This is a genomic window from Halodesulfovibrio aestuarii DSM 17919 = ATCC 29578, assembly GCF_000384815.1.
Taxonomy (GTDB): Bacteria; Desulfobacterota; Desulfovibrionia; order Desulfovibrionales; family Desulfovibrionaceae; genus Halodesulfovibrio; species Halodesulfovibrio aestuarii.
Genome location: NZ_ARQF01000021.1, coordinates 460,375 through 515,876 on the forward strand (window position 1 = coordinate 460,375; position 55,502 = coordinate 515,876).

General features: G+C 45.4%; 63 protein-coding genes and 6 tRNA genes (2 of these 69 only partly in view). 40 read left to right on the forward strand and 29 right to left on the reverse strand.

What is annotated here, in order from left to right:
• The 10 genes in view from F461_RS0112890 to F461_RS0112935 are tightly spaced (at most 38 nt apart) and all read left to right on the forward strand, a layout consistent with a single transcriptional unit that may run on beyond the window.
• Positions 1-112: the 3' end of a phage virion morphogenesis protein gene (locus F461_RS0112890; RefSeq protein ID WP_020001577.1), read on the forward strand. 383 nt of this gene lie to the left of the window's left edge; 112 of the gene's 495 nt are visible here — the last part of the coding sequence; the start codon falls outside the window, past its left edge; its stop codon occupies positions 110-112.
• The gene (locus F461_RS0112895) at positions 109-621 is read left to right on the forward strand and encodes a hypothetical protein (protein ID WP_020001578.1); all 513 of its coding nucleotides are present in this window, start codon (positions 109-111) and stop codon (positions 619-621) included. The genes F461_RS0112890 and F461_RS0112895 overlap by 4 nt, the downstream gene beginning before the upstream one ends.
• Positions 614-811, forward strand: coding sequence for a hypothetical protein (locus tag F461_RS0112900; protein ID WP_020001579.1), 198 nt, complete (start codon positions 614-616; stop codon positions 809-811). Before F461_RS0112895 ends, F461_RS0112900 begins: the two co-directional genes overlap by 8 nt.
• Positions 811-2,511 (forward strand): DUF2586 domain-containing protein, encoded by a 1,701-nt coding sequence (locus tag F461_RS0112905; RefSeq protein WP_020001580.1) that lies wholly within the window; start codon positions 811-813, stop codon positions 2,509-2,511. Before F461_RS0112900 ends, F461_RS0112905 begins: the two co-directional genes overlap by 1 nt.
• Positions 2,512-2,518: 7 nt before the next feature.
• Positions 2,519-2,962: a hypothetical protein gene (locus tag F461_RS0112910; RefSeq protein ID WP_020001581.1), complete on the forward strand. Its 444-nt coding sequence runs from the start codon at positions 2,519-2,521 to the stop codon at positions 2,960-2,962.
• An 11-nt stretch (positions 2,963-2,973) separates the two neighbouring features.
• Positions 2,974-3,288 (forward strand): hypothetical protein, encoded by a 315-nt coding sequence (locus F461_RS0112915; RefSeq protein ID WP_020001582.1) that lies wholly within the window; start codon positions 2,974-2,976, stop codon positions 3,286-3,288.
• Between the two features lie 17 nt (positions 3,289-3,305).
• A complete protein-coding gene (locus F461_RS0112920; RefSeq protein WP_020001583.1) occupies positions 3,306-3,488 on the forward strand; it encodes a hypothetical protein in 183 nt (60 codons plus the stop codon).
• A 38-nt stretch (positions 3,489-3,526) separates the two neighbouring features.
• Entirely contained in the window at positions 3,527-5,689 is a 2,163-nt protein-coding gene (locus F461_RS0112925) for a phage tail tape measure protein (protein ID WP_020001584.1), read from the forward strand.
• Positions 5,689-6,198 (forward strand): baseplate complex protein, encoded by a 510-nt coding sequence (locus F461_RS0112930; RefSeq protein ID WP_020001585.1) that lies wholly within the window; start codon positions 5,689-5,691, stop codon positions 6,196-6,198. The genes F461_RS0112925 and F461_RS0112930 overlap by 1 nt, the downstream gene beginning before the upstream one ends.
• A complete protein-coding gene (locus F461_RS0112935) occupies positions 6,198-7,016 on the forward strand; it encodes a hypothetical protein (RefSeq protein WP_020001586.1) in 819 nt (272 codons plus the stop codon). The genes F461_RS0112930 and F461_RS0112935 overlap by 1 nt, the downstream gene beginning before the upstream one ends.
• Here F461_RS0112935 and F461_RS0112940 read toward each other — a convergent pair.
• Positions 6,985-7,233 (reverse strand): hypothetical protein, encoded by a 249-nt coding sequence (locus F461_RS0112940; RefSeq protein ID WP_020001587.1) that lies wholly within the window; start codon positions 7,231-7,233, stop codon positions 6,985-6,987. The two genes, F461_RS0112935 and F461_RS0112940, sit on opposite strands and share 32 nt — an antisense overlap.
• Positions 7,234-7,267: 34 nt before the next feature.
• On the opposite strand from F461_RS0112940, the gene F461_RS0112945 reads away from it, so the two are divergent.
• The gene (locus tag F461_RS0112945) at positions 7,268-7,969 is read left to right on the forward strand and encodes a hypothetical protein (protein ID WP_020001588.1); all 702 of its coding nucleotides are present in this window, start codon (positions 7,268-7,270) and stop codon (positions 7,967-7,969) included.
• Positions 7,970-7,972: 3 nt separating this feature from the next.
• On the opposite strand, the gene F461_RS0112950 is transcribed toward F461_RS0112945, so the two are convergent.
• The gene (locus tag F461_RS0112950) at positions 7,973-8,341 is read right to left on the reverse strand and encodes a hypothetical protein (RefSeq protein WP_235633748.1); all 369 of its coding nucleotides are present in this window, start codon (positions 8,339-8,341) and stop codon (positions 7,973-7,975) included.
• A gap of 103 nt (positions 8,342-8,444) precedes the next feature.
• Between F461_RS0112950 and F461_RS0112955 the strand changes: the two genes are divergently transcribed.
• The 8 genes from F461_RS0112955 (at position 8,445) to F461_RS0112995 (ending at position 14,833) form a co-directional block, all read left to right on the forward strand.
• Positions 8,445-8,903, forward strand: coding sequence for a baseplate assembly protein (locus F461_RS0112955; protein WP_034606467.1), 459 nt, complete (start codon positions 8,445-8,447; stop codon positions 8,901-8,903).
• On the forward strand, positions 8,872-10,029 hold the full coding sequence (locus F461_RS0112960) for a baseplate J/gp47 family protein (protein WP_020001591.1): 1,158 nt from the start codon (positions 8,872-8,874) through the stop codon (positions 10,027-10,029). Before F461_RS0112955 ends, F461_RS0112960 begins: the two co-directional genes overlap by 32 nt.
• Before the next feature lie 4 nt (positions 10,030-10,033).
• The gene (locus F461_RS0112965) at positions 10,034-10,684 is read left to right on the forward strand and encodes a phage tail protein (RefSeq protein WP_020001592.1); all 651 of its coding nucleotides are present in this window, start codon (positions 10,034-10,036) and stop codon (positions 10,682-10,684) included.
• A gap of 6 nt (positions 10,685-10,690) precedes the next feature.
• Complete coding sequence (locus F461_RS19535) at positions 10,691-12,205, forward strand: phage tail protein (protein ID WP_020001593.1); 1,515 nt, start codon at positions 10,691-10,693, stop codon at positions 12,203-12,205.
• Positions 12,206-12,214: 9 nt separating this feature from the next.
• Positions 12,215-12,586 (forward strand): hypothetical protein, encoded by a 372-nt coding sequence (locus F461_RS17900; protein ID WP_020001594.1) that lies wholly within the window; start codon positions 12,215-12,217, stop codon positions 12,584-12,586.
• Between the two features lie 206 nt (positions 12,587-12,792).
• Positions 12,793-12,939, forward strand: a complete 147-nt coding sequence (locus F461_RS19095; RefSeq protein ID WP_073020954.1) for a Com family DNA-binding transcriptional regulator — start codon at positions 12,793-12,795, stop codon at positions 12,937-12,939.
• Positions 12,940-13,121: 182 nt separating this feature from the next.
• On the forward strand, positions 13,122-14,255 hold the full coding sequence (locus F461_RS0112990) for a GNAT family N-acetyltransferase (RefSeq protein ID WP_020001596.1): 1,134 nt from the start codon (positions 13,122-13,124) through the stop codon (positions 14,253-14,255).
• Complete coding sequence (locus tag F461_RS0112995; protein ID WP_020001597.1) at positions 14,246-14,833, forward strand: formyltransferase family protein; 588 nt, start codon at positions 14,246-14,248, stop codon at positions 14,831-14,833. Before F461_RS0112990 ends, F461_RS0112995 begins: the two co-directional genes overlap by 10 nt.
• Positions 14,834-15,054: 221 nt before the next feature.
• Here F461_RS0112995 and F461_RS0113000 read toward each other — a convergent pair.
• From F461_RS0113000 to F461_RS0113035, 8 genes are all read right to left on the reverse strand, one after another.
• A tRNA-Pro gene (locus tag F461_RS0113000) sits at positions 15,055-15,131 on the reverse strand.
• 162 nt (positions 15,132-15,293) lie between these two features.
• Positions 15,294-15,980, reverse strand: coding sequence for a DUF554 domain-containing protein (locus tag F461_RS0113005; protein ID WP_020001598.1), 687 nt, complete (start codon positions 15,978-15,980; stop codon positions 15,294-15,296).
• Between the two features lie 156 nt (positions 15,981-16,136).
• Positions 16,137-16,213: transfer RNA gene (locus F461_RS0113010), tRNA-Pro, on the reverse strand.
• A gap of 235 nt (positions 16,214-16,448) precedes the next feature.
• Positions 16,449-16,525 (reverse strand) — tRNA-Pro (locus tag F461_RS0113015).
• Positions 16,526-16,759: 234 nt separating this feature from the next.
• Positions 16,760-16,836 (reverse strand) — tRNA-Pro (locus tag F461_RS0113020).
• A gap of 61 nt (positions 16,837-16,897) precedes the next feature.
• Positions 16,898-17,401 (reverse strand): cob(I)yrinic acid a,c-diamide adenosyltransferase, encoded by a 504-nt coding sequence (locus F461_RS0113025; protein WP_020001599.1) that lies wholly within the window; start codon positions 17,399-17,401, stop codon positions 16,898-16,900.
• The gene (amrS, locus tag F461_RS0113030) at positions 17,388-18,428 is read right to left on the reverse strand and encodes an AmmeMemoRadiSam system radical SAM enzyme (protein WP_020001600.1); all 1,041 of its coding nucleotides are present in this window, start codon (positions 18,426-18,428) and stop codon (positions 17,388-17,390) included. The genes F461_RS0113025 and amrS overlap by 14 nt, the downstream gene beginning before the upstream one ends.
• 6 nt (positions 18,429-18,434) lie before the next feature.
• Complete coding sequence (locus F461_RS0113035) at positions 18,435-18,755, reverse strand: hypothetical protein (protein ID WP_020001601.1); 321 nt, start codon at positions 18,753-18,755, stop codon at positions 18,435-18,437.
• Between the two features lie 89 nt (positions 18,756-18,844).
• Here F461_RS0113035 and purM point away from each other — a divergent pair, with 89 nt between their 5' ends.
• Positions 18,845-19,900, forward strand: a complete 1,056-nt coding sequence (gene purM, locus F461_RS0113040; protein WP_020001602.1) for a phosphoribosylformylglycinamidine cyclo-ligase — start codon at positions 18,845-18,847, stop codon at positions 19,898-19,900.
• 146 nt (positions 19,901-20,046) lie between these two features.
• Positions 20,047-20,976 (forward strand): hypothetical protein, encoded by a 930-nt coding sequence (locus F461_RS0113045; RefSeq protein ID WP_020001603.1) that lies wholly within the window; start codon positions 20,047-20,049, stop codon positions 20,974-20,976.
• 69 nt (positions 20,977-21,045) lie between these two features.
• Here F461_RS0113045 and F461_RS0113050 read toward each other — a convergent pair whose 3' ends face one another.
• The gene (locus F461_RS0113050) at positions 21,046-21,234 is read right to left on the reverse strand and encodes a twin-arginine translocase TatA/TatE family subunit (RefSeq protein ID WP_020001604.1); all 189 of its coding nucleotides are present in this window, start codon (positions 21,232-21,234) and stop codon (positions 21,046-21,048) included.
• A 154-nt stretch (positions 21,235-21,388) separates the two neighbouring features.
• On the opposite strand from F461_RS0113050, the gene F461_RS0113055 reads away from it, so the two are divergent.
• From F461_RS0113055 to F461_RS17910, 10 genes are all read left to right on the forward strand, one after another.
• Positions 21,389-23,014: a rhodanese-like domain-containing protein gene (locus F461_RS0113055; protein ID WP_020001605.1), complete on the forward strand. Its 1,626-nt coding sequence runs from the start codon at positions 21,389-21,391 to the stop codon at positions 23,012-23,014.
• A gap of 2 nt (positions 23,015-23,016) precedes the next feature.
• Positions 23,017-23,433 carry a hypothetical protein gene (locus tag F461_RS17905; RefSeq protein WP_020001606.1) on the forward strand — a complete coding sequence of 139 codons (417 nt, stop codon included), beginning with the start codon at positions 23,017-23,019 and terminating at the stop codon, positions 23,431-23,433.
• A 12-nt stretch (positions 23,434-23,445) separates the two neighbouring features.
• Complete coding sequence (locus tag F461_RS0113065) at positions 23,446-24,306, forward strand: hypothetical protein (RefSeq protein ID WP_020001607.1); 861 nt, start codon at positions 23,446-23,448, stop codon at positions 24,304-24,306.
• A gap of 221 nt (positions 24,307-24,527) precedes the next feature.
• A complete protein-coding gene (locus tag F461_RS0113070; RefSeq protein ID WP_020001608.1) occupies positions 24,528-25,196 on the forward strand; it encodes an HAD family hydrolase in 669 nt (222 codons plus the stop codon).
• Between the two features lie 137 nt (positions 25,197-25,333).
• Complete coding sequence (locus F461_RS0113075) at positions 25,334-25,639, forward strand: YggT family protein (protein ID WP_020001609.1); 306 nt, start codon at positions 25,334-25,336, stop codon at positions 25,637-25,639.
• A 333-nt stretch (positions 25,640-25,972) separates the two neighbouring features.
• The gene (locus F461_RS0113080) at positions 25,973-26,203 is read left to right on the forward strand and encodes a hypothetical protein (RefSeq protein ID WP_020001610.1); all 231 of its coding nucleotides are present in this window, start codon (positions 25,973-25,975) and stop codon (positions 26,201-26,203) included.
• Positions 26,204-27,895, forward strand: coding sequence for a biosynthetic-type acetolactate synthase large subunit (gene ilvB, locus F461_RS0113085; protein WP_020001611.1), 1,692 nt, complete (start codon positions 26,204-26,206; stop codon positions 27,893-27,895).
• 11 nt (positions 27,896-27,906) lie between these two features.
• Positions 27,907-28,395 carry an acetolactate synthase small subunit gene (gene ilvN, locus F461_RS0113090; protein ID WP_020001612.1) on the forward strand — a complete coding sequence of 163 codons (489 nt, stop codon included), beginning with the start codon at positions 27,907-27,909 and terminating at the stop codon, positions 28,393-28,395.
• 109 nt (positions 28,396-28,504) lie between these two features.
• Positions 28,505-29,494 carry a ketol-acid reductoisomerase gene (ilvC, locus tag F461_RS0113095; RefSeq protein WP_020001613.1) on the forward strand — a complete coding sequence of 330 codons (990 nt, stop codon included), beginning with the start codon at positions 28,505-28,507 and terminating at the stop codon, positions 29,492-29,494.
• Positions 29,495-29,740: 246 nt separating this feature from the next.
• Positions 29,741-30,409, forward strand: a complete 669-nt coding sequence (locus F461_RS17910) for a cysteine hydrolase family protein (protein ID WP_020001614.1) — start codon at positions 29,741-29,743, stop codon at positions 30,407-30,409.
• A gap of 38 nt (positions 30,410-30,447) precedes the next feature.
• On the opposite strand, the gene F461_RS0113105 is transcribed toward F461_RS17910, so the two are convergent.
• From F461_RS0113105 to F461_RS19415, 3 genes are all read right to left on the reverse strand, one after another.
• Positions 30,448-30,663 carry a hypothetical protein gene (locus tag F461_RS0113105; protein WP_020001615.1) on the reverse strand — a complete coding sequence of 72 codons (216 nt, stop codon included), beginning with the start codon at positions 30,661-30,663 and terminating at the stop codon, positions 30,448-30,450.
• 65 nt (positions 30,664-30,728) lie between these two features.
• Positions 30,729-31,040 carry an IscA/HesB family protein gene (locus F461_RS0113110; protein WP_020001616.1) on the reverse strand — a complete coding sequence of 104 codons (312 nt, stop codon included), beginning with the start codon at positions 31,038-31,040 and terminating at the stop codon, positions 30,729-30,731.
• 184 nt (positions 31,041-31,224) lie between these two features.
• Positions 31,225-31,539 carry an IscA/HesB family protein gene (locus F461_RS19415; protein WP_178337368.1) on the reverse strand — a complete coding sequence of 105 codons (315 nt, stop codon included), beginning with the start codon at positions 31,537-31,539 and terminating at the stop codon, positions 31,225-31,227.
• Between the two features lie 449 nt (positions 31,540-31,988).
• Here F461_RS19415 and pyrR point away from each other — a divergent pair, with 449 nt between their 5' ends.
• Positions 31,989-32,528: a bifunctional pyr operon transcriptional regulator/uracil phosphoribosyltransferase PyrR gene (gene pyrR, locus F461_RS0113125; protein ID WP_020001617.1), complete on the forward strand. Its 540-nt coding sequence runs from the start codon at positions 31,989-31,991 to the stop codon at positions 32,526-32,528.
• Between the two features lie 132 nt (positions 32,529-32,660).
• On the opposite strand, the gene pgtP is transcribed toward pyrR, so the two are convergent.
• Positions 32,661-34,010: a phosphoglycerate transporter protein PgtP gene (pgtP, locus tag F461_RS0113130; RefSeq protein ID WP_020001618.1), complete on the reverse strand. Its 1,350-nt coding sequence runs from the start codon at positions 34,008-34,010 to the stop codon at positions 32,661-32,663.
• Positions 34,011-34,868: 858 nt separating this feature from the next.
• Between pgtP and F461_RS0113140 the strand changes: the two genes are divergently transcribed.
• From F461_RS0113140 to F461_RS0113150, 3 genes are all read left to right on the forward strand, one after another.
• Positions 34,869-36,146: a double-cubane-cluster-containing anaerobic reductase gene (locus tag F461_RS0113140; protein ID WP_020001620.1), complete on the forward strand. Its 1,278-nt coding sequence runs from the start codon at positions 34,869-34,871 to the stop codon at positions 36,144-36,146.
• A 2-nt stretch (positions 36,147-36,148) separates the two neighbouring features.
• Positions 36,149-36,916 carry an acyl-CoA dehydratase activase gene (locus tag F461_RS0113145; RefSeq protein ID WP_020001621.1) on the forward strand — a complete coding sequence of 256 codons (768 nt, stop codon included), beginning with the start codon at positions 36,149-36,151 and terminating at the stop codon, positions 36,914-36,916.
• A gap of 621 nt (positions 36,917-37,537) precedes the next feature.
• Positions 37,538-39,136 (forward strand): sigma-54-dependent Fis family transcriptional regulator, encoded by a 1,599-nt coding sequence (locus F461_RS0113150; protein ID WP_020001622.1) that lies wholly within the window; start codon positions 37,538-37,540, stop codon positions 39,134-39,136.
• Between the two features lie 171 nt (positions 39,137-39,307).
• Here the strand turns inward: F461_RS0113150 and F461_RS0113155 are convergent, their stop codons facing one another.
• From F461_RS0113155 to nifH, 10 genes are all read right to left on the reverse strand, one after another.
• The gene (locus F461_RS0113155; RefSeq protein ID WP_020001623.1) at positions 39,308-40,573 is read right to left on the reverse strand and encodes a radical SAM protein; all 1,266 of its coding nucleotides are present in this window, start codon (positions 40,571-40,573) and stop codon (positions 39,308-39,310) included.
• A gap of 85 nt (positions 40,574-40,658) precedes the next feature.
• Positions 40,659-42,014, reverse strand: coding sequence for a nitrogenase component 1 (locus tag F461_RS0113160; RefSeq protein ID WP_020001624.1), 1,356 nt, complete (start codon positions 42,012-42,014; stop codon positions 40,659-40,661).
• Positions 42,007-43,395, reverse strand: a complete 1,389-nt coding sequence (nifE, locus tag F461_RS0113165; protein WP_020001625.1) for a nitrogenase iron-molybdenum cofactor biosynthesis protein NifE — start codon at positions 43,393-43,395, stop codon at positions 42,007-42,009. Before nifE ends, F461_RS0113160 begins: the two co-directional genes overlap by 8 nt.
• A gap of 51 nt (positions 43,396-43,446) precedes the next feature.
• Entirely contained in the window at positions 43,447-43,902 is a 456-nt protein-coding gene (locus F461_RS0113170) for a GNAT family N-acetyltransferase (RefSeq protein WP_020001626.1), read from the reverse strand.
• Positions 43,903-43,906: 4 nt separating this feature from the next.
• On the reverse strand, positions 43,907-44,212 hold the full coding sequence (locus tag F461_RS0113175) for a (2Fe-2S) ferredoxin domain-containing protein (RefSeq protein WP_020001627.1): 306 nt from the start codon (positions 44,210-44,212) through the stop codon (positions 43,907-43,909).
• 81 nt (positions 44,213-44,293) lie between these two features.
• The gene (nifK, locus tag F461_RS0113180) at positions 44,294-45,667 is read right to left on the reverse strand and encodes a nitrogenase molybdenum-iron protein subunit beta (RefSeq protein ID WP_020001628.1); all 1,374 of its coding nucleotides are present in this window, start codon (positions 45,665-45,667) and stop codon (positions 44,294-44,296) included.
• 15 nt (positions 45,668-45,682) lie between these two features.
• Positions 45,683-47,320, reverse strand: coding sequence for a nitrogenase molybdenum-iron protein alpha chain (gene nifD, locus F461_RS0113185; protein WP_020001629.1), 1,638 nt, complete (start codon positions 47,318-47,320; stop codon positions 45,683-45,685).
• Between the two features lie 19 nt (positions 47,321-47,339).
• The gene (locus F461_RS0113190; RefSeq protein WP_020001630.1) at positions 47,340-47,714 is read right to left on the reverse strand and encodes a P-II family nitrogen regulator; all 375 of its coding nucleotides are present in this window, start codon (positions 47,712-47,714) and stop codon (positions 47,340-47,342) included.
• Between the two features lie 4 nt (positions 47,715-47,718).
• Positions 47,719-48,066 (reverse strand): P-II family nitrogen regulator, encoded by a 348-nt coding sequence (locus F461_RS0113195; protein WP_020001631.1) that lies wholly within the window; start codon positions 48,064-48,066, stop codon positions 47,719-47,721.
• A gap of 71 nt (positions 48,067-48,137) precedes the next feature.
• Positions 48,138-48,968 carry a nitrogenase iron protein gene (gene nifH / locus F461_RS0113200; protein WP_020001632.1) on the reverse strand — a complete coding sequence of 277 codons (831 nt, stop codon included), beginning with the start codon at positions 48,966-48,968 and terminating at the stop codon, positions 48,138-48,140.
• Positions 48,969-49,321: 353 nt separating this feature from the next.
• On the opposite strand from nifH, the gene F461_RS0113205 reads away from it, so the two are divergent.
• From F461_RS0113205 to F461_RS17925, 4 genes are read left to right on the forward strand one after another with little or no spacing between them, the layout of a single operon-like run.
• Positions 49,322-50,455 (forward strand): LeuA family protein, encoded by a 1,134-nt coding sequence (locus tag F461_RS0113205; protein ID WP_020001633.1) that lies wholly within the window; start codon positions 49,322-49,324, stop codon positions 50,453-50,455.
• 49 nt (positions 50,456-50,504) lie between these two features.
• Entirely contained in the window at positions 50,505-51,257 is a 753-nt protein-coding gene (gene modA / locus F461_RS0113210; protein WP_020001634.1) for a molybdate ABC transporter substrate-binding protein, read from the forward strand.
• Entirely contained in the window at positions 51,250-52,008 is a 759-nt protein-coding gene (modB, locus tag F461_RS17920; protein ID WP_020001635.1) for a molybdate ABC transporter permease subunit, read from the forward strand. The genes modA and modB overlap by 8 nt, the downstream gene beginning before the upstream one ends.
• Positions 51,965-52,921, forward strand: a complete 957-nt coding sequence (locus F461_RS17925) for a hypothetical protein (RefSeq protein WP_020001636.1) — start codon at positions 51,965-51,967, stop codon at positions 52,919-52,921. The genes modB and F461_RS17925 overlap by 44 nt, the downstream gene beginning before the upstream one ends.
• 355 nt (positions 52,922-53,276) lie before the next feature.
• Here F461_RS17925 and F461_RS0113225 read toward each other — a convergent pair whose 3' ends face one another.
• Positions 53,277-53,798 carry a type 1 glutamine amidotransferase domain-containing protein gene (locus F461_RS0113225; protein ID WP_020001637.1) on the reverse strand — a complete coding sequence of 174 codons (522 nt, stop codon included), beginning with the start codon at positions 53,796-53,798 and terminating at the stop codon, positions 53,277-53,279.
• A gap of 349 nt (positions 53,799-54,147) precedes the next feature.
• Here F461_RS0113225 and F461_RS0113230 point away from each other — a divergent pair, with 349 nt between their 5' ends.
• Positions 54,148-54,717 carry a manganese efflux pump MntP gene (locus F461_RS0113230; protein ID WP_020001638.1) on the forward strand — a complete coding sequence of 190 codons (570 nt, stop codon included), beginning with the start codon at positions 54,148-54,150 and terminating at the stop codon, positions 54,715-54,717.
• Positions 54,718-54,911: 194 nt separating this feature from the next.
• Here the strand turns inward: F461_RS0113230 and F461_RS0113235 are convergent.
• The 3 genes from F461_RS0113235 to F461_RS0113245 all read right to left on the reverse strand — a co-directional run.
• Positions 54,912-54,988 (reverse strand) — tRNA-Met (locus F461_RS0113235).
• Positions 54,989-55,011: 23 nt separating this feature from the next.
• Positions 55,012-55,088 (reverse strand) — tRNA-Met (locus tag F461_RS0113240).
• A 104-nt stretch (positions 55,089-55,192) separates the two neighbouring features.
• A protein-coding gene (locus F461_RS0113245) for an undecaprenyl-diphosphate phosphatase (RefSeq protein WP_020001639.1) crosses the window boundary here: on the reverse strand, positions 55,193-55,502 show its final stretch. 500 nt of this gene lie beyond the right edge of the window; 310 of the gene's 810 nt are visible here — the last part of the coding sequence; its start codon lies beyond the right edge, outside the window; its stop codon occupies positions 55,193-55,195.

A 55,502-nucleotide genomic window follows, 5' to 3' on the forward strand; every position in this document is an offset into this window, starting at 1 on the left:
CAAGGTGACAATGCCAAAGCGCGAGTTTTTAGGGATCAGCGACGAGGACAAAGAAGAGGCAGCGCACTTGATTAAAGAATACATGCTGACCGCTGTGGGACAATCAAAATGAGAAATTTCTACCAGTCACAGATAGAGCAAGCCGCCTCTGTAGCGGGACTTTCAACGGTTCTTATTAACCCGGAAGACCCTTCCGACTTGGCGCTCCCTTTACCTCGTATCGATGTTACCTGGTTAAAAGAAAAGCATACCCGCATAGGCAAGAAGATAGCTGTAAGCGGTGATGAGAAAAATCGAAAGGTTAAGGCCGCTATCTATCGTGCGGAGCAGGCCGCAACGGTTTCTATCATGACCGATGATAAGGATTCACTGGATGAAATGGGTAAGCAATTTCTATTAGCCCTTCCTAAAGCCTGCCCTGATCAGCAAGGCAACGTCGTCACCTGCAAGGTGGATCAGGCTGAATGGGGCGGGTTTAGTTCCGAAATGGTGGAAGTTTTGAAAACTTGGTCAAAGGCATACCACATAACTTTTACAAGCCTCCTTACCAAAGAGGTAGCACACCCTTGGATGAAGGATGTGGCACCAAATGTAAGCAGACAGGAGAACAATCGTGGTTAAGAAAAAAACAGAGAACGCGCCACAGGTTGCAGTACACGAGCTTGCCGCAACCCAAAAACTGGAAGCATGGGAGCTTGCGGGCTTGGTACGTTCTGAAGGCTGGACAGAAGACAAGGCCGTTACAGAGGCCGAGTTTAGCGCAGCCTACGCACGCTTTCAGAACAGAGCGCTCGGCCTTGGAGGTCAATAATGGGACGTAAAGACGTATTTGAACACATTATTGACGGTGTCAGTGGCATTGCCCCGGGTGATGTTTCAGGCAAAGCACTTGTTGTTGGTGTGTGTAGCAAGGGAGAAGTGGGAAAAACTTATTACCTTGGGAAGCGCAGCGACCTTGCAAAATTGCTTGGTACAGGTCCCCTTGTTGACCGCTTGCAAGATATTTTTGCTGCGGCAGGGCAGGACGCTACGGTGCTTGCCGTGCCTGTTGCGGGTAATCCTTCCGGTACGATCACTCAGGTAAAGCATATTGGTACAGGCGTTAGTGCTTCTGTTTCCGGCATTCCAGCCGCCAATGCTGACGTTGTGGTCGAGATCGTTAACGGTGGTGCGCTGGGAACAGCTACAGCAAAGATTAGTACAGATAACGGAGCTATCTTTAGTTCTGCATCTGCGGTCGCAGCTAACGGGCAAGTGACGATCGGAGGTTCAGGCACAACACTGGTGTTTGAAGGGGGTGATCTCGTTGCGGGCGATACGTATACCTACACTGTTCGTGGTGCCATTGGAACGGTTGAGCAAGTTGGCAGCGGCGCAAAAGTTACGGTTGAGGGTACCGTTGTCGTAGGAGCGCAGCTCGTGCTGCAAGTCGTTAAATCCGGCGGTCGTAATGTTGGCCAGTATCAACTTAGCGTTGACGGTGGCGATAACTTTAGCGGCTATCGCACTATCCCTGTTGATGGTCGCATCGTTGCGGCAGATACAGGTGTGACCATTGTTTGCCCAAGCTCAGGGGACGAAGAATTTAAAGCAGGCACTACTTATTCCTGCAACTTGCTTGCACCAGTTCCGACCGTGCCAGCCGTTATCGCAGCTCTTAAGAAGCCGCTTGAGGTTGTAGACCCTGAGTTTGTGTATGTCGTTGGTGGCTCTGACTCTGTGGCGTGGGCATCCCTTGGCGCTCTGGCCGATGACCTGTGGAATAAGCACCGTCCGACGTATTTTGTTTGTGAGTCCCGCCTGCCCGCAGCAGGGGAAGACTTAAACGACTGGGTAACGGCACTCAAAGAAGAGCGAGCAACCTTTGCTCATCGTTTTGTGAGCGTGTGTTGTGCTTATGGGGAAATTGCCGATCGAACAGGCCAACGTAAAGTACGTAACGCAGGCGGCCTTCTTACAGGCCGTATTTTGAGTATTCCAGTACAGCGCGATATCGGGCGTGTGCGTGATCAGGCCATTACAGGAATTACTGTTCCAGATGAATATACAGATTCCATGCAGCTTGTCTTGGAAGACGCCGGGTATATTACCCTGACCCGCTATGCTGGCCTTCGTGGAACCTACTGGGGTACTGCCCGCACTATGGCGGATACTACAAGCGACTATCAGCGACTGGAAGTTATCCGCACCACATTCAAGGCAATTCGCCTGATGCGCCTGCAGGCACTTAAAGCTCTGAAGGACGAGCTTGGTGACCCAGTGCAGGGTGCCGATGCAAGCGGCCTTGCGTATCTGCGATCAAATCTTGAAAACGCGCTGGATACAATGGTTAAGGCCAAACCGAAAGAGCTTGCTGGCTACGCCATAGAAATTCCGCCTGGTCAGGATTTCGTAAACAACGGTGTCGCTGTTGAAACCAAGCTCATTGGCATCCCAATTATCGACACTATCAACTTGTACTCCTCATATATTTATGCGGGTAGCAAGTTTGACCCACGCTTACAAGGGTAGGTGATATATGGAAGAATCGGCTGTTACAATTAATGGGAAAACACACGACTGGGAAAGCGTCACCGTTACAGGTCCTCACGGTGTGTTCATCGGGATCACGGATATCAACTGGAAGTCCAGCCAAAAGAAAAAGCGGGTGTACGGTAAAGGAGTAACCAGCATCGGCGCTACTCGTGGCAACTATGAGGCAACCACAAGCATGACTTTGCTTGTGAGTGAATATCAGGATTTGGCAAAATCTCTGACAAAAGGAATCTACAGCACCCCGTTTGATGTTGCTTTAACCTTTGAGCCGGAAGGCGCGACAAAGCACGAAGTGGTAATCAAGCAGATCATGGTTGATGAGCTGGATGAATCCGCAAAGCAGGGTGATGAAGAAGCAACCGTAAAACTCTCCGGCACGGCACTTATGATCGAACGTGATGGCAAGCCGGATTACGAAACTAAGTAAGGAATCGACTCATGCCAGAAGCTACAGAAGTAAAAAAAGACGTAAAATATTCTCCCTTCACTGCTGATTATGAAGATTTTGATGGAAACGAACGTAAATACACCTTGCGGTTTCGTCGTCCGGGCAGAAAAGAACTGACGACCATTGCCAAGACCTCCAAGGCAAAACAGTTTGATGTAATGTGTAAGGTAATTACGCAAATTGCGCACCCGGATGATGTTGAGCAGATGAAAGACATCATTAAAAACGAACCAGTGCTTGCGCTGAGCTTCGTGGATACTGTCTTCAAAAAATGCGGTTCAGGAGTGGTTGAGCCGGGAAACTAGAAAAAACCAGAACGGCGGTGAAAAACAACGCTGTTCTGGTTTATGCCGATTTAGTCCGCTACTGGCTCCGCATTGAGCCTTCCGAAGATATGGACGACTTCGGAGAGGAAGTCGCCAGAGCGATGGTGATGGAAGAACGTTTCATGCAGCAGCAAGCGGCGGTTTTCTCCAAAGTTCTTAAAGCGTCAGCTGAAACCTAACATACAACATTAATCCTTTTTTGGAGGCAAGTACCTCTATGGAAGTCTTCGAAGTTTTTGCAACATTTAGTTTGCTCGACAACCTTTCGGGTCCTCTGAACAGGATTCGCCAGTCATTTCGCTCTACAGACGCTGAAGGAGGCCGCCTATCAAACATGATGGGCGGCCTTACTAAAAAGTTACTCCCGCTAGCGATGGCAGCGGGGATTGTACTTGGAGCCTTTGCGCCCGCTGTAGGCGTTGCAATGGAATTTGAGGCCGCGTTGTCCGGTCTTGGTGCAATCAGTAACGCAAGCGCTGCTGATATGAATGTGATGAAGCAATCCGCCTTAGACCTTGGCGCAAGCACCGCCTTTAGTGCCGCACAGGTAGCCGGGGCGCAGACGGAACTTGCAAAGAAAGGTTTTACAGCAAATCAGGTTGTAGGCTCTATGCCGGGTTTGCTTGATCTGGCGGCGGCAGCGCAGACCAGTCTTGCTAACGCAGCTGGCGTTACGTCTGGTGCGCTTAACTCTTTTCATATGAAAGCCTCACAAGCAGCAGAAGTTGCAGATATTATTGCGGCTGCTTCAACCACCAGTGCGACTGACGTAGATGGGTTGGGCATGGCCTTGCAGAATGCGGGTGCTGTTGTAGCAGGCGTAGGCGGCGATTTTGCGTTGCTTGCAGCCATTACGGGCAAGCTTGCCGACGCCAACATTAACGCCGCTGTTGCAGGTACCGCCACTAAAATTATGTTTAACCGCCTTTCAGCTCCTACTGGTGGCGCAGCAAAACAATTAGAAAGTCTAGGCATTGCTACCCGTGATGCTCAGGGAAATATGCTCCCATTTTTAGACATTATGGGCAGCCTTGAAGGCGCAATGCAGGGCAAAGGGACAGCAGAGCAAGCCGAGATTCTTAAAACAATTTTTGGTGAAGAGGCCGTTGGCTCTGTAACCGCGCTGTTGGGGCAGGGGGTAGACTCATTACGGGAGTACCATGACACCTTGAATAACAGCACAGGCACAGCCTCAGCTATGGCGGCAAAGCAGCTTGATAACCTGAAGGGCTCCCTTACTATTTTGGACTCCGGCGTGGAGGGGCTTTCTATTTCAGTTGGTAGTGTATTCACGCCAGCGCTTAAGATTTTAGTTGATGCCGTGACAGTGGTTGTCGGATGGCTGAATGCAATGGCCTCACACCCTATAGGTAAGGCAATTCTTGCGCTTATTGGTGGGGTTGCAGCTGTTACGCTTGCGGTTACGTTGTTTTCTGCTGTTTCTTGGGCAGCCACTGCGGCAGTGAGCGCTATGAACTTAGCGATTCTTGCTAACCCGATAGCGCTTGCTGCGGCCGCCGTGATCGCTGGCGCAATAGTCATTATGTCCTATTGGGGAGAAATTAAAGATTTCTTTGCTTCGTTATGGGAACCAGTGGCGGCTTTTGCTGACGAGGTGGAATACGCATGGAACCGTATTGCCGGGGCATTCCATATGGATGGTATAGCGGGCGTTGTTGAAGCTGTCTTAGGACTATTCAATATTGACCTTTCAGATTCTGGTCGGAAGCTGCTTACAAGCTTTATTGATGGCCTGAAGCTTATGTTTACGCCCCTCCGAGTGCTCGTTTCTTCAGTAGGGCACATCTTTGATTTCCTGCGGGGTGACATTTCATTGTTTGAGGCTGGCAAAAGGATTTTTGGCAGTTTAGTGGACGGGATCAAGTCCATGGCGACAGCGCCTTTCGAGGCCGTAAAAGCTGGACTGGCACGTGTCCGTAACCTGCTGCCGTTTTCAGACGCTAAAGAAGGTCCGCTTTCAGCTCTTACCCTTAACGGGCAGAAAGTTATGGATACTATTGGCGAAGGGGTAGGTAAGGCCGCCCCCGGCCTTCACGCAACGGCAGCAAAAGCATTGTCGGGCATTGCCATTCCCGAGCCACAGCCGAACATTGTTCCAGAATTTCCAAGTCCACCAAAACAAGTTGAGCTAGGGGAGAAAGTTGAGCTTTTAGCACCACCTCTAGAGCCACAAGGGGAGCCCCGCGCCAACATAAGGGCTGAGAATAGTGAGCGTAAGTCCGAGCGGGCGTCAGGGAACGTTGTTATTCAAAATCTTACTGTGACTTTGCCTGACGTGAGCAACGCGCAGGACTTTGTATCTGCTCTTCAGCAGCTCGTGGCGGAGTTTGACGGTCAGACGCCACAGGGAGCTTGTTAATGGACGGTTACATTTCATTTGAGCACGGGGAGCTACGGTTAGGAAATACACTTGTTCCGGGCGTTCTCTCTCGTCTTTCCGTAGATGGGAAAGTTAGGTTTGATGAGGCAGAGCAAGACGGGCGCTCCGGTAAAGCTAAGGTGCCGATGGGTTGGGAAGACGCGGCTGTGTCCGTTACGCTGGAACTTCTGACAGACGAAAAGTCTAGCTGTTACGATAAACTAGCCTCTCTCACTCGCCTTTATCAGGGGCATGATTCCGGCGGTAATCCTATGGTGTATCGCACAGTAAATGCGCATCTTGCGGCAAGGAACATTGACGAGGTTGTCTTTGATGGCCTTAACAGCTCTGAAAATGATCAGTCAGATTCTATTACTGTGAGCCTGCGGTTCGTAGAACACAACCCGCCTATTCAACTTGCTGAAAAGCGTTCTGCGTCTGGCACCGCACCGGAGGCAACATCAAGCGCTGATCCGGGGTTGTCTGATCACATCTTAGGTGGCCGCTGATGTCTAGGATTTACGGCATAGAGCTATCAATCCAGATTGGAAGCTACCTTTTCAATCGTGCGCCGCGTTGCATCATTACCTATGACCGCCATACCGTATTGAGCCGTGCGGAAATTCATGTGCCCAACCATGTTTTTGGTGCAGCGGAAAATACTTTGTCTAGTTTGTCTCAGTTTCAGGAAGTTTCTATTGAGGTGGGTTATCGTAATCAAAAGCCGCATAAATGGGCGGGCGCTGTTGACGGTTGGAAGCAAGGCCAAGGCAACAAGCGCGATCAGCTCATAATCTATGCAGCAGGCGTTGAGCTGCCGTTAGTGCAAAAGACTATTCGCGAAATGTGGGTGGACGAGCCCGCATCAGCCATTGCCAAACGTATTTTGGAAGCAAGCGGTCTGACAGTGGGCGTTGTGGATGTGCCTCAGGAGATTATTCCGCGTATGACGTTGGCAACTGTTCCGCTCTGGCAGGCCATGCAGCAGCTTTCAAATACCTTGCAGCAGGGGCATGGCCGGAAAATGGCAGATCACGCCTTATGGGTGGATGAAGCAAAACTTGTCAATTTTGCCCCATGCGACCATTGGCAGGATACGACGCCAGTTATCGCAACAGGCGCGGGGCTTATTCGGCATACCCCGTCACAGACGGTAAGCGGGCGTAGCGAGGTTGAGACCTTCCTGCTGCCGACTATGCGGGCGGGAATGCGATTTACACTAAAAGATTCCTGCAAAGGGATTGCAGGAACCTTCAGAGCGTTACGGGTAACGCACAGCGTTAAGCCGAACAAGGCTAGGACGGTTTTGAGCTACAACGAAACTTAATACTAAGATCTTCGCTATTTTTTGTCTGAATAGTCGCTTGCAGAATAGAGCCGTGATGATCGAAGTCATAACAATCATTAATTGTTAACTGTTCATAACTAGATTTATCTATCGCGGTGGCTTCAAAAATAAGTTCGCAGTTGCCTTGAGCCACGCCTGTGGTGGTACCAAATTTCATTGGCGTATTAATGTTTATCAGTTTTTTATTAAGAAGCATGTATTCTCCTAAGGTGTAAAACAGAAATGTAATTATGAAAAACAACCAACTACTACAGCTTATTAAACGCGTTGTCGAATTAACAATGCCTAATCTAAGAGCCTACTACCGCATGACACGCAAAGCGAAAGTCGTACAAACTTACGCTAGCGACGGGCGTTATTGGGCTGACGTGCAGCCGCTAAAGAATGATGAGTCAGAAGACACAACTGAGCCGATCGTTGCAAAGGTTGAAATTCCTATTTTGTGGGGTGGAAAAGATAGAGGCGTTGTTTGCCCGCCAATGGTGGGAACACTGTGTGACCTGAGTTACTACGACGGAGACCCTAACTACCCTCGCATCAGCAATTTCCGCTGGCAAGGTAACGGCGCTCCCAACTGTGGCGTAGGCGAGTTTGTCATTCAGGCAGACCCAACAACATATATTAAAATAGATGCTGAAAATAATTTGATTGAGGTAACACCCGCCAGCTCCAGAACAGAGATTGGCGGCGATAAGGATGAAACCATAGGCGGCACATGGACAATCAAAGCACCGAAGATTGTCCAAGAGGGTAACGTGCAGGCAACAGGCGCAGGCGGCGGGGTAGGCACTACTACCGTCAAAGCTCACACTGAACAAGAAGGCAGCCTAACAGTTTTAGGGCACGTGCAGTGTTCTTCCCTCAGCGTAGCAGGCGACACAGATATTAGTGGCAACTGCCACGCTGGGAGTCGGAGTGGTGGATCTATATAGCGATTATTTAGGGGCTAGTTTGAAATAGTTAATAAGGTATTGCCCTAACAAGGTACCCAAAGCCCCTATGATGACGCCCCACAGGACGTCTGCAAACCTTCTCGGTGGAAAAAATAGATTTTTAATTTTGTTAATAGGCTGTTCAGCTTGAAGGTGGTCGAGACCTTTAGAGGTGATTTGAATTTTAGGTAATGGGCAAGAATAACCGAGTGTAGCGATCTGATTCTTATCAAAATCTATAAATTCGATCAGACCACGTTGCTCAAGGTCATTAAGGTTAAAAAAAAGTTTATCTTCGCAGAGTTCAGTTACCACCTGATCGATAGTTTGTTTTTGGGAAGCGAAGTGTTCATCGTATATAGGACGATACACGTGCTCTGCCACAGCAATCCTTGAAAAGTTGCAGCAGGTTGCCAAGATGTCTTTTTGGAATGCCCTGTTTATTTTGCTCATAATGATTTTTATGGAGTTTTTTGTGTCGAGTATTTTCGCCCAAGACATAGCTTTAGACGATACCTTGCAGGCCAAGGTGGCAGCAGATGGAACGCTGGTTCTGACCAATGGCGTTGAAACTGGCATTCAGGATATCTGGCTTGCGTTACGCACATACCTTGGCACCCTGTTTTATCACAAAGAGTTCGGCTCTCTTGTGCCGGACTGGATAAAAGAAGAGTCAAGTTCTTCTAGCAGGTTAGCGTTTGCATTGGAAGTGCAGCGCACCATTCGTACAGACCCGCGTGTGGTGGTCGGTTCCGAGCGGTGCAGCGTGGTGGCTTGGGACGAAGCAGGCATTACTGCTGAGGCCGTATGGTGTTTTATCGATCAAGACCATGAATACAACCTTACGTTTACTGTCAACGAAACCGGAAAAATGAAGCAGGTACTTGCCGATGCAAAACCAAATGCCAATACCACGTCTTTCAAAATCGCTTGATGACTGCCGCCAGATGCTCTTTGCCCGCATTGAGGAAGTGCAGGACGAGTATCAGGCCAAGGGGTGGCTGCCACGAAGACTTAACCTGAATAAAGGCGTGGTGCGTGGCCTTATTGAATTGTTCGCATGGGGCATCTATCAGCTTTACCAGTTATTGGAAGCAACATTTCGGCAAGGTTTTGCAAAGCATGCTGATGCGGAGTGGCTAGACCTTCATGCGGATCAGGTGGAGCAACCACGTAAACAGGCCACTAAAGCTAGAGGTAATATTGAGTTTGGCCGGGAAGGTGATCAGGGCAATACCGTTATTCCAAAAGGCCGTATATTGCGGACAAAGCCGGACGGCAAAGGGCAAGTGTACCGCTATGTGACCACAAAAGACATGGTTCTTCCGGACGGTGTAAGCAACGTGATGGTTCCGGTCGAAGCCGAAGAGTACGGCAGCGCAAGCAACCTGACAGCAGGACAGTACCTTGAGCTTGTGACGCCTGTTTCCGGCATCACGAAAATCACAGTTAAGGCGGATTGGCTTACGCAGGAAGGCGCGGACACCGAAGCCGATCATAAGCTTACACCGCGTATTCCTCTTGCATGGCTTGGTAACAACGGCGTTACAAAGCACGCCTATGAAAGTTGGGTAATGCCTGTAACGGGGGTAGTTGCCTGCCGCGTGCTTGATCAACACCCACGTGGGCAAGGTACCGTGGACGTTATCATAAAAGGTACAGCCGGAATTCCCACAAATGAGCTGCTTGAAGCTGTACGCCAAGCCATTAATGAAAACTATCCTGTAAATGATGACTGGGAAGTGCGCGCACCACAATCCGTAGCCGTGGCACTTAGCGCTACGCTTCAGTGCTACCCTGATACCCAATTAGAAGAAATTAAGCTCAAGGCAGAAGAACGTGTCCGGGCATTGTTTACTGACCCGACCGCTGTCGTTGGAATTACGCCGTTACAAATCGGGGAAGACCTGACGAAAGATAGATTAGTTGCTGCCATTATGGCGGTGCCGGGCATTAAACAAATTACTTGGAGTGGGGCGGCAGACTTTCCCGTTATGCAAGACGGACTTGCTGTATTATCCAGCATAACCCTAACGGCAACAGCCGCGTCGGAAAGCTAGCAGCTTGAAAAGTATCTTCTGGAAATACTTTAAGGATGTGCTTGGGTGGGCGCTTATCCATTCACCGGGTCCTATTTCAGTCATCGCGAAAGGTGTTGCACTGGTTTTTGACGATATCCGTGAAGATATTTTCTGGCTTCGGGATCAGCTCAACCCGCTGACTTGTGAGGAACAGAATCTTCCAACACACGGCGCTACTCGTGGGATATCCCGGCATCCGTTGGAATCAACTGACCAGTATAGAAAGCGGGTAGTGAAAGCGTATGCTTGGCATCGGCAAGGCGGTAAGGCCGAAGGCATGCCGCAGATATTGAAGCACTACGGGTATAATGGATGCACCTTCTATAACTGCCGGAAGGACGACGCCGCTAAGTGGGCAGAGTTTAAAACGCAAATTCCAGTACCAGAGCGTGGACTAGAAGCTAACGATTACGCGCTGGTTACTTGGGCAGTTCAGGAGACAAAGCCTGCTCGTTCAAAGCTTTCGGCATTGCAAACGCATACAGTGACACAAGGCACGGTGAACGCTTCAGGTACATTGCTTCTTGGCTCGGTTGTTACCTTGGAGCCAGAAAAGCCGAAAGACGCTGTCTTGGATATAACTATTTCTTCAGGCTGTGGCCTGCATACAATCACAACAACAAGTCTTGGATAAAACATTATGTCATTATTTCTTACAAAAGCCGGGCTTGCCGCATTGGTTGAAGCTGAAGAAAGCGGCACTAAATTACAGGCAACTCATATGGCCTTGGGTGATGGTCATGGTTCAGTACCTGAGCACACAACAAGCTCGCCTTCGCTCATTAATGAGGTATGGCGGGGCGCATTGCAGTCCATCACCATTAATGAACAAGGCGATACTGATGCGGGTAAACAAGTTGTATTTGAAGCACATGTGCCTATTAACGCAGGTGGCTGGTATATCCGAGAGGTTGCCTTGTACGCGGGTGATGTGCTGCTAGCGATTGGTACACATCCGGTCATGTGGAAGCCAGCGCCGGAAGAACCAACAAAGATGGAGCATGTAATTAAGGCTCCTGTGACGTTTAGTAATGCTGATTCGGTATCACTTATTGTCGATCCGGCTGTTGTATTGGCCAGTCAGGCGTTCGTGAAGGATGAGCTAGCAAAGCATGATGGTGACCCTAACGCGCACTCTGAAATGAAAACGCATATGGAAGATAAAGGCGATCCTCACGGTACTATTCCTGACGGTGGCGAAACAGGACAAGTGCTTCTTAAACAGGAAGACGGGAGCCTCGCATGGGGAACAGTTGCAGGTGTTCCTGTCGGTCAATTGTGTTTCTCAACAAACGGCGCGGCTCTCCCCGGTACAGTTCCGGTCAACGTAAAGCAAAAAGTACGTTGTGACCTGTATCCGCAGTTGTTCGAATGGATGAAGGGCAGCACGTACTTGACCGATGAATCTGCATGGGACGCGGAAGCAACGGCGCAGGACGGCACATGCGGCAAGTACTGTTGGGATGGTGGGGACTACTTCATTTTGCCATGCTACACCCGCTATTTTGCGGCGGCACATGCTGGTAAAGAGGCTGGCTCTTGGGATGGAGATGCAATTCGGAACATCACAGGGCGCTGGGAACAGGCAGCAAGTGGACAGTCAACGAAAGGAACGTCGGCGGGCGCAATTACAGCTCTTGGCTTGCAACGAGGTCAAGAAGCAGAAGGCTCATCTGGTCCGTTCAACGGTTTTGATTTTGATGCTTCTCGCGAAGTTCCAATAGCCGAAGAAAATCGCCCAAAAACCTCCTACGTTTTGCCCTGCATTAAAGCGTTTGATGTGCCTATCAATGCCGCTAATGTAGACATTCAGGCATTAGCACAACAGGTGGCGGCTATTAATGGGAATAAAGTTGACCGTTCCGAGTGGGGGGAAGTTAATAATAAGGTGGATAAAAGCGAGTGGGTGGAGTTGGTGCCAGATAGAGCATGGCGGTTTCCAAACGGGCTTATTATCCAAACTGCACCTACAGGGGATATTGCAAATAACTCCGTTATTGCTTTTCCCGTTGCTTTTAACGCACCCCCATTCTCCGTTGTTCTTGGTGACGGGGCAGGTGCAAACCCTAATGCTGTTCTTTCCTATGACAAGTATTCGTTCAAAGTAAACACGAGTGGGTCTGCTCAAGCATATTACTTCGCTATTGGACGTTAGGAGACAAACATGAAACGCTATTTTTCTCCAGAAACAAAGAGTTTTTATATTGAAGGTGTTGGTTCTATCCCTGCAGATGCAGTGCCTGTTACGCTTGAGCAGCATATAGAGATGCAATCAGCTAAAGAGAACGGAAAAATCATTCAATCTGACGAAAACGGCAAACCCGTTGCCGTGGAGCCACCTCCCGAGCCAGAGCCCGAACCGCCAACTTATGAGGAATTACGCCAAACAGCTATTCTTGAAAAATGGCCTATGGCGGCACAGCTGGAAGCATTGACGGAGGCGGCTGAAGATCCAGCAAGACCTGAAAAGATGAACCAGCTGCTTGCTGACGTTCAAGAGGTTAAAGCCAAATATCCGAAACCAGAGGGCGAGTAGTATTTTGTTCTTTGAAAATTGAAAGGGAAGAAAAAGAAAAGGAACAGGCGAGGGCGTAAGTACCGCCCCCACTGATGCGGTGTACCAGCACCGCACCACGGCCTCATGAATGGATGGAGCCACCCATGAAGATATACCGCTGCTCCAATTGTCTGATCAGACTAAGGAGCCTTGTATCTAAAGGGCTTACAATTTGGCAACTCAAAATGAGAAAAGAAATCCGATGCGGTAACTGTAACCGCCTATTAGCGAAAGGCACAGCAACAGACCTTGAAATAAAATGTCCACGTTGCGGGGCAATTAACCATGTGAGTGACACGAGCACCGAACAGGAACGGCGTGACCGTCCGTAAGGACAGTGCATGGAGAATAAGACAGAGCTTCCGGAGCTAGCCCCGGAGGCTCCGGGAAGGCCAAAAGACACCCGGTATAAAGAGCAGTTTGGGGTCATTGTGATCTGCAAAACAGAAGCAGAGCATAAAAAAATGTATGAACGCCTGCACGCGCAAGGCTATAAATGTAGGGCGGTACGGACATGAAAATAGAAATTACTCATTCATGCCCAAATTATTCATCATACCGCGCTGCCTGTGTGAAGTCCTTATTTAATGTTGATGCGGGGAATAGCTTCTCATTAATAGCTGACCTGCCAATTGAAGAAGATGGCTGGCAAGTTGGTCTTGTCATCGGTCCTTCAGGTTCCGGCAAGTCGTCAATCGGAAGCGCGCTTTCCGCGGACGGATTCACAATGCATCAAGAGCGGGCTTGGCCAGACGATGCACCTATTATTGATGTTATCGCACCGGAGGGTGATTGGCAGGCCGTGACAGGGGCATTGTCCGCTGTAGGGCTAGGAGATGTCCCCGCATGGCTTCGCCCATACCGCGTGCTTTCAACAGGCGAAAAGTTCAGAGCGGAGCTTGCACGAATTGTAAGCGAAAAGCCGGAGCGGATCGTTATTGATGAATTTTCCTCGGTTGTAGACCGCCAAATCGCCAAAGTCGGAGCACACGCCTTTGCCAAGGCATGGCGCAGAACATCAGGCAAGGCCGTATTGCTCTCTTGTCATTATGACATTCTAGAATGGGTGCAACCCGACTGGGTGTTTGATACGGCAACAGGTAAGTTTTGCCGGAGGTGTCTTCAACGACCACCAATTGAATTGGAAATCAGACAGACAGGCTGGGAATGGTGGGAGCATTTTGCGCCGCATCATTATTTAAAGCTTCCGCACATGATTGCTGCTACCTGTTACGTTGGCTTTGTGAACGGGGAGCCCGTAGCGCATTTGGCTGTAAGCACCCGCTCAAGAAATGAAGCCAGAGCATGCCGCTTAGTAGTAATGCCGGAATGGCAGGGCGCGGGTGTAGGGCTACGGTTCCTAAATGCTGTTTGCGATATGTGGCGAAGGGGTGAGAATAGGTACGAAAGGCCGATGCCTGTTTTGTTTCATACCTCGCATCCCGGACTTGCCGCAGCACTTAGAAGGCAACCTAAATGGTGTCAGGTGAGCGCAAAGCTATATGGAGCCAATAAAGCCCGGTGTGCTCGTAGCTTAGCAAAAAGCGCTGATCGAAGAGGGAAGAAGAAAACGGCCATGTCAGGTTACGGCGGGCACTTCAGGGCTGTCCAAGGCTTCCGCTACATGGGGGATATCCCATGCGAGTAATCATTATAGGGCAAGGCTGGCTAGCCGCTGAAGTTCTGAAAGGGATCAGCGCGGTCGAAGGAGTAAAAGTTATTGCGGTCACATCCGAAAGATGCGGTGACCGTTTTGCGAAAGCCGCTAATGATTTTAATGTGCCATTAATTGCAACGTTGGGAGACTTACCAGACTGCGACGTTATTCTAGCAGCTCATTGTCACCGTTTTGTATCAAGGGTTGTTAGGGATAAGGCAAAGCATGGTGTATTAGCATACCATCCGTCATTACTCCCTCGGCACCGGGGAAAAGATGCTATTCACTGGACGCTAGCAATGAAAGACTCCATTGCGGGCGGGACCGTATATAAGGTGGATGATGGAGCAGATACAGGTGAGATCATAGCTCAAGATTGGTGTCACGTTGCGGCGGATGATACCCCTCAATCCCTATGGCGTAGAGCACTCGCCCCAATGGGCGTAAGGCTGTTAATTGAAGCCATAACCCAGTTGAAAAATACCGGGCAGTTATCAACTCAAAAACAAGATGAAAGTTACGCAACATGGGAGCCGTCATTAAGCCGTTTCCAACTCAAATATACATAACTAAAAAAGGAGCTTCAGATTTTCACCTGAGGCTCCTTTTTACGAACAAATTTTTTCTCATTTCGAGAGTACAAAATTCTCATTTTGAGTGTCAGCTTACAATGGGTATGATTTGACTATTGCGTGATGTACCGCATGGTGACTTGTTTTCCCCTGCTACTTGAGAAGCGGAGTCGTGATATAAAAAAAGCTCACAGCATTTACTGTGAGCTTTAAAATCATGGTCGGAGAGACAGGATTCGAACCTGCGACCCTCTGGTCCCAAACCAGATGCGCTACCAACCTGCGCCACTCTCCGTCGCGAAAAAGGTACTAAGGAAAACCTGAGAGACTTGCAAGCAAAAAAAGCTGAAAAAACAAAATTTATGTAAAAAAAGCTGAACGTTTTGAATTTCAATGTAAAAAGGGAGCGTTCAGTTTGGCGTATCGTATTAATGAGTAATGCTACCTGCTGCCTCTGCTATCCTAGGAAATGAGCAAAAATTGGCGCAAAGAGGAGAGCGGGAAGCATATTGGTCAGTGAAATTGTGCGGAGCTCAAGCAGGCTGATGCCTATCCCGATAATTAGGGCACCACCGGTTGCTGTGAGCTCGGTCATCATACTTTCGGTCATGATTGGTTGCAAGTAGGTGGCGAACTCTGTGAGACTCCCCTGATAAAGAAAAACAGGAATGGCTGAAAATAAGACGCCAATGCCGTAGGTGGCGGCAAAAGCCATAGCCGCGAATCCATCAAGGATAGCTTTTGCAAATAATATGGTGTGCTCGCCGCGGAGCCCCTCTTCAAATGAACCAAGAATTGCCATGGAGCCAATGCAGAAAAGTACGGACGTCGAAACAAAGCCTTCAGTAAATTTTGAGTTATTCGATTTAACGAGGGTTTTAAGTTTGTCCGCGGCACGCGTCAGCATGTTTTCCAAGTTGAGCAATTCACCTGTGATGGAACCTAAAAGTACGCTAAAAACGAGAACTAGCAGGTTCTTACTTTGCATCCCCATCTGAACCCCGATGATAAGAACGCACAGACCAAGACCGGAAAATACGATATGCCGTACCCGCTCAGGCAAACGGCCACCAAGCGCAAGGCCGCATGTACCCCCGATGACGATACAGGCGACGTTGAATAATGATCCAAGAGGAAGAATCACAGTATTAACTCCAACTTGACAAGTTTGTTAATAAAAGGGGTTGATACGATGTATCTTTGCTAAAAGAAAGTGTTATTTGTTGGAAAAATCTATTTTGCGATTATGGTTTGAGCACACAAAAAAAGCTCACAGTAAATACTGTGAGCTTTAAAATCATGGTCGGAGAGACAGGATTCGAACCTGCGACCCTCTGGTCCCAAACCAGATGCGCTACCAACCTGCGCCACTCTCCGTCGCGGAAGAGTACTAAGGAAAACTAACACAACTTGCAAGTAAAAAATAAAGAAAAAATCAAATTACTGTATTCAGAAAGTAGTTTTGATTGCCTCGCAGGAGGAAGGACAGCGTCTGTCTTGTGAGTAGGGCGTGGACTATAGAGAATTGAGGTGAAGAATTGCGCAGTCGTAAATTTTGTTGTGACTAAAAAAATAAAAAAGCTCACGGCTTTCACCGTGAGCTTAAAATTCGTGGTCGGAGAGACAGGATTCGAACCTGCGACCCTCTGGTCCCAAACCAGATGCGCTACCAACCTGCGCCACTCTCCGTCGCGAAAGAGTACTAAGGAAAACTAACACAACTTGCAAGTAAAAAATGGAGAAAAAATCAAATTATTGTATTTGGGAAGCGTTTTTGATTGAACTGCAGGGGAAATGAAGGGGGGCTGTCTAGGGAACAGTAGACGGGCTATAGAGAATTGAGGTGAAGAATTACGCAGACGTAAATTTTGTTGTGACTAAAAAATAAAAAAGCTCACGGCTTTCACCGTGAGCTAAAATTCGTGGTCGGAGAGACAGGATTCGAACCTGCGACCCTCTGGTCCCAAACCAGATGCGCTACCAACCTGCGCCACTCTCCGTTGCGAAAAAGTGTTTAAGGGAAAGTTTTCTTGCTGGCAAGAGGAAATTTATAAATTAATGTTAAAATTCTATTCCCTTCTGTGCCGGAATGCCTGCTTTGTAATGGTGCTTTATTTCTGTCATCTCGGTAACAAGATCTGCCTCATCAATAAGCCATTTGGGAGCATTTCGGCCTGAAAGCACTAAGTGGGTGTCGTTGTTTCTTGCCAGTGCTATTATTTCTTCCAGTTCCTCACGGGTAATAAGCTTGGCAGAAAGGGCATAGAGCACCTCGTCAAGAATAAGCATATCAACGTCAAGGATGCGCTCTTTTGCCCACCAGATAAGCTTTTCAGAGGTTGCCCGATGCTTAGCAAATTGTTCAGGTTTGGTGAGGAAACCGTCACCTGGTGCAAAAAAGAGATTTCCCAGCAGCTTGTGTAACATATACTGCTCACCGGCCTGACTATCCCGCTTCATAAATTGTCCAAACGCAACGGTATGCTCCTGCCCCAGTGCTCGAATAGCCTGACCGACCGATGCTGTTGTTTTGCCCTTACCGTTTCCGGTGTTAACGAGAATCATGAGTACTCCATATGCCTGCAATTTTTGCCTTGCAGGTTGGACAGGTTGAATAATCGCCTTTAGCTGCGGTGTAGCCCTTACGTGGTATTACAGTGTGACCACATTCAGGACAATGGGTATCGCGTCCGTTGTGTCCTTGCACATTTCCTATGTATACATAATGCAATCCAGCTTTTTTGCCAATATCAGCGGCTTGTTCTAGCGTTTCCAGTGGAGTTGGAAAGTGGTTCTGCATTTTATATGTTGGATAGAATCGGGAAATGTGCCACGGAGTGTCACTGCCGAGCTCATCGTTAATAAAACGGGCAATGGTTGTGAGTTCTTTTTTGTTGTCGTTTTCTTCCGGGATGACCAGTGTGGTTACTTCCAGCCACCATCCCATATTGCGGATGGTTTTTAAGTTCTGAAGTACGGGGCGGATATGTGCTCCACAAATAGTGTGGTAGAATGACTCTGATGCGGCCTTCAGGTCTATATTGCAGGCATGGATTAGGTCTTTTAGTTCTGCAAGGCATTCAGGAGACTGGAATCCGTTGGAGACCATAATATTTTTTAAACCATGCTTTATGGCAAGTGCTGCTGTTTCTGCCATGAGTTCAAAAAAAATGGTTGGTTCAGAGTATGTATAGGCGATAGACTCTGCACCAGATTCAAGTGCCAGCTCGATAATATGTTCAGGCTTGGTCAGTTGCCCTGTAATGCATCCGGTTAGCCGGGGTGTTGTTGAGAGCGAATAGTTCTGGCAAAATGAACATGACAGGTTGCAGCCCACTGTGCCGAACGAGAACGTGTTTGTTCCGGGAAGAAAGTGGTACAGCGGTTTTTTCTCAACAGGATCTAAGTTGGCGGCCGCTACTTTATCGAACACAAGAGTAAACAGTTTACCATTTATGTTTTTACGTACACCACAGATTCCGGTATGATCCGGTGCAATATTGCAAAAGTGGCTGCAAAGTCTGCACTGAACGTTGGTAGGTGCAGAATCTTCCGACTTACCTAGAGGTCTCCATAGTCTCGCAAGGTGCATAGTAACCTACTTTTTGTATTTTGAGATGTCTGGTTTTAATTCAATAATGATCGGGTACTGACCACTAGTGTATTTATTACAATCATTCTCTTTTTGTTTTTGCGGTTTCACTTGCATGATTCTATCACCACTTGGAGAGTCTTCTTTGATAATGATGTCTGGAGAATCTGTTCCAATGACTCTGTCTTGTCTGTGTTCTTTAGAAATATTTTTGGCAAAAGTGGGGGAAGGGGCAAGTATTATTGCACATATTGCAACTGTAAAGAGCGTGTAAAACGCGTTTTTTGGTATGAATGAGGAAATCGTTGTAATTGAGATGTGGTGCATGTGTTTCTCCCTTGCTCTTTATTTCGTAAAAGCCTATGTACGGGCTTCCCGAAGGATCTTGTTATCATACTAGTATCAAGGAGCAGATAATGTCTGAAGATCGTTCAAGAGCGTATACCGAAGCAGGTGTTGATATTAATGCAGGAAACGCCCTTGTTGATAGAATTAAGCACGTTGTAGCCGATACCCATACGAAAGGTGTACTTTCTGATATTGGTGGCTTCGGTGGCTTATTCAAACCGGATCTGTCGGGTATGGAAGAGCCTGTGCTCGTGTCCGGAACCGATGGTGTTGGAACTAAGCTCAAGCTGGCCTTCATGTTCGACAAACATGATACAGTAGGTATCGACCTCGTTGCCATGAGCGTTAATGATATTCTGGTTCAGGGTGCAAAGCCACTCTTTTTCCTTGATTATTTCGCCACAGGTAAGCTTGATGTAGATAAAGCCGAGCAGGTGGTTGCCGGAGTGGCTGCGGGGTGCCGTATGTCCAAGATGGCTCTGCTGGGCGGAGAAACAGCTGAAATGGCTGATATGTATGAAGAAGGTGAGTACGACCTTGCCGGATTCTGTGTTGGCATGGTGGATAATGCCAATATCGTAGATGGGTCTGATATTCGTGTAGGTGATGCGATTATCGGTCTTGGTTCTACTGGTATCCATTCAAATGGATACACTCTCGTACGTAAACTTTTTGAAGAAAGCGGGCTCTCCGGTGATGATATCATGCCGGGTACAGACAAAAAAATGTCTGATGTGTTGCTTGAACCTACCGCCATTTATACAGAAATAGTAGGCGTGCTTATGCGAGATTTTAATCTCAAAGGCATGGTGCATGTGACCGGCGGTGGCTTCTACGACAATATCCCTCGCGTGCTTCATTCTTCCGTGCGCGCTTCTATCTCCTTTGGCTCATGGGATGTGCTTCCAGTATTTAACTGGTTGAAAGAGCAGGGTGATTTGAGCTGGCCGGAAATGCTGCAGATTTTTAACTGTGGTATCGGATATGCGATTATTGTGAACGCTGACGATAAGGACGATGTTATGTCCCGTCTCGAAGCAATGAATCAGGATGCATGGGTTATCGGCAGCATTGAAAAGCGCGATGACCAGGAAGTTGAACAGGTTGATGTGGTTTTTTCATAACCCGTTTGAAATTTCCAGTTTTTGCAATAAAGGCCGGACTCCGTTTGGGTGTCCGGCCTTTTTCGTATATATAAAACTCTGGTGTTTTGCAGCATGATACAGTACCTTTGGACAACTGAAATTGTAAGGCATACAGTAGATTTAATATGATGAAACAAAAATTAGTACTCGTTGGTATAGCGTTGGCAACTGTGCTTATGTTCAGTTCGCTTGTTCAGGCTCGCGTTGCTCAATCTGTCTGGTATGAATCAGTACCTGAAGGTGCTGAGGCAGGCGCGTACGCAGTTCGTTCCCGTTCTGCTGCGTTACAGGCTGCATTTATAAATGCTGTGTTTGATGAATCGCTGGAAGTTATTGGCTATCCTATTACGGATGTACGTAAAGAAGAACTGCGTCAGTTCCTGTCTCCAAAAGCAAAAACATATGTTTTGAGCTATCGGGAGTTAGGTTCTACTCATATGGCGGATGGATATGGACAGGAAATGTCTGTTGAAGTTTCTGTAAACCGTTCTTCATTAACATCTCTCATAAAGCGTCTTGGATTTTTTAAAACCAGAACCGCTCCTGTTGTGTACAATCCCCAATACTCAGGTGTGCAGAGTGAGACATGGGAAAAGTTAGGCCGCCTTCACCAGCTGTACGGCTTGCGTCCTGATTATAATTCCTCACTCATTCTTGTAATGAATACGGTTGGAGATCATTGGGAATTGTCGTTGCAGGGTGCGGGTGCTCCTATTACTGCTCAATCTAAGAGTTTAGATGCGGCTTGGCATACTGTGTGGGGAAAATATTTTTCACAAAGTGCAAGCCCGCAGCCCATAGGAAATTCTCGACAAGGCGTGTTGCAGGTTCGAGGCTGGTTATTCCCAGACGGGGTAGAAGCTTTCGATCGGGTATTACGAGGTTGGGTAGGCTCTGCGTCAGGCGCACGACTGGAAGCGGTAGTGATTCAGTCTGACTCTGTGGCGGCTCGTTGGGTTGTAACGTCAAAAAATATCGATCTGGTTCTTTCCAAATTATCTGAATATGTTAACGGACGCGGGCTGACATACGATTTTCAGCCAGCAGCCGAGTAGGCTCTTATGAAATACAAAAATCCCGAAGTACTGAGTACCTCGGGATTTTTTGTAAGCTGAATAAGCTTGCTATTCTTCGTCTTTTTTCTTTTCGGAAGTTGGAGTGACATCAATTTCATCAGGCTCTGTAGTAGCCTTTTTGAAATTTTTAATGGCACGGCCAAGTCCTCCGCCGATTTCTGGAAGCTTGTTGGCTCCGAAAACGAGCAGAACAAGGACGAGAATAACTAATAATTCTGGAATACCGATACCGAACATAGTTCCCTCCATAGGATATGTTGCCGCTATACACACGGGGGGCAAACAGGTCAAGGGGTTGTTCTTGTGTCGGCTCCCGTAATATGTCGATTAACAAACGGAAAAAAGGCAGTATTCTGTTTGTTAAGTTTATAAGAAAAGAGGAAGTTTTAAAATGGAACGTATTGTCATTATCAGTTCAGGTCTTGCAGGTGCAAAGACCGCAGCGCGGATTAAAAGGCAGGCTCCGTCTGCTGAAGTAAATCTACTTGTTCCTATTGAAGTTGAAGAAGGTTCCAAAGAGGGGATATTCGGAAAATGCAACCCAATGGCACATGTTTCTTCTGTTTTGCTTGATGCTAAACAGATCAGTGTGCTTCCAATGGCCTCAATGGAGTTGGATTTCGAAAATAAAACTGTTCACGCTTCTTCTCCGCAAGGCTGTATTCCTATTCGCTATACAAAGTTGATTATGGAAATTGATGCGGCACCAAGATTGCCTCGCGCTATTCGTGGCGCACAGAATGTAATTCCTTGGCCGCTTGAGCAAGCGGGCCTTGTTGATGAATGGCTGGAAAGTTACGATCCGAAGACAGCCGTTGTATATGGCGGTGCTCATGCTATGTCCCTTATTGATCCGCTTCTCAAAGCCGGAGTGTCTGTAACGTGGGCACGTTCAGAGTGTTCAGAGTTTGATCCGGAATTCTGGCATATCGTGAGCAACAAAGTTGAATCGGGTGCAGAAGGTAAGGTGCGTGTTGTTCCTATGACAGAAACAGCTGTGATGCCCGAATTAAATGCAGAGGGCGATGTCCGAGCATTAGCTTGTGGTTCTGAAGTTGTTGAAGGGGACGTATTCTTCTGGGCAGATACCCCTCGTGCTGTCCATCCTATCGTTGCAGAGCAGGGTGTTGACCTTGATCCTTCCGGTTTTATCGCAGTCAACGAAGATTTTTCTTGCGGACTTGAAGATGTTTATCTCTTCGGTTCAGCCGTTGCTGCAAAACGTGCAGAAGTAACGGGCAAATCCAATGCTCCTTTTGAAGCAAGCTCTGTGGGGTCTCTTATTACTCACGGACGGGTGTTAAGCTCTGTTGCTTTGGAACAGCCGGTAACATGGAACGGTAGTTGTGCCTCTTCCCGTTATCAGGCAGCAGATTGTGCTGCTTTCCGTACAGGACTTACCCAAAAAGAAGCTGTAGAAGCCGGATACGAACCTGAATTTGTAATCTTTAATGCTACTCCTGTTTTGGCTGGTATTAACGCTAAAGCTGTTGTTAAACTTGTATGTGACAAGGCAAGCGGCATTGTGCTCGGTGCACAGGCATGCGGTGCGCTTGATGCCGGATGGATTGATGGGGTAGCTGCTGGTACAGCGGTTGCTCTTGCCAGCAATATGACCGTACAGACATTGTCCTGTGTTGACATGGTCGCAGGTGGTATGATGTTGAATAAAGCTGCTTCAATGCTTTCAAACAAGCTTGAAGAGCGAATTTTCGGTATTACCCCTGATGAACTGATTGCTTCGCGTGAAGCGGGGGCAAAGTTCTTTGTCTTGGATCTGCGAGACCAGATTGCATGGCGCGCCGGGCATATTGAAGACGCATACAATATTCCGTTCACTCAGCTTAAAAAGCGTTTGCAGGATGAAGTGCCGCGCTTTACTCCGTTGGTAATTGTAAGCCATGACTCAGATATTCCATACTCTATTGCCTGCTATCTTTATGGGCTCGGTGCAACAAGCCTTTACGTGCTTGATGGCGGAATGGAGTTGTGGCCGTACGACCTTGTTGTAGGTTAGTTATGGTTGCTCAGGTTCAAAAACTACCAGGAGTTCATTGCGCTTTCTACCAGCAAGGACATTGTTTGTATGAAGAGCATGTAAACCCTGGGGATCACATTGAGTGGACTTGTTCAGAGATTACTCGTTTTATGCAGGAATACGACGAGTTCGTTGACCGTGCTGATCGTTTTTCTTTGGATGATGATCGGGCTGCAAGGTTGTGGGAGTCGCATGAGGCAGAGTTGCCTCCGGCGGGTGCGCTGTGTTCAGCCTATTGTTCTGATATGTGTAAGCAGTGCGCAGGTGGTGATAACCTTACTGACTGCTGTTACGAGTTGAACCTGATCTGTATATTGAAATTGCCTGTTTGTGCCGGCGTTTGTCGCCGGTACAAACATTCTCAAATCTCTGGAACAGCCTCTGGGTGTTCGCGATAATTAGGTGACTTAATGAGCGCATCAGAATCGAAAAAAGTTACTCTCGTTATGCCGGCAGTGCAGCCGCAGCATGTGACTACAGCATTACCGGAAGGAATTCAGTTCTGTTCTCCGGGGTTGCGAGAAGCCACAGGTACATTGTTTTTTGTATCGCCGGAGCTTCCGATGAACCCGGCAGAAGCTCGCGGGCAGTTGCATGACTTGCTTCAATATGGGCTTTCTTTTCATAGTGCCCGTGATATGTCCGGTGTGGTGCTTGCAGAACGGTTTGCAAAAAAGGAGACTCCTAAACCTCTTGCAGATGAATTTGCAGAGCTGGACTCCTTTGTAGCTACAGGTAAATTTGTACCAGTAGAAAAAGATGAGCCTGTGGTTGATACAGGATTGCAGGTGCGTATCGCTGCGCAAAAGACCTTGTTGCTTGCATGGGACATGGAAAGCCGTGTTGCCGAACTTGCGGCTTTAAAAGATAAATTTACGACATCCAGCGCCAATATGGATGCCATTCTTGGTATCACAGATGAGGATGATCTGGAAGAACTCCCGGGGATTGAGCCAAAGCTGACCTTGCAGGGAGATGTGGAAGAGGATCTGGGAGTGCCTTGGCGCGCAGTTGCAGGTGCTATTATTGAATTTGCACCGGCCTGTGCTCGTTTTGTTGCGGTAAAGAAAGAACTTGTTGATGTGGTTGCCGATATTGGCAAGGACATTACACCAGACTCTGTAACCGTTGAAGAATATGGCTTCGTGCTCCCTCAGGAGCATGGCTGGAAGTTATATTCTGTCAAGGCATATGCGTTATTGGGACACACTCGTGCGCCGGAAGGTAGAGACAGCCTTAACCGTACGTTAGAAATTTTTACAGTAGCGTAATAAGCTGATGACAGAACTACCCCCTGTTGCGCTCTTTTTAGGAGCATTATTGTGTAAGGCGCAGGACATTGCGTATGATTGGCTGGCCTTTTTTGTAAAGCCAAATTAAAGTATGTAGCTAGCTTTGTTACGACTCTGATTTATAAATAGGTCGACTTCAACTTGCATTCAAAGGGTGTTGTCATCTGCTTGGAAATTACGAAAAAGCGGACATAGCGAGAATGAATTTTACGCCAGAATTATTAGACGACATGTTTCCTAACGGGCTTGGTGGTCTTATATTCGATTGTGATGGAGTGATGTTTGACACACGCGCCTGTAATATTGGATACTATAATCAGGTACTTGATGTATTAGGCATGCCTCCGTTGACCAAAGAACAGGAAGATGTGGCGCATTATTCCTCTGTGATGGGGTTTTACGAAGCAATTGTGCCGAAAGAGAAACATCCTCTTATTCCAGCGGCACAGAAGCAAGTTAGTTATATCAAGACTGTATTGCCGCTTATGACACCGGAAACAGGGCTGTATGAGTTGTTGGAAACAGCTGTAGAGTTAGGTATCAAACTTGCGGTGTTTACAAACCGTTCTGACACGATGGAAATGGTGTTGGAACAGCATAATATGGATAGTTTTTTCTATCCTGTGATGACTGCAGCCAAGGTAGAATGCAAACCGCATCCTGAGGGGGCACTTGAAATTATGAAAGTGTGGAACGAATCTTCAGATAGAGTTGTGTTTATTGGCGACAGTATTGTTGACGAAGAAGCGGCTAAACGGGCTGGGATTTCCTTTTGGGCCTATAAAAACGCAACGTTACGAGGCATTCATATCGACGATTTTGCTACGGTTAAGCAGACTCTTGTTGATTGGTGTAACGGCTCCAGATAATAGAGTATTTACAAAAAAATAAAAAAAATTACCAATTTCGTAACTTTTTACTTGATAAGTAATCCGTCATAATGGTTAAGTAGAACTTAGTGGAACTCCCCGAGATGATTTATCTCGGAAGTGTAACCGGAGGCTTAATGGAGATTTTTGCCATGAATTTTGTAGTAGGGATTGCTGAAGTTCTAAACGCAATCTTAAGCATATATTTTTGGGTCGTTATTATTTCTGCACTTCTTTCATGGGTCAATCCTGATCCGTATAACCCGATTGTGCGCATACTAAGAAATCTTACAGAACCGGCATTTTACCGCATTCGTAAGTGGTTGCCGTTTACGTATTTCAACGGGCTAGATCTATCTCCCGTTGTATTGCTGCTTGCAATTCAGTTTGCACAGATTTTTGTTATCCGTTCCATGTACCAACTTGCCGGAGCTATTCACTAGCCTGGCAGTCCCTGTCAGAGCTAACCATGCGCCTGACAGCGACATGGTTGGAGACGAAAAGAGACTGCTTTAGCACCATTAAGGCGGCAGGACATAAAAACCTGATGAATATTCGCAGCAGGAGAGTTGGAAACAGTAGAAGAATTAACCTACAAAACCGATTAAGCACAAAAAAAGCTCAATAGTAACGCTTGGGAATGCTGTTACGAGTGTCCTGGACACTCTGACAATATACATGAATCCCGTTACTCGTGGATGTGACGGTCTTCAATCCCTATGGGTAGTTTTTAACCGATAAGACTGCCTATAACCTCCAAAAAAGGAGAAGCAATCATGGAAGTACGTGACGTAGAATTACTCGAGAAACACTTGCCCCATGATGAGAACCTCAAGGCGCTTTGGGATGAGCACATCTTATTTGAAAAGCGGTTAGACAAGCTAAAGAGCAAGCAAATCTTAACACCTCAGGAAAAAGTTTCCTTAAAAGAGCTTAAGAAGCAAAAATTAGACGGTAAGACTAAAATACAAATAATGCTTGATCGGTACAGGGAATTGGAGATGTAAATGGAGTATTCTGGGGCCAGAATCCTGTTAGAGAGTTTGAAAAAAGAGAATGTTGATGTTCTCTTTGGGTATCCGGGCGGTGCAGTTCTTGATATTTATCATGAACTATCTAACCACCACGATTTGAAGCATGTGCTGGTTCGCCATGAACAGGGGGCAGTACACGCAGCTGATGGGTATGCAAGAGCTACCGGCAAAGTCGGTGTATGCCTTGTAACCTCAGGGCCGGGGGCAACTAATACTGTTACCGGTATTGCAACTGCGTATGCAGACTCTATTCCGCTTGTGGTTCTAACAGGTCAGGTTCCAACTCCTCTTATTGGAAACGATGCTTTCCAAGAAGTTGATATTGTAGGAATAACACGTCCTTGCACCAAGCATAATTACTTGGTGCAAGACGTGTCTCAACTTGCAGCGACTATCAAGGAAGCATTTCATGTGGCTCGTTCCGGAAGACAGGGACCAGTACTCATTGATATTCCAAAGGATGTTCAGAACCAGATGCACGCGTTCCATTATCCGGAACGTATTAAGATGCGTAGTTACAACCCAACGTATAAACCGAACAATAATCAGGTACGAAGGGCTGTTGAACTTTTTAGCGAAGCAAAGCGCCCGCTGATTTTTGTTGGCGGTGGTGTTATTTCTTCAAATTCTGCTGAAGAGTTGGGAATGTTTGTCCGTTCTATGCAGGTGCCGGTAACAGGTTCCTTGATGGGATTAGGGGCGTTTCCTGGCGATGACCCATTATGGCTTGGAATGCTCGGCATGCACGGTACGTATGCGGCAAACAAGGCTGTAAGTAATGCCGATGTTATCTTGGCCGTGGGAGCACGCTTTGATGACAGGGTGACAGGTAAACTGTCCTCTTTTGCGGCTGCGGCGAAGATTATCCATATCGACATTGATCCAACTTCAATCCGTAAAAATGTTGAAGTGGAAGTACCGATAGTAGGAGACTGCAAGCTTGCATTGCAGGGGCTTATTAAAGTGCAGGAAACAGAGTTTGCCGATGTTGACTGGGCCGCTCAGTACGGTGAATGGAACAAACAGATCAGAGAATGGGCTGTTACGCACCCTGTGAGATATCTCACAGAAGATTCTCTGAAACCGCAGCATGTTGTTGAAACAATTTTTGAGTTGACCAAAGGTGACGCCATCATCAGTACTGAAGTTGGGCAGAACCAGATGTGGACAGCGCAGTTTTATAAATTCCGTCAGCCGCGAACATTGCTGACATCAGGTGGTCTTGGCACCATGGGCTATGGTTTTCCAGCAGCTATTGGTGCACAAATGGCCTTCCCGGATAAACTAGTAATTGATATTGCTGGCGATGGTTCTATTCAGATGAATAGTCAGGAACTTATGACGGCCGTTAGTCATAAATTGCCAGTTAAGATCGTTGTGTTGAACAATTGTTTCCTCGGAATGGTTCGCCAGTGGCAGGAACTTTTCTATGATAGAAATTACTGTTCAACCTGTATGGATGCACAGCCAGATTTTGTTAAGCTTGCAGAAGCGTACGGTGCGGAAGGGTACAGAGTAACTGATCCTGCTAAACTGAAAGAGACGTTGAAGACTGCTTTTGAATCACCGCTGCCATGTATAGTGGACGTGCGCGTTGAGGCAGAAGAAAATGTGTATCCAATGGTTCCTGCGGGTGCCTCTCTTGAAGAAATGTTGCTAGTGTAGGGGATTGAGTTATGAGACATGTACTATCCGTTCTTGTAGAAAACGAACCGGGCGTTTTGTCCCGCATTTCCGGTTTGTTCAGCGGGCGTGGCTTTAACCTCGATTCTCTGAATGTTGCGCCCGTGCTTGAAGAGGGTGTGTCGTTGATGACCATTGTTACAAGCGGTGATCAGCAGATTATTGAGCAGATTGTAAAGCAACTGCGCAAGCTTGTTACAGTCATTAAAGTGACTGATATGCAGGACAGCACAACTGTAGAGCGTGAAATGGCATTGATTAAAGTCAATGCTACAGAATCTAATCGCGCAGAAATTTTACGTATTGCAGATATTTTTAGATGCAAGGTCGTTGATGTCAGTCTAGATGAACTAACACTGGAAGTCATTGGTGATCATGGTAAAGTAGAGGCTGTCATTGCCCTGCTAGAACGCTTTGGCATTAAAGAAATTGCACGTACTGGTACTGTCGCATTGCGACGTTCCATGCAACCTGAGAAATAAGAATCATTTGCTTGGCATGCCCCCGCTTGTGATTACCCTCAGGCGGGGGTTTTTATATACAACTGCAACCTAAACATATGTTCCGTGTAAAGCACGGCAGGGAGTGGAGATGAAGGTTTATTACGAACAGGACACCAACTTGGAAATCCTGAAAGATCAGACTGTAGCAATCATCGGCTACGGCAGCCAGGGGCATGCACATGCTCAGAACCTTCGCGAGTCTGGTGTTAATGTTGTTGTCGGGCAGCGTCCTGGCGGAGCAAACTACGACTTAGCTAAAGCTGACGGCTTTGAGCCGATGTCTGCTGCAGATGCATCTGCACAGGCAGATATTATTATGATCCTACTCCCCGATCAGTACCAGTCTGCTGTCTTTGAGAACGACATTAAGCCGAACCTCAATGCTGGCAACTCACTTGTCTTTGCACATGGCTTTAATATTCATTTTGCTCAGATCGTAGCCCCGAAAGACGTTGATGTATTTATGGTAGCCCCGAAAGGCCCAGGTCACCTCGTTCGCCGCACCTACACCGAGGGTGGTGGCGTTCCTTGTTTGTTTGCTGTCCACCAAGACGCATCAGGCAAAGCACAGGAGAAGGCTTTGGCTTACGCTGAAGGCATTGGCGGCGCCCGTTCCGGTATCATCGAAACCACTTTTGCTGAAGAGACTGAAACAGACCTCTTTGGTGAACAGGCAGTTCTTTGTGGCGGTATTTCTGCTCTTATTAAAGCCGGTTTTGAAACTCTGTGCGAAGCAGGCTACCAGCCTGAAATTGCATACTTTGAATGTTTGCATGAGACAAAACTGATTGTAGATTTGCTGTATGAAGGTGGTCTTGCCAACATGCGTAATTCCATCTCCGATACTGCAGAGTATGGTGACTATGTAACTGGTCCTCGTATTATCACCGAGGAAACCAAAAAAGAAATGAAACGAGTTCTGGAAGATATTCAAAAAGGTCGTTTTGCACGTGACTTCATCCTTGAGTCTCAGGCAAACTATCCGTTCTTTGCTGCTACTCGTCGTCTTGAAGCTGCTCACCAAATTGAAGAAGTCGGCGGACGCCTTCGTGGTATGATGCCATGGCTTAAAAAATAAGCAGTCCAATAATAAAAAAAAGCCGCACAGTGTGCGGCTTTTTTTTGTTCTAATAATCAGACAGTTGCACACCCTTTTTAACTTTCTATAAGTATATGAGTAGGGGGCACTATGTGCATACGTCAAGAGGACAATGCCTTGACCGAATTGGGACTAAAAATTATTATTTTCGGGAAGTTATCCAGAAAGTGTTTCAGGATATAACTCTCCTGTTAGAATCAATGCATATGTAAGGATGTTGTCATCATGTTCAGTCATTTCTCAAAATACACTCTTCCAGAGCCAACGCAGAGCGCTCTTATTACCATTGATTTACAAAATGATTTTGTTCTATCTGGAGCTCCTGCTGAAGGAAAAGGAGCAGCACGGGCTGCTGCTATGGCTGGTGAAATGGTGCGCTATTACCGTAACCATGGGTTACCTATTGTTCATGTCATCCGTGTGTATTCTACAAAAGATAACGCATCTAATGTGGACGTGTGTCGACGTGAGGCTGTAGAGAATGGGGTGCAATTGGTACTTTCCGGTACTGAAGGGATGCAGCCTGTAGCTGATATAATTCCGGAAGGGGTTGTTGCAGATGGTGATTTACTTCTGACAGGTGAACCGCAGCGGATCTCAGCAAATGAACAGATATTGTGGAAGCCGCGTTGGGGCTGTTTCTATAATACGAAGCTAAATGCAATTCTGCGGGAGCAGAACGTAAACACAGTTGCTATTGCCGGAACATGGTTCGCTAACTGTGTCCGTACAACTATTTATGAAGCAACAGCCCATGATTATCGTGTGGTAGCACTGCGTGATGCCATCGCGGGTATACATCCTGAAGGTGAAGCTGATCTTGCAAAAATACAATGCGGCGTTTGTGATTGTTCCGAATGGACAGCCCTTCTTGAGGCGACGAGCCGGCCATAGATAATTTGTTGCGGTGCAGGTTGTTTAAAAGAGGCTTTCTATGCGCCTTCTTTAATGAGCTGTGCGTAGAGATATTCATCATCAGGGTATTTAATACCCTTGCCGGTGACGATAATGCTCGGGTACATCTGGTCGGAACGAGGATCAGCCAGTTCACGAACTTCCCATCGTCCATCTTCTTTGCCTACCACAAATTCTTTTTTTTCTTTATGTGCAACCTTGATTGCGTACAATACAGATTCTTTGAATGTCATGGTAGTTCTCCTGTACATATAAAAAAAGCGACTTCATTTGAAGCCGCTCAGAATGGTTTGATTGCCTAGCCGCAACTGCCGCCACAACTGCTGCAACCGCCGCCGCCACCAAGTGGATTCTCGGACTCAATGACAAAGCCCTGATAGCGGATGTCTACAGTAAGAGCGCCTGTTTTGTCGAGCAGATCCTTGTTAATACAAAAAGTGTATGGATCAGCGGAAAAAACAGTGTCGTCGTCGTTTGGTTCATCCATTGCCAGTGCGAGATTAGGGCCACTGCAGCCGCCTGGAGCAAGATAAATGCGAATGGATGCAAGTTCTCTATCTTCAAAATGCGCATCGAGTGATTTTCGAGCATCGTCAGTCATTGTGAACATAATGTGTTCCTCCGAATTTTATATGCTGAAACACTACTCATCGGCGAGAAATAAAGTCAAATAGATGTGTGATGGATAGATAGAGCTTCTGTGCTATACCTTCTTTCTATCAGTTTTATTTATAGGTCAGACGACAAAAAAAGGCGGCTTCAAGATGAAGCCGCCTTTTATAAGCTAAGATCGTCTAGCCGCAAGAACCGGAGGAACAACTGCCACAAGAGCTGCCGCCGCCAAGAGGGTTCTCAGACTCAACAACAAAGCCCATGTAAGAAAGGTCGATGGTAATTTTACCAGACTTTTCAATGAGGTCTTTATTAATGCAGAAAGTGAAATCTTTCTCTTCAAATACGGAATCTTCTTCGTTTGGCTCATCCAGAGCCAATGCCAATCTTGGGCCGCTTCAGCCGCCCGGAGCCAGATAGATGCGGATAGGAGATTTTTCCTTATCAGCAAAGTACGCCGCAAGTTCTTTGTGGGCGTTTTCAGTCAATGTAAACATTGAATTTCCTCCACGTAGGTTGTTCTTATCAAGTAAAGGTAGTTATCGGCTTTGTCAATAGAAATGGATTTTGTGTATCGGAATTTCAGATGTGAAGTACTTGGTTCTCTACTTGTTTTACGTATGCTTCGTAGTTGTCTGTATGCTTCAACGAGAATAGAAAACTCGAGAATTGTTTTTCAGGATTTCATGGTAGCATAAACAGAGCTTTTAGTAATTGGGGGGCAGGTACGAGAGGGAGAAGATTGTTTTGATTGCCAATAGCTATACCATAAAAATAAGGTTCATGTAGGTAATGTCAACCAGCTCCTATGGGTAACAAAAAAGGTGGCAATGTCCCCGTGGGGTGGGTTGCAGAAAGCACGTGGAGTATGTTTCTTTTATGCAAGAAAAAAGATAAGATGTAGTCTTAATCTTTCATGGAAGAAAGCAGAACAAAGGATACATATATGGGAAATGTGAAAACTGTTATGACTGAAGACGAAGTGCGGCGCACTATAGACCGCCTCGCGTTTCAGGTTATAGAAAATCATGGTGAATGCGAAAACCTTGTTCTGGTTGGTATCCAGAGAAGAGGTGTTGATATTGCAGCACGTGTGCGTACTGTGTTGGAAGAGCAGTTGGAAAAAACTGTGGAGTCCGGTTCGTTGGATATTAACTTGTATCGTGATGACTGGACAACTTTGGATGTGCAACCCATGATTAACGAGACCGATATCCCCTCCAGTGTAGATGGCAAGGTACTCTTGTTGATAGATGATGTGTTGTTTACCGGTCGAACTGTCCGTGCAGCGTTGGAGGCTGTCCTTGATTATGGCAGACCTAGCCGTATAGAGTTGATGGTGCTTGTTGATCGCGGCCATCGTGAACTACCTATTCAGGCAAATTATGTGGGTAAGCAGATTGCAACAGCACGTACAGAACAGGTTGATGTGTTAATTGAAGAGACTGATGGTCGAGATGAAGTTTTACTTCAGCACGCAGAATAAGAGCGTTCTAGATACGTTGTTATCTCGATTTCTGAATAGATAAAAAAGCCCCGCTTCATGATATGAAGCGGGGCTTTTTTATTTACTATGCCTTATCTGTCTGTGAAGAACAGAGAAGGGCTTTTGCCACAGTTATTTTGCTGCTTCGTTGGACTCAGCTTTGTGACCAAGGGTGAATGCACTGAAGACAATTGTGAGTACACAACATGCTACCATGGTAATGAATACACCACGCCATGCAAAATGGTCAGCAATCCAGCCTACACCGGAACCGGCAATAGCGGAACCGAACACGTAACCGAAGAAGCCTGTAAAGCCAGCAGCGGTGCCAGCAGCTTTTTTAGGAACGAGGTCGAGTGCATGGAGACCAATGATCATGATTGGACCGTATACGAGGAAGCCAATAGCAACGAGAGCCACGTAATCGATCCATTTAGGACCGCTGAGGTTGAACCAGTATACGACAACGAACACCAGTGTCAGCGCCATGAAGAGCATGGTTGCAGGAGCACGTTTGCCTTTGAATACTTTATCTGACAGCCAGCCACATACGATGGTACCAGGGATAGCAGCATATTCAAAGAGAGACCACGCAATAGAAGACTCTTTAAAGGAGTAGCCTTTAACTTCCTGAAGGTAAGTAGGAATCCAGTCAACTACACCGTAACGCACAAAGTAGCAGAATGCGTTAGCAATAGCGATTGCCCAGAGGTATTTGTTAGTAAGAATGTGTTCGAAGAAGATTTCTTTAAAAGTAAAGGTTTCTTCGTGTTTCTTAGCATCGTAGCCTTCAGGGTAGTCGTTACGGTATTCTTCAACACTTGGAAGTCCACAAGACTGTGGAGTATCGCGCAGAAGGAAGAATGTGATGAATGCGAGTCCAGCTGCGACTGCTGCGTTGAAGTAGAATTTTGCACCCCAGTCGTTGAACATCATAACACCGAGGAATGCGAGGTTAGCAACAAGAGCGCCACCGATGTTGTGTGCAACGTTCCAAACAGCAACGGTCATGCCGCGCTCTTTAGTGGAGTACCAGTGAACCATAGTTTTGCCACAAGGAGGCCAACCCATGCCCTGAACCCAGCCGTTCAGAGTCATAAGTACAACAAGAAGGGTTACGCTTTCAAACACCCATTTGTTCAGGCCGGTAAAGGCAAGAATGGCACAAGAAAGAAGCAGTCCACATGGGAGGAAGTATTTAGGGTTACTTCTATCTGAAATTGAACCCATAACAAATTTAGATACACCGTACGCAATAGACAGACCTGTCATTGCAGTTCCGAGCATTGCTTTTGTGTACTCTGGGTACTCTTTAAGAATGTCAGGGATTGCAAGTGCAAAGTTTTTACGTACAAGGTAAAATGCAGCGTAACCGATGAAAATACCAAGAAAAACTTTCATTTTGTTTTTTTTGTATTCTGCATCAATTCGCTCTTCTGGCACGCGCTCAATGTGCGGTGCCGGCTTGAAGATACCAATCATCCTCTCTCTCCAATAGGTTAAAGGTATAGAGCAGCAATTAATTAATAAAAAGTTGGCAACTAAAGTGTGCATGTGACTTTAAAATCAATGCAACAGACGGGCTACTAAAAAAAAACCGATGTTGCAACGCTTTTGTCGATAGTTTGCCACAATGCTGTAACATTTTTTTTTAATAAAAAAAGTGTAACCGGATACATTGAATCTTGTATTTGCAAAAGATAAAGAAAAAGCAGGGTAAAGTTGTATTGATAAGTGTTGTATTACTATAATACTGTAGTGAAAACGGTTTCTTTTGTATTGCTGTTGTGTTTAAAAGTTATTATTTTGCTTTAAATGAATTTAGTTTTTTTTATTTTGCTTTGTTTCTAATGTTGGAATGGGCTTTTTCTACCTTTATGGTAGGGGATAAAGCGCTGAGTATTGAGTTCAGGCATTTATAAGGAGTATGACTACAGTTTCTTACTGCTATTATGAGATTTATAATTGGTTCATTATAGCTTGAGGTGTCTCAAAGAGTCTCACACTGCGGTTGGAAATGTTTTTTTGTTGCTATTTGATTTTTAGGCATTCAATTTTTCCTTATTTGTTGAAGGTTGGACGTCATGGAATGTCGAAGCTTTTTTGTACGGATGGCGGCCCCAAAAAACTTGGCGTTCTTTTGGGCGGGTGTGAAGGCGTTTGCGGATTTTTTATGTTTGATATGTGGAGGCTTTTTTCAAAAATGAATGAAGCTTGGCTGAAGAGGGTGATTTTCTATTGGTTATATCTATTGATATCGTTTAACTTAATAGTTTTTATCAATTTGTTTATCCCATGTCGGGTGTGTACTTGTAATGATATCAATCTTAGGAGGTTGTTATGAGTGATGCTGCACATACCGAAATGTGGGAAAAACTGAATTTAGATATTTCTGCACATGAAGGCTTGCTGGAGGTTTTAGGTAAATTTTATGGTGACATTTACCTTTCACAGGAAAACAGACTGAATGGGATGGAATATCTGGATTTTGTTCTTTCAGAAGTTCATGGGCTGCGAATTAAAGAGATTCAGGACGCTAAGGCTACTGGAAAAAAAGTTATTGGAACTTTTTGTGTCTTTGTTCCGGAAGAGCTCACTCTGGCAGCTAACGCCATTCATGTGGGGCTTTGTTCCGGTGCCGATGCTGGTACTGATGAAGCTGAAAAACTCGTACCGCGTAATACCTGTGCACTCATTAAATCTTTTATCGGGTTCAAGCTTGCCCGGATTTGCCCGTTCACAGAGTCATGTGACTTGGTTGTTGGTGAAACAACCTGTGATGGAAAGAAAAAAGCATACGAAGCATTCGGAAAACTCGTACCGATGCATGTGATGGAAGTTCCACAGACAAAAACAACAGACGCTAAGCAGCTTTTTAAAGCTGAGGTGCTCCGCTACAAAGAAGCATTGGAAGAACTTACAGGCGTAAAAATTACTGTTGAAAACTTGCGTAAGTCTATTTCTGTTGTGAACGAAAAACGAAAAGCCCTTCAGAGACTTTCCCGTTTAAGAGCGGCAGACCCTGCACCAATTTCCGGCCGTGATGCGTTGCTGATTAATCAGGTTTCTTTTTACGACGAACCAGAGCGTTTCACGCAATCTATCAATACCCTTTGTGATCAGATTGAAGAACGTATTGCGCAAGGTGGCGGTGTTGTACCTGCGGGCACGAAACGCCTGTTACTTTCTGGTTGTCCTATGGCAGTTCCGAACTGGAAGTTGCCATACGTAATGGAAAGTTCCAATGCTGTTATAGTGGGAGAAGAGTCTTGTATTGGTTCCCGAAATGTTCGTGATCTTGTAGATGATTCAGCCGATACTATTGAAGGCATGCTTGATGCGCTTGTCGATCGCTATATGAAAATTGACTGTGCATGTTTTACTCCGAATGATGAACGCATGGTTAATGTGCAAAATATGGTTAAAGATCTGAATGCGGACGGTGTGGTTCATTATGCTTTATCTTTCTGCCAGCCATATGCACATGAGGCAATTAAATTGCAGGATGTTCTATCTCAGAAGGGCATTCCTATGCTGAGTGTGGAAACTGGCTATAGTATGGAAGATGTTGAACAGCTGAAGACGCGTGTCGAAGCTTTTGTTGAGATGTTAGACTAAGTATGTTTGGCGGCATTGATATAGGCTCGCGGTCAACGGAGTTTGTGTTGCAGGAGGGCGGTTTCGTCGTGCATCGCGCTCAGTTACCCACTACGTTTTCTCCGTTAGAGCAATGTAAGAGACTGCTTGAAGGGCATTCTCCAGAGTATTTAGTCGCAACCGGGTATGGACGGGAGTTGGTTAAAACTCTCGATTTACCATATTCAGTTGGTGCTATTACGGAAATTAAAGCTCATGCTTTGGGTGCTCATGCGTTATTTCCTGAAGCTCAAACCGTTTTGGATATTGGCGGGCAGGACACAAAGGCCATTTTGTTGAACTCCAAGGGCGGTGTCGTCCGGTTTGAAATGAATGATCGATGTGCTGCTGGTACAGGAAAATTTTTAGAACACACTGCGAATGTTTTTCAAGTGGATATTGAAAATTTTGGTCCATACGCTTTGCTGGGGAATCAGCCTCCGTTGATTAATAGTATGTGTACTGTTTTTGCGGAAACGGAAGCTACTTCGTTAATGGCACAGGGGGTTCGGCCTGAGGATATTGCATTGGCATTGCACAAGTCTGTCGTCCGGCGAACTGGTTCAATGTTGAAGCGGGTTGGGCTTGCTTTTCCGTTAGTTTTTTCTGGTGGTGTTGCAAATAATGCCTGTATCCGTAAACTGTTACATGAAGAGTTTGGTGGGGCAGAGTCTATCTGCATTGCTGAAGAGCCTGATATGTGCGGTGCCTTTGGTGCTAGTCTGTGGGCGGAAGTGTGCTTTAATGCCTGATGTCTTGATCTGTTAATCCACAGTGAGAATAGTATGAAATAAAGAAAACTCCGCAGTTCAGCATTGTACTGCGGAGTTTTTTCATTTCAATGGCTCTAGAGCAGGGATAATGGAGATTACCTTGTGCAGTTTTTTGTGGTCAGAGTTAGCGATTTTTTTTGACGGGGAAAATTTTTTGTCTTAGCAAAGGTCCGTTTTACAAAATTGTAAAACGGACCTTTGCGCTCGGTTGTGATTAAATTCTTGGTTTGTTCTTAATGTCTGAGATGTGCCCTGGCTATCCCGCAAGATAAAAATAAGTATAATTTAAGTAGCTAATATAAAACCAAAATAATTCTTGATATAAAAGTTGTTTTATATATCTGTGTGTATCTAATTATGCTTCTCGACATTAAGAAATAATGTTCGCTTATGTAATCTCATACAATTTTTAGTTTATGATGATACTGCTTATAGTAAAATATAAGCAGAAAACGTATAGAAAATTGAAAAAATGACAAATATGTCAATCAAACTTTTTGTTTTTGGGAAGACTACATGCTAGGTGAAAGAGGTTTAACTTTAATTTGCTGATATATAAAGATAAAAAAATGATGGGACAGAAAATGCATGAGTGTGTGCATGCGATCTCGAATACATATACTCAAATTTTCAGCATTACTTGCTATTTGCGAAACCATGGAACGAGCTTTAGATCTTGAAGCTGCTCTTGATGGGGTGCTGTGCATGCTTTCTGAAAAATTAAGTATGCAACGAGCAACCGTAACATTATATGACCCAGAAATTCAGCAACTTACAATTAATGCATCATATGGTTTAACTTTAGAGGAAAAACAGCGTGGTGTGTACCGTTTGGATGAGGGAGTAACTGGGAAGATTTTTAGATCAAATGAACCTTTTTATGTGCCTGACATTAGTAAGGAGCCTCTTTTTTTAGACAAGACTGGTGCGCGAAAACTCCAAAGGGGAATGACATCTTTTATCGGGGTGCCAATCGTTTTGCAGGGTGATCCTATTGGTGTTCTAAATGTTGACAGATTTTTTGATGATCATGTCTCTATTGAAGAAGATATAGATTTTTTAAAAATAGTAGCAACACTTATTGGGCAGTTTCTGAGCCTTAATAAAAAAGTAATGGAGCGCGAAGCCGTATTCAAACGAGAAAATGCTTCCTTACGTTATCAAATTTCTCAGCAAAATAAGGGATTATATATTGTTGGGAAAAGTTCCGCCATGATGGAAGTGCAAAGGCAAATAGAACGAGTTGCCCCAACGAGGGCTACAGTTCTACTGCTTGGTGAGTCTGGCGTTGGTAAGACATTAATTGCGCGTATCATACATGAATTGTCTGATAGAGACGGGCACCCTTTTGTTAAGATCAACTGTGCCTCTATTCCGGAAAATTTACTTGAAGCGGAACTCTTTGGTTATGAAAAGGGGGCTTTTACCGGCGCAACTTCCAGTCGGCAAGGTCGTTTTGAGGAGGCTGACTGCGGAACCATATTCCTTGATGAAATTGGAGAACTTCCCTTAAATTTGCAAGCAAAGCTGCTTCGGGTACTGCAGGAAAAAGAACTGGAGAGGCTTGGGTCTAATAAAACACGAACTGTAGATATCCGTATTATTACGGCAACGAATAAGGATTTGGGAAAGCTGGTAGAGCAAAACGAATTCCGCCTTGATTTATACTATAGGCTGAATATTTTCCCCGTTGTAATTCCAGCTCTTTGTGAGCGTCGCGAAGATATTACAGGGTTATTGAACCATTTTTTACAGAAAGCGGCACAGAACTATGGGCGTACAGTCACATTCACGGCAGGCGCTCTGGATGCCCTTATCCAATATGAGTGGCCGGGTAATGTTCGTGAAATGGAAAACCTTATTGAACGCCTCGTTATCATGTCTGATTCAGAGTATATTTCGCTTGAATTTATTGCACCGTATTTAGAGTCTATTACTCCAATGCATGAGCATGAAGTTGTTGATGGAACGGCCTGTTTACTTGCTTTAGATAAAAATAAGCCGATGCGTCCACAGCATGCTTCCCTGCAAGACTTAGAAAAAAACGAAATATTGTATGCGTTAGAAGATAATGATTGGATTCAATACAAGGCCGCTGAAAGTTTAGGTCTTACGGCTCGCCAAATGGGATATCGCGTAAAACGTTATCGTTTGGAAGAGGCTATAGCTATAGGTAGAGCACGACTTCGAAAAAGATAAAGAAATAGGTTAGTAGAAACTTAAATTCACTTGATTGACTCGATACTGTAATTGAACTGGTTGCAGGCCACGGTTGATAAACGCAAGATAATACAAAGCCATCGTTTGATAGAGTTGTCCTCTACCAAACGATGGCTTTTTATTTTAGGGAGGAAATGCAACGCTGCTAAGTTAGCCACACGCTGTCCCTGTTCCCTGACACCCACCAGCAATGCCAGCACGTCGGCATTTTAAAGACTCGATGTTGCCCGTATGATATACAGCTTCTAATCCATCTTGGATAAGTCCACTCAATGTATGTGAAGATATTCCATGTTCTTCTAAGTAGACCTTCGGGGTTTCGCCAATTGCTGCTGTTAACACAGTGCGGCAATCATTAAGAAGGAGGGCGAGTTCTTCCCAACGCTTTGGCCCACAGGCTTTAGGAGGAACTTTACGTTCTTCAATAAGACTGAAGTTTCCTTTTTGGTCTTCACCCCAGATATAAAACGATTTTGTTTCTCCAAAGTGCTGATTTATAAGTAAACCTTCTCGGGAGGAAATAGCCACGTATGGGCGGGGCTTTTCCAGTTCCAGTGGTTTATGTTGTGCACACGCTTGCAAGGTTCCACACAGTGAAGCTGATTGGTCTTTAGAAAGTAACCCGACAGCATCTGCGCGGCAGCGTTTGCAGTGTGTCATTTGTTTAATATATGGAGTTGCTGCTTTTCGAAGCGGCCCGATCAGGTTGTGGTTCGGTTCTTCAATATCAGCAAAAAGCGTATCTGCGGTTGGCTTCAGTGGAATAATATTTTGAATGTCAGCACCAAGTTCAGATGCCACCTTAGCTACTTCTAAAAGATGGTCGTCGTTAATTCCCGGGATGGCAATGGAATTTATTTTTACGATGATATTCCGATCTTTTAAACCCTTAATTGCTTTCAACTGGCGATCAAGTAAAAGCTTTGCGCCTTCTTCTCCATAGTGGATAGTGTTTCCATCCTGTACCCAAGAGTAAATTTTTGCACCAATTGCAGGATCTACAGCACTCATAGTAATGGTCACATGGGACACTCCCAGTTCGGCAATGTCGTCAAGGTAAGGCAGGATTCCCATACCGTTTGTAGAGAGGCAAAACAGGAGATGCGGGTGCTTTTTATTAAGCAGACGCATAGTTTCCAATACTTCTTGCGGGTTAGCAAACGGGTCACCGGGGCCGGCAATGCCTGCAACTGTGATACGTGGCTCTTTTTCCAGCACAGCGTCCATGTATTCAGCAGCCTGAAACGGTTTAAGTATGCTGCTGGTAACGCCGGGGCGGGATTCGTTAACACAGTCGTATTTTCTGTTACAGTAGTTACACTGTATGTTGCACTTTGGTGCTACCGGTAAATGAACTCTTCCGCAGCTGCCTGCATTTTCTTTATTAAAGCATGGATGTTTTGTTGTATCTTTCATTGCAATGCACCTATATCTTTTTCGTAAAATCTATCTGAGATTACTGCATGACAGCAATTTGAGAGGGTAAATAGATTTTTAATTATTACAGATAACCATATCCAACAGGGCTGTCGTTCTGTTTTTTCTCAAGAAGAGCGTTTATTATACGGTCAAGTAAGGAAAGAGTGCCTTCGTATCCAATATGTTTTGTTCTTTGACCACCAAATCTGTCGTGGATAGGGAAACCAACTCGGATCAAAGGAATATCCCAGGCTTTTGCGTACTGATATCCCTTGGAATGTCCGATAAGGATATCTGGTTTTAACTCTTCAGCCCGCGCTGCAATATCAAAGAAATCTACACCTTCGTGGACTTCTGGTACACATGTCGCCACATCTCGCGTGATGTCTTTAATGTGAGTTTCCAAATTTTTGTTTTTAGAACCAGTACCTACCAGAATAACGTCTATGCCAATTTCTGTTAAAAATGAGCACAATCCGGTCACCAGATCTTCTTCTCCGTACACAACTGCACGTTTTCCAAAAACATATTTATGACCATCGACGAAGGCGTCTACGAGTCTTCCACGCTGCTGCTCGTAGCGTCTCGGTATTTTTTTTCCGGATATTTTGCTGAGTGTTTCAAAGAACACATCACTTTCACGCAATCCTATAGGCAGCCCAATGCGGTAGTTTGGAGTTTTAAATCGTTCCTGTAAGCTGGCTCCGCCAGTTTTTTCAGGAAGGCAACGCCCAAACTCAATAGTTGCCTTTGAACCGGACATCTTTTTAATATCTTTAAGAGGGGTACCACCCGTAGGGATCTTGACATAATCCTCGAGAGTTATACCGTCCAATGTTTCTGAAATGTCCGGCAGGATGGTTGATGCTATTTCAAAGTCTTCGCAAATCTCTCTTAGATGGCGAATGTCTTCACAGGAAACCATATTAGGCAAAATGTTAACAGTGTCGGAAGCAGACGTTTTTTCAAGACAGAGTTGTTCCGTTATTGCCTGTACGGCTCCGTGCCAACCGTCGGTGTGTGTGCCGTTATAGCTTGGAGTAGCTACTTGTACTATTTCCGGAAGTGGTAATTCGCTAAATTCTTTTTTAAATTCAGAAAGAAACATCGGGACATTGTCACCAATCGTTTCTGTAAGGCATGTTGTTGCAACGCCAACCACTTTGGGTTCGTACTTTATCATCACGTTTAGAATGCCCTTTTTCAAATTGGGGCCGCCGCCGTAAATAGCGTTTTTTTCACCAAGGGCAGAGGACGCGATGTCTATTGATTCGCGGAAGTGACTGATAATGTAACGGCGCATGTATGTGGCACAGCCCTGTGAACCATGCAGGAAGGGAATACCGCCTTCCACGCCTCGAAAAGCCAGTGAGGCACCCAACGGTGTACATAATTTACAAGCATTAGTTGTAGATACATAATTACTGGTCTTAGACATTGCCCGTCTCCTTGTTTACTCCCTTATTGCGGTTCGCACGCCTCGGGACAAAATTCCATACGGGACTCATCACTGAAGAATGTACTTCCTTTGCGAAGTTCAACATTCCTTCAAACCCACCAAGCGCTTCTTTCCGTTCATGGTTATGATCACAAAAGCCTACGCCCAGTTTGTATGCTATGGGGCGTTCTTTTACGCCGCCTACAAATAAATCAACATTTTTTTCTTTAATAAATTCTGCAAGTTCCAAAGGGTTGGCGTCGTCAACTAAAATGGTGTCCGGGTCTGCAATCTCGGCCAGTTCATTGTAATCTTCTTTAGTGCCAGTTTGTGATCCGCATACAACAACCTTCATACCTAAGTGTCGAAAAGCTTTAATTAGTGAAAATGCTTTAAAAGATCCGCCGACATACATGGCCACTTTTTTCCCTTCTAAGTCTTTGCGATAGCGGGCAATTTCAGGCATGAGTGTGGACAATTCTTCACGTACAAGAGTTTCTGTCTTTTCAACAATTGTCGGATCTATCTCTTTAAAGAAATCGGAGATCTGGTAGAGGGAGTCTGCCATATCCTCTATGCCAATATATGAGACACGAATAAACGGAGTGCCGTAGGTCTCTTGCAGCATTTTTGCTAAATCGAGTGTCGCACCGGAGCACTGTACAAGGTTGAGGGACGCTCCGTGGCAACGTCCGATATCTTCTACGCGACCGTCACCGGTAATGTTTGCAACGACCGTAATCCCCATTCGCTCAAAATATTTTCTAATAATCCAAATTTCGCCAGCAAGGTTGAAGTCGCCTAAGATGTTCACTGAAAGTTTTGGCACATCAGAAATATCTTGAGTTCCGACAAGCTGAAACATAGCCTTGCAAGCTGCTAGGTATCCTGCACGTTTGTTGCCTTTAAAACCTTCAGACATAACAGGTAGTACTGGGATTTTCTTTTTCAGGCTCATTTCTTTGCAAACGGCTTCAAGGTCATCACCAATGATGCCAACTATGCATGTTGAATAAACAAAAGCAGCTTTAGGCTTGTGTCTGTCTATAAGTTCATCAAGAGCCGCAGTAAGTTTTTCTTCACCGCCAAAAACAACATCCAGTTCTTGCAAATCTGTTGAAAATGAAAGCCGGTGCAGTTCTGGGCCACTTGATAATGCACCGCGGATATCCCATGTATAAACGGCACACCCGATAGGGCCATGAACGAGATGCAGTGCGTCAGCAATGGGGTAGAGCACAACTCTGGAGCCGCAAAATACACATGCGCGCTGGCTTACAGCACCGGCAAGAGATTCTTTGTTACATGCGATTTCAACAGGATTGCCATGACCTGTACGGTGCACCTGGTCTTTTCTTTCTTCTAAAATGGCTTTACTCACGGTATTCCCCCTAGTTGATTCACACGAATACTTGCTTCTTGAATGTGTTGATTAGTGCTTTTTGGAAAGGCACACTAATTGTGTTTTGTTCCAGTTTCTTGCGTTATAAAAGTCTAGAGCCTTAGTGTTATTTGTATCTGCCAAAAGCTGGGAACGTGTTGCCCCATACTTTTGAGCAAATTGTTCCATGCCTTTTAACAGCAATGTTCCTATTCCCATGTGCTGTATATGGGGGTGCACAACGACATCTTCAACCAGTACAGAAAAACCACCTTCTGCTGTCGAAACAAGTAATTGTCCTGTGCACATCCCCACGGTGTTTTTGTCTGATTCTGCTACAAGAATACACGATGTGGGTGAGCGTAACAGGAGCTTCAATCCTTTTTCCTGTTTCGCAAAATCGCTTTTGAAATCGGCCTCGATGGAGAAAAGTATGTGGAGTAGGTCACATAGCTGTGTAAGGTCGTTTTCATTGGCTTCACGTATGGTAACTTGAGGCAGACTCATTTCTTTACGATTCCATAAGGTATTCTTCGCATGGTTCGCCGTCTTCGAGGCTGTCTAAAATTGCGTCAATAGCTTCTTCAGAGTTCACCCCTTTGTACCACCAGTTTTCAGGCTGGATAACCATGACAGGGCCGGATTCACATTGCTTCAGGCAGGTTGTCGCAATCACAAGGGCGTCTAGCCCACGGTCAAGGGCCTCTTCTTCAATATACTGTAAGAATCCTTCAGTTTGTTTATGACAAATGCCTTTGGGACTACCAGCAGCACGAAAGCTTTGGCAGCAGATGAGCATTCTTTCAGGAGTGGCCATTCTATAATCCTTTCATGTTGGGTTAGTAGGCATCCTGCACCACAGGAGCGCGGTGCAGGATACGAGTGTTGTCGTGTGGAGTTACAGAACCAATTCAAAGGTCTCTTCAGGAGCATCGCGATCTTTGCGAGCTAATAGAAGATCAAGAATTTTTTCCAGTAAGCGCAGTCCGCCTTTGTAACCCACTGTAGGGAAGTACTGATGACCCTGTCTGTCCAGAATTGGGAAGCCCCAACGCAGGAATGGAGTGTCTTCATCTCGTGCAATGTATTTGCCATAAGTGTTGCCAATAATAAGATCTACCGGCTCATTTTTCATCCACTGATGCAGCAGGAACATGTCACCTTTTGCTTTTACTTTTACTTCAAAAGGCATATCCGCTGTTATTTCTTTAATGCGCTTTTCAAACTTCTTGCCCGGAGTACCTGTTACAACGTACGCAGGATACATATCAATGGAACGAAGGAATTCACACATCGAGATGACCTGATCCGGATCACCAAAAATAGCTACGCGTTTGCCATAGAAGTATTGGTGCATGTCTGAGATGAGGTCCACAAGCTGTCCTCGCTCTGTTGTAATGGAGTCAGGAATGCTTGCTCCCGCAACAGTACGCAGCGCATCAATGAATCTGTCCGTAGCTGCGAGACCAAATGGCATGTCGAGAACAGAACAAGGAACTTTGTGTTTCGCATCTAACCAGCGTGCAGCTTCGGCAGAGCACCATTCTCCAAGAGCCAGAGTTCCTGTAGCCTGTCCAGACTCTTTAAGTTCTTTTACTGTTACACCACCATCAGGAAACATTTTGTATTGACCTGTGAGAGGTGTATTAAGAACGCCGGAAGTATCCGGGAATAGTGTGATATCCACACCGATAAGCGATGCAAGGCGTTTAATCTCTTCCATGTCACTAGGTTCCACCCAGCCTGGAATGATATTCACTTTGCCGTTTTTCTTATCAGTTTCGTCTGCCAGCTGTGCCATAGCTTTCACCATGTTGCTAAAGCCTGTGACGTGGGAGCCGACATAGCTTGGTGTTGGAGCACCAATAATGGTTTTACCTTCCGGTACCTTACCTTCGGAAACTGCTTTGGCTGCGATTTGTTTTAAATCGTCACCGATGGTTTCAGACAGACAAGTCGTGTGTACCGCGATCACCTCGGGGTCGTAGACGGTAAAGATGTTGTTAATGGCCTGAAGCAAGTTTGCCTGCCCGCCAAAAACTGATGCACCTTCAGTAAAAGAGCTTGTAGCTGCTGAAATAGGTTCTTTGTAGTGCCGAGTCAGCGTTGAACGATGGTATGAACAACAGCCCTGCGAACCGTGACTATGTGGCAGACAGCCTTTGATACCGAGTGCGGCATACATTGCGCCAATAGGCTGGCATGTTTTGGCGGGGTTAATAGTCAGAGATTTACGCTCTGCTACCTCTGTAGGTGTATGTTTAAGTAACATTCTATTTCTCCCTGCTTATTCCCATACAAACGTGGCGGTTAGTTCCGGATTTTCCTGCCAAGGTGCTTTCATGTAGCTCCAGACCTTGCTGTTTACCAGACGGTCAATTTCTTGGTAGAAATTGATTGCGCCTTTAAATCCTGCATATGGTCCGCCGGAATCGTAGCTGTGCAGCTGCTTCATTGGAATTCCAAGCTTCTGGATAGAGAATTTCTCTTTAATACCTGCGCAGAACAAATCTGGTTTTAAGAGTTCAACAAGCTTTTCCGCTTCGTACTGGTTGAGGTCATCAATAATGATAGAACCTTTATCTAAATCCGGATTAAGACCATCGTAATGTCTGAATTTGAGACCTGCATCTTCAAGAGCTTTTAACTCTGCTGGTGTCTTACGGGCTTTGAACTCATCAGGCGAAGGCGTGATTTCCAGTTCTTCAATGTTACGAGAATCAGCATCTACTTTGATATTTGGAATAACCTGACGGCCTTCATAGTCGTCTCTGTGTCCAAATTCGTACCCGGCAGATATTGTTTTCATTCCTAATTCGGCAAACAGGTCATTGTAATGGTGAGCTCGTGAGCCACCAACGAATAACATGGCTGTTTTGCCTGCTGTGCGTTCTTTTATATCTTCGATTGCAGCTTCAACCTCAGGCATTTCTTCTGCAATGACGTCGTTAACTTTTTTCACTAATTCTGGATCATTGAAGTATTCAGCAATTTTCCGAAGTGACTTTGCGGTGCTTTTTGCGCCAATAAAGTTAACCTTAATCCAAGGGATGCCGTATTTTGTCTCAAGCATGTCAGCTACATAGTTAATGGAACGGTGGCACATTACACAGCTGAGGTCTGCGTGTTGGGCAGAGGCAAACTGATCGTATGTTGAGTTACCGGAAAAAGTTGCGATGTTTGTAATTCCGCACTTTTTAAGAATTCGATCAATTTCAAAACCGTCTCCACCGATATTGTATTCACCAAGGAGGTTGATTTTGTATTTGCCTTCCTTAGGTTCCTTGTTTTCACCTACAAGGTGGGTGAAAACCTGGTTGTTCGCAATATGGTGACCGGCAGACTGGGATACACCTTTGTATCCTTCACAGGAAAATCCAAAGACGTTGCAGTCGCCGAATTTTTCTTTCATTTTTCGGGAGACAGCATGAACATCATCACCAATCAATCCAACAGGGCAAGTGGAGAAGATACAGATGGCTTTTGGGTGGAACAAGTCATAGGCTTCCTGAATCGCAGCCTCTAACTTTTTTTCACCGCCAAAGATAATGTCCTGATCCTGCATATCTGTTGAAAAACAGTACGGGATGTAGTTTTCGCCATCCACGCCTGGATCTGTTTGGTTACGGCGAGTGAGCCATGAGTAGAAGCCGCAACCGATAGGGCCGTGTGTAATGTTAACGATATCGCGTGTAGGGCCCATAATAACGCCCTTACAACCGGCGTATGTGCAACCGCGCATGGTAATAATGCCGGGGATAGTACGGACGTTGGCAACGATTTCTGGTGGTGCTTCACATTCGGTTGCTTCGTTAATCATTATTTGTTTGGCGCGCTTGCGGGCTACTTTGGGTGGATACTTCTTAAGAAGTTCCTTTTTAATATCAGTAGGGTCCCACTGCACCATTTTCGGTTTGATACTCATTTTTTAGTCTCCTTGGTGCTTAAGCTATAGATTTTTCGCCGCACTCACCTGATCTGACACGAACGGCGTCATCAACAGGGCTGACAAAAATCTTACCATCGCCGGGCTTACCTGTTTGGTTGGCAGCAATAATCGTTTGAACGATGTCATCGACTTCACTATCCGGGACAACTGCTACAAGCATGCGTTTTGGGTATAGTTTGCCCTTTTCACCAAGAACAGCAGCGGCTTCTTCGTAGCCTTCTTCCATACCGGCAAGAACTTTTTTATTAACAAAGCCTTTGCCTCTACCTTGGACTTCATATGCATAAAATGCATCCAGTCCGAGTTCTGTAAGTGCCTTTTTAGTGCGGTTCATCATGTTCATACGCACGACTGCAGTAATCTCTTTCATACTGTTAGCCCTCCGCTGCTGGAGAAGCTTCTTTAATACCAGAGCTGATGGTATATACGTCTTCAACTGGTGTTACGAAAATTTTACCATCACCAAATGCACCTTTTTTACCAGAGCGTGCTGCATCCATAATTGTTTCAATGAGATAATCTTTATCTTCAGCTTTGACTGCACATAACAGCATTACTTTAGGCAACTCGTCGTATGTTACTTCACCAATTTTAATGCCTCGTTGCTTACCACGCCCTGCAACAGCAAATTTTGTTACTGCAGGAAAACCCTTGTCCATAAGTTCCTTAAGTACATCATCTACTTTTTCAGGACGGACTATTGCTTTAACCATGATCATCATATTCATTCTCCCGTGCAGCGTTATACTGTGCTATAATGCAGTTGTTGTGCTTGTGTTTCGTGGTTTGCGATCTAGCTTACTTCCATAAGACCAAAATCTACCAGCAGGCTTTCCAGTTCTTCAATTTCTAAAGGAGTCGGGACCACAAACATTTCGTTTTGATCAATAGCGTTTGCTAATCCTCGATATGCATCTGCCTGCGGTACGGTGTCATTCCATTCAAGAACAGTTTTTCTGTTGATTTCTGCACGCTGTACGTCGTTGTCACGTGGGACGAAGTAAATCATCTGTGTTCCAAGCTTGCGTGCGAATTCTTCAATCATTTCTTTTTCGTTATCAACATTACGGGAGTTACAAATGAGGCCGCCAAGGCGAACGCCGCCGGACTGCGCGTACTTCATAACACCTTTACAGATGTTGTTAGCAGCATACATAGCCATCATTTCACCAGAGCAGACGATGTAGATTTCTTCTGCTTTGCCATCTCGGATAGGCATCGCGAATCCACCACAAACAACGTCGCCAAGAACATCATAGAAAACATAATCTAACTGTTCAGATTCTTCGTAAGCACCGAGGTTTTCAAGCATGTTAATGGAGGTGATGATCCCACGACCTGCACAGCCAACCCCAGGTTCCGGGCCACCGGATTCTACGCACCATGTGCCGCCGAAACCGCCTTTACGGATGTCTTCGAGTTCAACATCTTCACCTTCTTCACGAAGTGTATCCAACACTGATTTCTGCTGTAATCCACCAAGCAGGAGACGGGTTGAGTCAGCTTTAGGGTCGCAACCAACAACCATTACCTTGCGGTCCAGCATGGAAAGACCTGCTACTGTGTTCTGTGTTGTAGTAGATTTGCCAATGCCGCCTTTGCCATAGATTGCTACTTTTCTCATTTTTATCTCCAAGTCTGTAAGGTTCCTATTGCAACTATGTTTTCTTTAAAGCGAATGGCGTGCCAAATATTGCAACTTGAAAAATATCTTTAAAATAAAGTGTCTTATGTCGTTTGTGTGAGCTTAGAAGGTACAAGCATAGGCATGTAGGAACCTACAAACCTGTCTACAGAAATGTAGTTTCCTACAAAAAGGTATGTGTAATTTGGGAGATGGTGTGTGTGGATGCACTATGTTTTGTGAGAATTACGATGATGGGCATGTTGGCACTATTAATGCTTGTATCTGAGTATCGTGTAATTGCCATCTGACGTTGTTAACGATGGTTAAATGGTCTTATATGAGGAGTTATTATGTTGTTAGATACAACGTTAAGAGAAGGTGCTCAGTTATTCGGTGCATATTTTACTATAGATACACGAAAGCAAATTCTATCCAGCTTATTACAGGTTGGGGTAGATGAAATAGAATTGGGGTGGATAGGGCAAAGTGAGCTGACTGAGTTTTCGACGTACGCTCGAAGTCAAACATCTTCTATAAAGTTGAGTGTGTGGTCGCCGTGTAGAGAAGCTGACATTCGCGCAGTGGCAAAGTTGCCCGTGGATAGAATAAACATTGGCGTTCCATCGTCTGATTTACATATAGAAAAAAGATTATCCACGCAGCGGGAAGTGTTACTGGAACGCCTTGTCGCAAATATCAATGTGGCAAAAGAATGTGGCATTCCTTACATCTCAGTTGGGCTGGAAGATGTGTCGAGAGCTGATGAGTTATTCGCTTTACAGATGGCATTGGTAGCAGAAACGCATGGAGCATCCCGTGTGAGGCTAGCAGATTCTTTAGGCCAATTAACACCTCTTACTATGGCTAAACTCATGAACCGGTTTCGGGATGCGTTTAGTATAGACATAGCTGTTCACTGTCACGACGATTTCGGTATGGCTACGGCTAATTCTATCACTGCGTTAGAATGTGGTGCTGATTATGCCGATATAAGCGTTCTTGGGGTGGGTGAACGGTCAGGAATCGCGGCAACGGAAGAGTTGGTCGCTTATTTAGCAATAAAACAGAAAGACACTCGTTATGCTCCTGATATTCTAAAGCGGTTATGCGAATTTGTAGCTTCTGCGGCGCATGTATCCATCCCGCGAACTAAAGCTGTTGTGGGAACTGATGTCTTTGCTTGCGAGTCCGGTTTGCATGCACACGCTTTGAGTAAGTCTCCAGAGTTATTCGAGCCCTACGATCTTGAACAAGTAGGGATTACAAGGAAAATTCGTGTCGGGAGCAAAAGTGGCAGAAGTGCTGTGCTGATAGCTCTAAATGAGTATGGGCTTGTGGATGAAGCTAATACTCTTGCTCAGGAATATATTACGGACGTGACGAAAGCAGTATGCCAATTGTCCTGTAAGCTCGAAAGGCCGTTAACTGAAGATGAATTGGGTGATGTGTGGAAAGAGACAATACATGGGGTTGAAGTTCATTAGTCGTTGTTTTTGATTTAAAAAAGAACCATTTAATAAGGTTGGTACCGCTATGTTGAAGAAAAAATTTACTATATGTGTATTGCTGCTGATGGTTTTTGCGGTAGTCGCGCAAGCAGGTGCGACATCGAAAGTTGGGAAAGTCTCCATCGCTTGTGCTGCCAACTTTACAAATACGCTTAAAAAACTGGCTGCTGAATATGAAAAAACAGGAGCAAAGGTGACATGTTTATTTGGATCAACAGGAATGCTATACGGACAGATTATTAATGGTGCACCCTTTGATATTTTTTTCGCAGCGGATGAAAAACGACCAGCGATGTTGTTCGATAAAAATATTGCATTGCAACCTAAGGTCTATGCTCAGGGGAAAGCAGTATTGTGGTCTATGAAGCCAGAGTTAATGTCCCTGCCTACATGGACGGACGTACTTGTTTCTCCTCATCTGGTGCATTTAGGAATTTCAAATCCTAAAACAGCGCCATACGGAGCAACAGCAGATGCTTCGCTACGGGGTGCACAGCTATATTCAGAAGTTGAATCTAAAATCGCAGTTGGCAAAAGTGTGGGAACTGCTTTTCAATATGGGTATACGGGCGTCGCAGATGCGACTTTTATCGCATTATCACAAGCTCTTTCTGAAAAAGGTCTGCAGGGGAAATATTGGGATATCCCGAATTCAAATAAAATTAATCAGGCTGCCTGTATTTTGCGATCAGGTGACGTTGAAAGTGCCAAAAGATTTATGAAATGGATTGAAAGCAAGGAAGCACGTTATATTATAAGTAGGTACGGTTATGAGTAGTGAAGACATTAGTGCCCTATGGGTAACGTTCAAGCTTGCAACAATTGTTATGATAGTGTTGCTGCTATTCTGTACGCCTCTTGCGTATATGTTGGCCAAAGGGAATATGCGGGGAAAACGCTATATACAAGCCGCCTGTAATTTACCAATGGTTTTGCCTCCAACTGTATTAGGGTTCGGACTGTTGTTCATCATGGGGCCATACTCTGTGGTTGGCAGTACTTGGAAATCGCTAACAGGGTTCTCCCTTACGTTTTCTTTTACCGGACTAGTTATAGGCTCCCTACTGTATAGTTTGCCTTTTGGGATATTGCCTATGCAGGCTGCTTTTGAAAAAATTGATGATAGCCTTATAGAAGCAGGTCGGGCTCTAGGATTTTCTAATATACAAACTTTTTTTTATATAGTGCTTCCTAATAGCCGTGGTGGGATTGCAGCATCAGCAGCACTTATCTTTGCTCATACAGTTGGGGAATTCGGAGTAGCATTAATGATAGGCGGCTCTATTCCTCATCAAACTCGGGTGATCTCTATCGCAATTTTTGAGCATACGGAAAGTATCAATTATGAGGCCGCAGCTGTACTTTCTTTAGTTTTGCTTGTTGTTAGCTATATTTCTTTAGTTTTTATAGGAAAAAGTTCTTCTAGTGTTCTAATGGGACGGAACTTTGCTGGAAATAACAATCCTAAAACAATGAGGTTGTCTTATGGAACCGCGCAAACCACATGTGTCAGAATTTGTGACCAGTGAAAATGTTGAGTTGTACGAGAACGGAAGTGTTGCCGTATGTTCGTTTGTTGCTCCTTGTGTCGTAGCAACTCAAGCCGGAAGTCTTATACCTCAATATTCTACAGACGATCTTCGTAAGAAAACTCTTCAGGCAGTAGCTTTTTACCGTAGTGGTTTTTTACGTTCATTGCCCTTAGAGACGCAGAGCTCAGTGTTAACTCCTATAGGTGAAATGTCCGCAGAGCTAATCACCTTTTATGAGAGTGGTGCCGTAAAAAGAGTGTTTCCTCTTAACGGAAAGCTCTCTGGGTATTGGGGGGAGGAAGATGAAGCCTCTCTTGCCAAGAGTATTTCCATAGATATTGGTGGCCATAGCGTAAGAGCAAAATGTATTAATGTTAGTTTTTATGAGCAGGGTAGCGTAGAGAGCATAACTCTTTGGCCCAATGAAACTATCGCATTAAATACTCCGGCAGGAAAAGTGCAGACGCGAATAGGAGCAAAATTTAGCCATGCGGGCGGGATTCTTTCTGTTGAACCGGCTGTTCCTACCGTAGTAAAAACTCCGATTGGAAAGATAACTGCGTACGATCAAGATGCTGTCGGAGTTATAGGTGATAACAATTCATTAGCGTTTTTTGAAACTGGTGCCATTCGTCGTGTCACGGCTATGCATACAAAAATTATTGCGAAAGACTTAGCAGGTAAGATAACCGTATTGCATCCTGCAACACGCGAAAGTTTATGCGGGAATGAGGAAGAAGAACTTATTCCAATGGTTATAGAATTTAAGCCTAACGGAATACAAGTGACCACAGGTGTAAGTGATTCGTCATATAACCTTAGTTATGATGAGTATGATATAAAAACACAAACATTCATTCCTGGGTTTGACGCTGTTTCATTTTGTAACCCTATACCCAAACAAATGTGATTTTTTTGCAAGCAAAGTTAATACAAAAAAAAGCCCGCTACGTAGCAGGCTTTTTTTGTATTTAGTAAACAGCATTGCTGTCCAGTCCGCAGTTAAGCTGAAAAGGGGAGTATCAATACCTGTGGACGGTTACTGAAAATAGCGATTCAGACTTTCGGTACGGGATAAGTAGGTGTTTTAAAAACAGAAAGTAGAGTATTTCGATAATTTTTTAGGGCAGCGGAAAAAGCAAATATTTTTACGCTGCCCTATTTATACGCAGTTAGAAAAGACTGTTGAGTCCCAAATGTATCGAGTCAATTTGGTGGACAGGCTCCGAGAGAATGAATAACGTCCTATAATTCAGAGAAGTTTTTTACTTCGTTGCCTGTTTTACAATGGCTCGACAGAAAGCTGGTAAGTCCTCAGGTTTGCGGGAGGAAATCTGGTTCCGGTCTACAACGACTTCCTCATCAATCCAGTTGGCCCCAGCGTTCTTCAAATCATCCTTAATCCCAGGAGTGGAGGTGCAGGTAAAGCCTTGCATTATCCCTGCGGAGATAGGAATCCATCCTCCATGACAGATGTGGGCAACGATTTTTCCGGCTTCGAAGATTTCACGGGTGAGTTCGAGCACTTTTGGGTCGCGTCTGAGTTTATCTGGAGCAAAACCGCCAGCAATGACAAGAAGATCGAAATTTCTTGCCTGCTGATCTGTAATGGCTGCATTGGAGCGAAATGGATAACCGTTTTTGCCTGTGTAGACGACATTGGCTTCTGGTCCAGCCACTACGACTTCTGCACCTTCTTCAATCAATCTATAGTACGGATACAGAAGTTCCATGTCTTCAAAAATATTATCTATAAACATTAAAACACGTTGACCTTTCATATTCATTTGAACCTCCATCTTTTAGAGTAAACGTACGTAGAGAATCTGCCCCTGTAATGGTGAGGGGAAAAGCAAACTAGAGAAGACGGGATGTCTCTATGCTTTACCAAGCTTTTAGTTCAGGTGTAGCGATGGGAGACAGTGCCCGATACGTTTCGCAAAACTAGGTGTCGTGTACAGCTTAGTGAGCACCTCGTAAAGCTGGTAGGCAAACCAGGCAGGGAAGGATTCGGAAAGTGAGAAACGGAGGGGGCGTTGGTTGATTCAAAAAAGGGAAAACTGATTGCTTTATTTTTTCTTGTAAAAGTACAAATTCCTGAGTAGCTGCTTTTGCAGTAACTAATAGGAGAATTTTATGGGCATTATAGAGCTTGTTTCTATTTCCATTGCGCTTGCGATGGATGCTTTTGCAGTCGCCATTGCTTCAGGCGTTGCATTAAAAAGAGTCAATTCTCGTCAAACATTTCGGTTGGCATGGCATTTTGGCTTATTTCAGGCACTGATGCCGATAGTTGGTTGGTACTTAGGAAGTACTGTTCGGTCTTCTATAGAAGCTTATGATCATTGGATTGCTTTTGGGCTGTTGGGATATATAGGTTATAAAATGATCCGCGAAGCCTTTGATGAGGGCGAAGATTCTAAAGGTGATCCAACTAGAGGGATGACACTTGTTGTTCTTTCTGTTGCAACCAGTATTGATGCCCTAGCCGTTGGCTTTAGTTTGTCTATGCTTGGTCTTTCAATTTGGTGGCCTGCACTTGTTATCGGTGTGGTAGCATTGCTTTTTACAGCGATAGGACTGCATCTTGGAAAATTCGTTTCAAAGGCAAAGGGCATTGGTCGCTATGCAGAATTAGTAGGTGGAATTGTTCTTATTGGAATAGGAATAAGGATTCTATGGGAGCATGGAGTACTGGCTGTGTAGTCTTGCAAGTAGCCGAAAGAACAGGGTGCTGAGGGAAGCCACTGGGTTCCGTTCCTTTTGGCTACTTTTGTTCGGAGTTCGAAGGCATAAAAAGATGGTTTTTTGGACTTACAGGTCAGGAACAGCAGACGAATAGAAGGCCCGGAAAATGAAAAAGGATCATAGATTTTCATCCATGATCCTAGTCTTCTTTTTGGTAGCGAGGGAGGGAATTGAACCCCCGACACTGCGGATATGAGCCGCATGCTCTAACCAACTGAGCTACCTCGCCATCAAAATTATGTTCAAGAGACGTGGTAGCGAGGGAGGGAATTGAACCCCCGACACTGCGGATATGAGCCGCATGCTCTAACCAACTGAGCTACCTCGCCATCTCTTGTACGCCGTACTTTGTGTCGACGGGAGAGTGTTTAAGGAAATCTTAAACACAATGCAAGCGTTTTCTGAAAAAAAGTTATTTTGGAAACAAAAAAATTTAAGTCCAGAAAAGATATACTAACGGGGCGATGATTAGGCGGTACCACGCAAAAGGTTTAAACGTCATTTTGCCGACAAGAGTGATAAATGCTTTAACTGCAACCAGTGCTGAAACAAATGAGACTATGAATCCTACAGCAAAAAATGGGATGTCGGCAGTAGTGAAGAGTTGATAATTTTTCAGAACGTCATATCCCGTTGCAGCAAACATAATAGGCACAGCCGCTAAAAAAGAATATTCCGCAGCAAGGGTACGGCGTGTTCCAAGAAGCATTCCGCCCATGATCGTTGCCGCTGAGCGGGAAAAG

Excerpts from the sequence above, each read along its gene's own strand:
- F461_RS0113065 (WP_020001607.1), top strand. The coding sequence starts at position 23,446 with ATGAGCGCATCAGAATCGAAAAAAGTTACTCTCGTTATGCCGGCAGTG.
- F461_RS0113225 (WP_020001637.1), bottom strand. The coding sequence starts at position 53,798 with ATGAATATGAAAGGTCAACGTGTTTTAATGTTTATAGATAATATTTTT.
- F461_RS0112925 (WP_020001584.1), top strand. The coding sequence starts at position 3,527 with ATGGAAGTCTTCGAAGTTTTTGCAACATTTAGTTTGCTCGACAACCTT.
- F461_RS0113045 (WP_020001603.1), top strand. The coding sequence starts at position 20,047 with ATGATGAAACAAAAATTAGTACTCGTTGGTATAGCGTTGGCAACTGTG.
- F461_RS0113050 (WP_020001604.1), bottom strand. The coding sequence starts at position 21,234 with ATGTTCGGTATCGGTATTCCAGAATTATTAGTTATTCTCGTCCTTGTT.
- ilvC (WP_020001613.1), top strand. The coding sequence starts at position 28,505 with ATGAAGGTTTATTACGAACAGGACACCAACTTGGAAATCCTGAAAGAT.
- F461_RS19535 (WP_020001593.1), top strand. The coding sequence starts at position 10,691 with ATGTCATTATTTCTTACAAAAGCCGGGCTTGCCGCATTGGTTGAAGCT.
- F461_RS0112910 (WP_020001581.1), top strand. The coding sequence starts at position 2,519 with ATGGAAGAATCGGCTGTTACAATTAATGGGAAAACACACGACTGGGAA.
- F461_RS0112945 (WP_020001588.1), top strand. The coding sequence starts at position 7,268 with ATGAAAAACAACCAACTACTACAGCTTATTAAACGCGTTGTCGAATTA.
- F461_RS17910 (WP_020001614.1), top strand. The coding sequence starts at position 29,741 with ATGTTCAGTCATTTCTCAAAATACACTCTTCCAGAGCCAACGCAGAGC.
- F461_RS0113195 (WP_020001631.1), bottom strand. The coding sequence starts at position 48,066 with ATGATGATCATGGTTAAAGCAATAGTCCGTCCTGAAAAAGTAGATGAT.
- F461_RS0113205 (WP_020001633.1), top strand. The coding sequence starts at position 49,322 with ATGTTGTTAGATACAACGTTAAGAGAAGGTGCTCAGTTATTCGGTGCA.
- F461_RS0112940 (WP_020001587.1), bottom strand. The coding sequence starts at position 7,233 with ATGCTTCTTAATAAAAAACTGATAAACATTAATACGCCAATGAAATTT.
- F461_RS0113070 (WP_020001608.1), top strand. The coding sequence starts at position 24,528 with ATGAATTTTACGCCAGAATTATTAGACGACATGTTTCCTAACGGGCTT.
- modB (WP_020001635.1), top strand. The coding sequence starts at position 51,250 with ATGAGTAGTGAAGACATTAGTGCCCTATGGGTAACGTTCAAGCTTGCA.
- F461_RS0113080 (WP_020001610.1), top strand. The coding sequence starts at position 25,973 with ATGGAAGTACGTGACGTAGAATTACTCGAGAAACACTTGCCCCATGAT.
- pyrR (WP_020001617.1), top strand. The coding sequence starts at position 31,989 with ATGGGAAATGTGAAAACTGTTATGACTGAAGACGAAGTGCGGCGCACT.
- nifK (WP_020001628.1), bottom strand. The coding sequence starts at position 45,667 with ATGTTACTTAAACATACACCTACAGAGGTAGCAGAGCGTAAATCTCTG.
- F461_RS0112905 (WP_020001580.1), top strand. The coding sequence starts at position 811 with ATGGGACGTAAAGACGTATTTGAACACATTATTGACGGTGTCAGTGGC.
- F461_RS0112995 (WP_020001597.1), top strand. The coding sequence starts at position 14,246 with ATGCGAGTAATCATTATAGGGCAAGGCTGGCTAGCCGCTGAAGTTCTG.
- modA (WP_020001634.1), top strand. The coding sequence starts at position 50,505 with ATGTTGAAGAAAAAATTTACTATATGTGTATTGCTGCTGATGGTTTTT.
- F461_RS0113075 (WP_020001609.1), top strand. The coding sequence starts at position 25,334 with ATGGAGATTTTTGCCATGAATTTTGTAGTAGGGATTGCTGAAGTTCTA.
- F461_RS0113170 (WP_020001626.1), bottom strand. The coding sequence starts at position 43,902 with ATGAGTCTGCCTCAAGTTACCATACGTGAAGCCAATGAAAACGACCTT.
- nifH (WP_020001632.1), bottom strand. The coding sequence starts at position 48,968 with ATGAGAAAAGTAGCAATCTATGGCAAAGGCGGCATTGGCAAATCTACT.
- ilvB (WP_020001611.1), top strand. The coding sequence starts at position 26,204 with ATGGAGTATTCTGGGGCCAGAATCCTGTTAGAGAGTTTGAAAAAAGAG.
- F461_RS0113035 (WP_020001601.1), bottom strand. The coding sequence starts at position 18,755 with ATGCACCACATCTCAATTACAACGATTTCCTCATTCATACCAAAAAAC.
- F461_RS0112990 (WP_020001596.1), top strand. The coding sequence starts at position 13,122 with ATGAAAATAGAAATTACTCATTCATGCCCAAATTATTCATCATACCGC.
- F461_RS0113230 (WP_020001638.1), top strand. The coding sequence starts at position 54,148 with ATGGGCATTATAGAGCTTGTTTCTATTTCCATTGCGCTTGCGATGGAT.
- F461_RS0112930 (WP_020001585.1), top strand. The coding sequence starts at position 5,689 with ATGGACGGTTACATTTCATTTGAGCACGGGGAGCTACGGTTAGGAAAT.
- F461_RS0112960 (WP_020001591.1), top strand. The coding sequence starts at position 8,872 with ATGCCAATACCACGTCTTTCAAAATCGCTTGATGACTGCCGCCAGATG.
- F461_RS0113155 (WP_020001623.1), bottom strand. The coding sequence starts at position 40,573 with ATGAAAGATACAACAAAACATCCATGCTTTAATAAAGAAAATGCAGGC.
- F461_RS0112915 (WP_020001582.1), top strand. The coding sequence starts at position 2,974 with ATGCCAGAAGCTACAGAAGTAAAAAAAGACGTAAAATATTCTCCCTTC.
- F461_RS0113110 (WP_020001616.1), bottom strand. The coding sequence starts at position 31,040 with ATGTTCACAATGACTGACGATGCTCGAAAATCACTCGATGCGCATTTT.
- F461_RS0113145 (WP_020001621.1), top strand. The coding sequence starts at position 36,149 with ATGTTTGGCGGCATTGATATAGGCTCGCGGTCAACGGAGTTTGTGTTG.
- F461_RS0113150 (WP_020001622.1), top strand. The coding sequence starts at position 37,538 with ATGCGATCTCGAATACATATACTCAAATTTTCAGCATTACTTGCTATT.
- F461_RS17905 (WP_020001606.1), top strand. The coding sequence starts at position 23,017 with ATGGTTGCTCAGGTTCAAAAACTACCAGGAGTTCATTGCGCTTTCTAC.
- F461_RS0113140 (WP_020001620.1), top strand. The coding sequence starts at position 34,869 with ATGAGTGATGCTGCACATACCGAAATGTGGGAAAAACTGAATTTAGAT.
- pgtP (WP_020001618.1), bottom strand. The coding sequence starts at position 34,010 with ATGATTGGTATCTTCAAGCCGGCACCGCACATTGAGCGCGTGCCAGAA.
- amrS (WP_020001600.1), bottom strand. The coding sequence starts at position 18,428 with ATGCACCTTGCGAGACTATGGAGACCTCTAGGTAAGTCGGAAGATTCT.
- ilvN (WP_020001612.1), top strand. The coding sequence starts at position 27,907 with ATGAGACATGTACTATCCGTTCTTGTAGAAAACGAACCGGGCGTTTTG.
- F461_RS0112935 (WP_020001586.1), top strand. The coding sequence starts at position 6,198 with ATGTCTAGGATTTACGGCATAGAGCTATCAATCCAGATTGGAAGCTAC.
- F461_RS19095 (WP_073020954.1), top strand. The coding sequence starts at position 12,793 with ATGAGAAAAGAAATCCGATGCGGTAACTGTAACCGCCTATTAGCGAAA.
- F461_RS17925 (WP_020001636.1), top strand. The coding sequence starts at position 51,965 with ATGGAACCGCGCAAACCACATGTGTCAGAATTTGTGACCAGTGAAAAT.
- purM (WP_020001602.1), top strand. The coding sequence starts at position 18,845 with ATGTCTGAAGATCGTTCAAGAGCGTATACCGAAGCAGGTGTTGATATT.
- F461_RS0113175 (WP_020001627.1), bottom strand. The coding sequence starts at position 44,212 with ATGGCCACTCCTGAAAGAATGCTCATCTGCTGCCAAAGCTTTCGTGCT.
- F461_RS17900 (WP_020001594.1), top strand. The coding sequence starts at position 12,215 with ATGAAACGCTATTTTTCTCCAGAAACAAAGAGTTTTTATATTGAAGGT.
- F461_RS0113105 (WP_020001615.1), bottom strand. The coding sequence starts at position 30,663 with ATGACATTCAAAGAATCTGTATTGTACGCAATCAAGGTTGCACATAAA.
- F461_RS0112895 (WP_020001578.1), top strand. The coding sequence starts at position 109 with ATGAGAAATTTCTACCAGTCACAGATAGAGCAAGCCGCCTCTGTAGCG.
- F461_RS0113160 (WP_020001624.1), bottom strand. The coding sequence starts at position 42,014 with ATGTCTAAGACCAGTAATTATGTATCTACAACTAATGCTTGTAAATTA.
- nifD (WP_020001629.1), bottom strand. The coding sequence starts at position 47,320 with ATGAGTATCAAACCGAAAATGGTGCAGTGGGACCCTACTGATATTAAA.
- F461_RS0113025 (WP_020001599.1), bottom strand. The coding sequence starts at position 17,401 with ATGATTCTCGTTAACACCGGAAACGGTAAGGGCAAAACAACAGCATCG.
- F461_RS0113190 (WP_020001630.1), bottom strand. The coding sequence starts at position 47,714 with ATGAAAGAGATTACTGCAGTCGTGCGTATGAACATGATGAACCGCACT.
- F461_RS0113055 (WP_020001605.1), top strand. The coding sequence starts at position 21,389 with ATGGAACGTATTGTCATTATCAGTTCAGGTCTTGCAGGTGCAAAGACC.